This window comes from Paraliomyxa miuraensis (genome assembly GCF_026337845.1).
Taxonomy (GTDB): domain Bacteria; phylum Myxococcota_A; class Polyangia; order Nannocystales; family Nannocystaceae; genus Paraliomyxa; species Paraliomyxa miuraensis.
The window spans coordinates 57,672-115,342 of sequence record NZ_JAOVZF010000134.1 but is presented as its reverse complement, the minus strand read 5'-3'; the positions used below and the strand labels follow the sequence as shown (position 1 = coordinate 115,342).

Below are 57,671 nucleotides of genomic sequence, written 5' to 3'. Positions count from 1 at the left end.
CTCGAGATAGGCCGGGCTCGAGTAGAGGTGCAGCTCGATCTGGCCGATTCTGCGGGCGACGAGCGAGGGGTCCTCGGGGCGAACCAACCGTACCGCGAGGTCGGCTTCGCGCCCATCGAGGTCGATCTGACGGTTGCCCGCGAGCACCTCGAACACGAGCCCCGGGTGCTCGCGCTGCAGCTTCGCGAGCCGGGGGACCACGTTGGTGCGGGCGAAGGCCTCGGTGGTGGTGATGCGCACCAGGCCCTCGAGTGCCTGGTCTCGGCCGCGAGCGCGTCGCTCGAGGTCACCCGCCGTGCGCTCCATGGTGTGGGCGAGCGCGAGGATCTGGTGACCCACCGGGCTCAGGTTCAGCCCACCCTTGGTGCGATCGAACAGCCGTGAGCCCAGCGCCTCCTCGAGCACCTCGAGGCGACGACCCACGGTGGTCTGCGCCACGCCAAGCTCCCTCGCGGCGGCCGACAGCGTGCCGGCTCGGGCCACGGCGAGGAAGTACCGCAGGTCGTTCCACTCGAACACGGCAAGGCGTCGCTCGGCGCCAGCGTAGCGCGGCCGAGCGACACCAGGGAAGGCCAGACGGCCAGAGGAGCCCAGGGGAACTCAGCGGGCGATGGTCGTCTCGGCGACCGCCTCCACGTCCTGCCCCGACAGCGCAGCTGCCTGCTCGATGAGGCCGAGCAGCTCGGCGCGTCGACCATGCGAGTCGATCCCAAGGGCGCTGCCGGCCAGTGCGTACGCCTGGGCCCAGCTCGCGTTCCCGCGCCACTTGGAGTGCCGCAGCAGCAGCCCGAACTCGGCCACCGCGGCCGCGAAGCGGAAGCTCTCGGAGCTGTCGGCGACGACGCCGTCGCGATCCATGACCGGCACGCTCGAGAGCTTGCTCGTGTGCCCCGTGGGCTGCTTGTAGCGCAGCTTGACCGTCATCAGCTCGCCGCTGCTCGCCGCGGGGCGGAGCGCCGTGCCCGGGTCCTGATACTTGAGCGGATCCACCTCGGGTGCGGTCCCCTGGCCCACCGGGACCACCTCGTAGAGCGCGGTGACCGTGTGCCCGGCCCCGATCTCGCCCGCGTCCTTGGTGTCGTCGTTGAAGTCGCGGTGCGCGAGCTTGCGGTTCTCGTAGCCCACCAGGCGGTAGGCGGCGACCTCGGCCGGGTTGAACTCCACCTGGATCTTCACGTCCTTGGCGATGGTCATGAGCGTGGCGCCGGCCTGCTCCACGAGCACCTTGTGGGCCTCGGCGCCGCTGTCGATGTAGGCATAGTTGCCGTTGCCCTTGTCGGCCAGCTGCTCCATCGTCGAGTCGTTGAGGTTGCCGCGGCCAAAGCCCAGCACCGACAAGAACACCCCCGACTCGCGCTTGTGCTCGATGAGCCGGACCAGATCGCCTTCACTGGTCACGCCCACGTTGAAGTCGCCGTCGGTGGCCAGGATCACGCGGTTGATCCCGCCCTTGACGAAGCTTTGGGCCGCGAGCTGGTAGGCCAGCTCGATGCCGGCCCCGCCGTTGGTCGAGCCGCCGGCCTCGAGCCGCGACAGCGCCTGCTTGATCGCGTCGCGATCGGCGGTGGGCTCGAGCACCACCCCCGAGGCCCCGGCGTAGACCACGATCGACACGCGGTCCTGGGGGCGGAGCTGGTCGGCGAGCATCTTCATGCCGTGCTTGAGCAGCGGGAGCTTGTCGCTGTCGCTCATCGAGCCCGAGACATCGAGCAGGAACACGAGGTTGCGGGGAGGAACCTCCTTGGCGGCCACGTCCTTGCCCTGCAGGCCCACGTGGACCAGGCGGTGGTCGGTGTTCCAGGGGCACGGAGCGACCTCGGTGGTGACGGAGAAGGGATCTTCGCCGCGAGGCTGCGGGTAGGCGTAGTCGAAGTAGTTGACCAGCTCCTCGATGCGCACCGCGTCGGCGGGCGGCAAGCGACCCTCTCGCAGGAAGCGGCGCATGTTGCTGTAGGACGCGGTATCCACGTCGATCGAGAACGTCGAGCGGGGATCGTCGGCCACCGCGATGAACTCGTTCTCCTGGATGTGGCCGTAGGCCTCGGTGTCGTGGATCGGCGCGGGCAACGGGGTGACGGCGACCTTGGGCGGCGGGGTCGCAGCGGTGGCCTTCTGCGTGGGGGCCGTGGCAACACCCGGGCTGGGCGCGGTGGCCAGGGCCTTGCCGCGATCTCGCCGGTTGCTGCGACGCTCCTGACGAAGCGCTCGGCCTCGATCGCGCGAGTGCTTCGCCGTCATCGCTTCCTCGGCCTCGTAGCTCACTTCGGCGGGCTCGGCCTCGGGCGCGGAGCGAGAGGCGGAGGTCATCTCCGGGGCGTCGTCCTGCATGTCGTAGGGGATCGACTCGGGGGCCGAGTCGCTGCCGGCCAGGGCTCCGTCCGCGTACTCTTCGTACTCGTCGTACGGGGCTGCATGGCCGTCGTCGTACTCGTAGGCCGCGCCCGCGGCGTCGCCGTAGTCATCCGGTGCATGGCTGCGTGGGGCCTTCTTGGCGCACCCAAAGCAGAGGGCGGCGAGCAGGGGAGCGGCAAGGACGACGATCGTTCGCGGGTGGTGTCGCATGGGCCTCCGTCGCGGGGTCTTCCCGTCGAGTCGGCCCCGGAACGCCAGCGGCTCGGACCGACTTACGGCGGCTGCGGAAGAAAATGCGAAGTGGCGGAGGATCGCGCGCTACTGGTCGAACGGAGGCCGATGGAGGCCGCTATGGGACCCTCGACCGCGAGGGAGCGTGGACGAGCGTGGCCGGCTCAGGGCTCCGGATCCTCGAAGGGCGCGGCCTTCGAGCGCGGGCTCGTCGGGGGCAAGGGCTTGCTGGGCTCGTCGACGATGATCGCCGCGTTGCCGTGACCGGTCTTGGCCGCCGCGATGCCGCCGGTCAGGGCACGACCCTTGAGCAGCAGCTCGTCGAGCTCGGTCCGGGGATCCGAGAGCGCGACGATCGCCCCGCCGACTCCGATCGAGGTCTCCTGCGGGGTCACGACCGCGGTTCGGATGGTCATGGCGAGCTCCGCGGCTCCGTCGGCCGACAGGTAGCCCAGGCAGCCCGAGTAGATCCCGCGCGGTCGGGGCTCGAGCGCATCGAGGATCTCCATCGTGCGCACCTTGGGGGCGCCGGTCATCGAGCCCCCGGGGAACGCGGCCCGCAGGCAGTCGACGACCGTGCGCCCGGGTCCGAGCTGCCCGCATACGGTGCTCACGAGCTGGTGTACCGTCGCGAACGACTCCACGGCCATCAGCGTGGGGACCTCCACCGAGCCCACCTCGCACACGCGGCCGAGATCGTTGCGCAGCAGATCGACGATCATCAGGTTCTCGGCGCGATCCTTGACGCTGCCCGCGAGCCGTCGCCGCAGCCGGTCGTCCTCGGTCGGGGTGGCGCCGCGCGGCGCGGTGCCCTTGATCGGCTTGGTGAGCACGCGGCCTGTGGGGTCGACCCGCAAGAACAGCTCGGGCGAGCACGAGAGCACCGCGAGCTCGCCGAGGCGCAGATAGGCGCCGAAGGGGGCGGGGTTGAGGGCACGGAGGATCCGGTAGGCGTCGAGCGGCCGCGCGACGGACGGACCCAGAAGCTGCGTCGTCAGGCAGATCTCGTAGCTCTCGCCGCGGCGGATCTCGGCCAGGCAGGTCTCGATGTCCCGCAGGTACTGGTCGCGGCCGCGCGCGAGCCGAAAGGGGATCGGGCCGAGCTTGCCCTCGCTGCGCACGGGCGGGGCGGGGGGCAGCCCCTCGAGCCGCTCCGCGAGCGCGTCGGCCAGGTGCCGGGCCTGGGCGTGATCGTCGGCCTCGGCCACGGCGTAGACGACCTGCTCGTGGTGGTCGAACGCGAGGTAGCTCTGGCACTGCAGCAGCATCGCGTCGGGAAGCGTGGTCGGTGACGATGCACGAGCGCCCGGCTGGCCGTGCAGGCCGTATCCGAAGTAGCCCACCAGGCCGCCACGCAGCGGGAATGGTGGCGGGGCGCCGGTCGACGCTCGAGGCTCGAGCGTTCGTTCGATCCACGTGAGCAGGTCTTGCTCGTGGGACTCGGCTCGGCCGTTGCGCTCGACCACCAGCTCGCGGCGCGTCGCGAACCATCGCACCACCCGATCCCCGGGCCGGGTCGGAGCCCCCATGTAGCCGTAGCGGGATGGCGCATCCATGGGACCGTCGCCGTCGAGCCAGAACGCGAGCGGCTGGTCGCCATGGAGGTGCACGAACGCGTCCTCGGGGCTCACCCAGCGGGAGAGCGGTCGATGGTGGAGGGCGGTGGCACGGGCCCGCCGCGGTCGAGCCCGCGCCCGGGGTCGGGACGGGGGAGCGGGGAGCGGATCGACCACGAGGGCGCGCGCCTTTTCGGGACGAGCGACGGCCCGGGCCAGCCCGAGGAAATTGGCGAGGAGACGATCGCCATGCGCGGTGCCGATCGACTCCGGGTGGAACTGCACCCCCCAGTGTGGTCGCTCGCGGTGCCGCAGGCCCATCACGAGGCCGTCGTCGGTGAACGCGATCGCCTCGAGGCATGCGGGCAGCGGCGGCCGGACGACGAGCGAGTGGTAGCGGACGGCCTCGAAGCCCTGGGGGATGCCCTCGAACAGCCCGGTGCCGCAGTGGCGGATCGGGCTGCATCGGCCGTGGAACGGATCGGCGGCCGGCTCGACCGCTCCTCCGTGCGCGACCGCGAGGCCCTGGTGGCCGAGGCACACGCCCAGCACCGGGATCGGTTGGTGCAGTGCGAACGAGCACACGCCGAAGTCGCGAGCCCGGCCCGGGTGGCCGGGGCCGGGCGAGATCACGATCGCGTCGGGCTCGATCGCGATCAGCTGCTCCGGGGTGAGCTCGTCATTGCGCACCACCCATGGCTCGCGACCGGCGATGCGGGCCAGCTGCTGGAAGAGGTTGTAGGTGTAGGAGTCGTAGTTGTCGAGCAGCAGGATCCGCGGCGCATGGTCGTGCCCTCGCTCGTACGAGGTGGGAGCCGGAGCGGGCGCAGGCGACAGCGGCATGCGCCGGGACTCTAGCACCGCGTGATTCGAGCGAGAGCAGGGGCCTCGGTACGGCTCAGGAGCCGATCTCGCAGTGCCCTTCGCCGTCGATGTGCCCGAGCGTGGCGGTCTGCGCCTCGATGAAGCCCCACAGCTCGGTGATGTCGCGGCTGCCCACCTGGTAGCGGGTCTGCGAGGTGATGTCGAGCGCCCGCAGCTCCTCGGCCGTGATCTCGTCGTCACCATCGGCGTCGGCCGAGGCCACCAGATCGAACGCGACGTTGGGCTCCTCGGAGTCGAGGTCGTCGTAGAACAGGTGGTCGGCGTGGATGGTGAGCTGGCTCGTCGCGTCGCCCTCCTCGAGCGCCGCGGCTCCATGACACTCCACGTAGTGCGTGTCGGTGGCGAACGACCAGGCGAAGCGGAGGGTCTGGCCGTCCTTGGTGGCCTGACCCTCGACCCGGATCGAGGCGCCTGCGTCGACGAGCGTCGCCACGTCGTCGTCGGTGGCCGAGACCGGAGTGGCCGCGTCGACGGGCGCCACGCGATAGCCGAGGTGCGGATGATCCACGGCGGGGAGCGTGAGCACCCCTAGCTCGTGGCCCTCGCCGCCCGAGCCCTGGGCCAGGTCGACGACGAAGGCGCCCGGCAGGAGCTCTCCGTTGGCCTCCACGTCGCGCAGCGCGACGAGGAAGCGGCTGAAGTCGACCTCCCAGCCGTCCACGAGCTCCTCGGCCGGGATCCGGTCCTCGATGTACTCCTCGCCATAGGCGGTGATCCGCAGCGCTGCGTCGTCCGAGTCGCTCGTGCAGGCGCCGCCGAGCGCGGCGAGCAAGAGCAGCGGTGCCGAGGGGAGCCGGCGCATGATGATGGTCGTGATGTGCGTGTTCATGTCGAGGTCTCCTCGTGTCCTAGTGGATGGTGACCCCGTAGAAGTCATGGGTCTGGGTGCTGCGGCGCAGCAGGTTGTAGGCGTCGGTGTCGGGCTCGAGCACGACCACGTGGTCGCCGTCGTCGTCGAGGACTGCGAAGTCGATCCCGTCCAGCAGGGTGTCGTCCTCGAATGGATCGTGCGCGAGCAGCTGAAGGCCGAGCTCGAGGTCCTCGTTGGCGCCGTCGCTGAGATCCAGATCGACGGGCAGGCCCACGACGCGGCGTCCTTCGTCCTGGTCGAGCAGGATCGAGAACTCGTAGCGCTCGTCGTCGAGGGTGGCGATGCCCGCGATCTCGAAGGTGTGGCCGAGGATCGGATCGTCCGCTGCGATGCCGTCCTCGACCCGCGCACGCGTGAAGCTGAAGTTGGCGCCGTCGTAGCGCGCGGCGAGCAGGATGGCCTCGCCGAGCAGCTCGCCGTCGTCGCGCCAGTCGAACAGGTGACGACCCTCGAGCTCGCCCACCACCTCTCCGCCGGCGTCGTGGCCGGGATGGGCGAAGGCGGTGGGCACCAGCAGGTCCCACGGGGACCGCAGCCAGGTCGCGTGCATCTCTCCGTTGGTGGTGAATTCGAGCGTGTCGACGGCCACGCGGCAGCGGGTGAGCTCCACGCGGTAGCCGAGGTCGGTCTCGATCGGAGCCACGCCGCTGCTGTCGACGACGATGCGAGCCGAGACTCGCTCGGCGACCTCGCTGTCGAAGGAACAGCCGGCGAGCCAGCATAGGGGCCACAACAGGGACCAGACCCCCCGTATCGGGCGAGGGGTCGAGCATGGGATCTTCATTTGGAGTGTCCAGATGGGTGGAAGTACGAGCAGAGCGATCGAGGGCGGGCCCCGACGGATCGATGCCATCGCACGGGGCCACACCGATGCACCGACCTTCGTCGTGCCCGTCTGGGTGGGCATGGCGAGGTCGCGCAACGCCGCGACGAGCCGCTCACGCGCGTGAGAACGGCTCGGCCTGGACGGTGCCGGCGGGTGGTCCTCGGGCGCGGAGCGTGATCGGAGTGCGGTCGCAGGGAACGACGCGCAGGGCGATGATCGCCTGGTAGGGCCGCCACGGCGCCGAGAGGATCGGCGGCAGCGCGACGGGAGGCGTGAGCAGTGCGAGATCACGATGCGCCAGGCTGCCGCGACCGTGCGCGCTCGGATCGGATGTCGAGGCCGTGGTCGAGCTGGATCGAGCCTCGTGTTCGTGCTCGCCCGGGACATCCAGGATGGTGGCGGCGTGCTCGTGGCCAGCGGGTCGGCCGTGGTATTCGTGGTGCCTGGCCGCGTGGAGGTCGTCGTGCGCAGCGGCAGCACGATGACCGGCGTGCTCGTGATGACCGGCGTGCTCGTGATGACCGGCGTGCTCGTGATGACCGGCGTGCTCGTGATGACCGGCGTGCTCGTGACGACCGGCGTGCTCGTGACGACCGGCGTGCTCGTGATGAGAGCACGCGAGCATCTCGGTCGTTCCGTGGTGGTGATGCCCCAGCTGCCCGTGCAATGCGATGTGCAGCCCTGGCCCGAGCTCGACCCCCAGCATCCATACGAGGGCCGCGAGCAGCACGAGCGCAGGTCGTCGCCGCCATGCCGCACGTCCACGACGAGCGCCTCCGCGGCGGGAGGGCTCCGGGATCGATCGCCGAGGTCGGCGACGTGGGTCGAGCGGTCCGTGCATCGGCGCTACGCCAGCGACGAGAATAGGAGCAGGAACGCGGTCCGACAATCGTGTACGCACGGGGGCGCGACTTCCCGCCGCGGGCGGCTCGGCGCCCGTCGAGCGTGGCGCGAGTCCGCGCCGGACCATGGAGGGCGATGGTCGTGGCTGGGCGCGATGACGCTCGTGGCCCTCCTTCCCGCGCGGGTCATGGCCGACCCCGGTCATGCACCCGAGGCCCTGACCCCGCCCGAGGACGAGCCTGCGAGCGCCGGCGCTTCGTCGCCCACGACCGATGAGCCGAGCGAGGCCGAGGCCGATCCCGCCGCCGACCCCGAGGGCGACGCGGACACGCGAGTGGTGACGGTCCCATCCTCCACGGGCGATGGGCTGACCGCGACCTCGTATCGGATCGATGCCACCACCATTCGCACCACCCCCAAGCGCACCGCCGAGGATCTCATGCGCCTGGTGCCGGGGTTGCTCGTGGTGCAGCACGGCAACCAGGGCAAGGGCTACCAGTACTACATTCGAGGCTTCGATGCGGTCCACGGAGCGGACGTCGAGGTGTTGGTCGACGACGTGCCGATCAACGAGCGGTCCAACGTACACGCCAACGGCTACCTCGATCTCGGCTTCGTGATCCCCGAGGTGGTGCAGGCCCTCGAGGTGAAGAAGGGCTCGGTGCGCCTCGAGCAAGGGGCCTTTGCCACCGCGGGCTCGGTGGAGTATCGCCTGGGCGTCCCCCGGGCCCTTCGGGGTACGCAGGTCGGCTATGAATTCGGCTCGACCGGCCGCCATCGGGCGGTGATGGTCCATGCGCCGCGGCGGCGAGGGCCGGAGACGTTCGTGGCCGCCACCGCCTTCACCGATCAGGGCTACGGGGAGAACCGCGAGGCACGGGGAGCCGCCGCCCTGGGCAAGGGACGGCTGTGGCACGGCCGTGGCGTCTTCGTGGACGTGCTGGGTGGCGTGCATGCGGCTGGCTTCGGACTGCCGGGCACGCTGCGCCTGTCCGACGTCAACACCGGGCGCGTGGGGTTCTACGACGCGTATCTGCAGGACACGGGCGGGGAGTCCTCGCGGGCGCTGGCCGCCCTGATCACGAGGGTCGAGCGGGAGCGCGGCTCGTTGCAGCTCACCGCCCACGGCCAGGGGCGACGCCTGTCGCTCGACGAGAACTTCACCGGCTGGCTCGGCACGATCCGGGAGTTTCGTGGGGACCCTCGGGCCGAGCTCGGCGATCGCCACCTGCAGCGTCAAGACGAGGTGCGCGGCGGGCTGCGCCTGCATGGGCACTGGCACGTGACCTCGCGGATCACCCTGCGCATCGAGGGGCACTGGGACGGCAGCACGATCGAGCAGCAGGTCGACGAGCTGACGCCGCAGCGGGCGATCTGGCGGGTCGAGCGTGACCTCCACATCGACCAGCACGAGCTGGGCCTGGGTCCCGGCATTCGCTGGCGGCCGCTGTCATGGCTGCGCCTCGAGGCGGGCGTGCGCGCCGAGGCCTACACGGCGCGGGTCGTCGATCATCGGACCGACGATGCGCGCTCGAGGGGCGCGCGGGTCACCGCGGTGCCTCGCGTGGCCGCACAGGCGCTGCTGGGTCGGCACTGGCAGCTCTTTGGCGCCTACGGCCGCGGATTCCGGCCACCCGAGGCCCGCGCCTTCACCTTGCCCACGACGCCGCCTCCCGACGAGGATCTCGACCGATACCGCGGCGGGCAGCCACGCATGACGGTGGCCGACAACGCGGAGGTTGGCGCGCGCTGGCAGCCCGCGGGCTTGCTGGACGTGGGGGCCGCGGTCTTCGGCACCTTCATCGGGCGCGAGAGCGTGTTCGATCACGTCTCGGGGTTCAACGTGGAGCTGTCGGCGACGCGGCGGCTGGGGATCGAGGCCGACGTGCAGCTGCGCCCGACGCCATGGCTGGGCCTGGGAATCTCCGCGGTCGGCAACCATGCGCGCTTCGTGGGCACGGGAGCCCCCGTGCCCGGGGCGCCGCCGTTCCTCGCCCAGCTCCAGGGCACGCTGATGCACCCGCGAGGGTGGCGGGCCGGCGTGCGCTGGTTCGCCATGGGGCGACGTCCGCTGTCGTACGGTGCCACCGCGGGCGCGCTGACCGTGCTCGACGCTTCGGCGGGCTACCAGTGGCGCAGCCTCGGGATCGATCTCGCCGTGGACAACGTGCTGGGCACCCGCTGGCGTGACGGCGAGTATCACTTTGCATCGTACTGGGATCGGAGTGCGCCCGCGAGCAGCCTGCCCGCGATCCACTTCGTCGCAGGCCCTCCCCGCATGCTTCGGCTCTCGGTCTCGGCCCGGTTCTGAGCTCGACTCCCGTTTCGTGGTATGGCCGGCAGCCATGGGACGCATGGGACGGCTGCAATCCAAGATCGCGCTGGTGACCGGAGGCGCCTCGGGCATCGGGGCCGCGTGTGCTCGGGCGTTCGTTCGAGAGGGGGCCGAGGTGCTCGTCACCGACGTGCAGGACGAGGCCGGAGCGGCGCTCTTGGCCGAGCTCGGGGAGGCGGCGAGCTATCGGCATCTCGACGTCACGCGGCGCGAGGACTGGGACGCGGCCGTCGCCATGGTCCGGGAGCGTCACGGTCGGCTGCACGTGCTCGTGCACAACGCGGGCGGCGGCGCGGCGGTCGACATCGAGCGCGTGACCCTCGAGCAGTGGCGCGGGGTCCAGGCGCTCAACGTGGAGAGCGTGCTGCTGGGCACCCAGGCTGCGCTCCCGCTGATGCGCGCGTGCGGCGAGCCCGGATCGATCGTGGTGATGTCGAGCGTGGCCGGGCTCATCGGCGAGCCCGGTCTGGTGGCCTATGGCGCGGCCAAGGCCGCGGTACGGATGATGGCCAAGAGCATCGCGCTCCACTGCGCACGCAAGGGCGATCGCATTCGCTGCAATTCGATCCACCCGTCGTTCACCGACACGCCGCTGGTGCGCAGCCTGGCGGGGCAATCGAAGGACCCGGACAAGGCGCTGCAGCGGCTGGCCCAGGCCGCTCCCGTGGGGCGCCTCGCGGAGCCCGAGGAGGTCGCTGCGCTGGTGCTCTATCTGGCCAGCGACGAGTCCGCGTTCGTGACCGGGACCGAGCTGGTGATCGACGGTGGCCTGACGGCGACCTGAGCCAGGGGCTCCGCCGCTCGCCGCCGGAGCTCAGCGCCCGCGGAACCGGGGCGGTCGGCCCTCGATGCGGGCCTGCCGGGCCTCGCGGTGATCCTCGCTGGCATAGGCGGCATGGCGCCGCGCCTCGTGGTCCTCGAGCTGCTCGGTGGATGGCGCTCCTCGCTCGAGCGCCCGCAGCAGCTCGCGATTGCCCTGGATCGACAGCGGTGCTCCTCGTCGCAGGCGATCGAGGACGTCGGACAGCGCGGCCTCGAAGTCGTCGGGGTCGCACAGCCGGATCAAGGCGCCGAGCGACCACGCCTCCTCGGCGTCGAGACGGTCCCCGAGCAGCAGCAGCCGCCGTACGCCCGCGGGTCCGAGCGCGGCGGCGATGCTCTGCAGTCCGGCCGCGTGATAGACCACGCCGAGCTCCGCGGCGGGCACGGCGAGGAACACCCCGCGCCGGGCCAGGCGCAGGTCGCATGCACAGGCCAGCTCGACGCCGGCTCCGATCGCGTAGCCATCGAGCGCGGCGACGAAGGTGGCGTTGGCCCGCCGCATCGCCGAGGTGGCGGCGATGAGCGCTTCGTCGGGCAGCAACGACGGACCACCGGGCTGGCGCGGGGCCGTGGCCTCGGCCAGTGCGGTCAGATCGAACCCTGCGCAGAAGGCCCGTCCACCCACCCCACGCAGGACCACGATCTCGCCCGCGAGCGTGGGGCCCGTGGCGGCGATCCAGCGCAGGGCCCCCGGTGAGATCGCGTTGCGACGGGCCTCGTTGCACAGCCACCAGGTGTGCACCCCGTCGTCGCCGATCGCGGTGCGCAGGCCAGGGGCGACCTCGTCACCGAGCCCATCGCGCTCACTGGCCGCCTCGCTCATGATCAGGGTTGGCCCGGGGTCTGTGTGGAGGGCGTCGGGGTCGGCTGGGTCTGCCCGGGCTTGGTGCCATCGGAGGGTCTCCACCCGGCCGGAGGCCGGCCCCCGGCGGGCTTGGCTCCGTTGGCGTGGAACCAGGTCCCCTTGCCGCCGTTGGCGTCGATCTCACCGGCCTGATGCGCCTCGACCAGGTCGTTCAGGGCTCGCGCCGCGGGCGAGTCCGGGTCTTGCATGATCTGCTTGCGCCGCGCGTAGGCTCGCTTGCGCCGCATCTCGGGGGTGAGGTCCTTGGGATCGGTCGCGATGAGGGCGAGCTCCTCCTCGGTGAGTGGCGGTGCGGCCTTGGTCTCGGCCTCGGCCTCGGCCTCGATGGCCGGCTCGACGGCAGGAGCCGGATCGACCTTCTGAGGCGTGGGCGCCTCGACGCTGCACGCCCCGATCACGAAGAGCCCACCGGCGGCGGTCGCGAGGGCGAGGGCGGACGGCAGCGGGCGCGGGGTTCGTGCCATTGGCGGGAGCGTAGCAGATCCTACCCGGCTGGCTCTCGCGCGCGGCTGGCCCTCGCGCCTGGCTAGCCCTCGCGCGCGTGGAGATCGAGCGCCGGACGATCCGCGGGCGTGAGGCCGCGGATCAGCGAGATCGGGATCCACACGAACATGCCCACGTGGACGAGGCCGAGCAGCGGATGCGCCGCGCCAAGGGGGAACAGGCTCTCGCCGCTGGGGCGATCGAGGCACCAGATCACGCCGCAGACGTACTCGATGGCGACGAAGCCCAGGCAGACCATCAGCCACACCTTGGTGGGGATGGACGTGGGCAGCCCCGCGCCTCGCAGGGTGATCATGGCCAGCATCACCACCGCCCAACCCCAGTGAACGAGCCCGACGATCGCCTCGGGATGGAACTGCTGGGGCAGGCCCGCGGCGAGCAGCGCGATCACCAGCACGCCTCCGAGCCAGGCGGCCTGCTCTCGCAGCAGCGGGACCACGGGGATCCGGCGAAGCGCGGGCGGTACGTCGCCGCCGGGGATCCGCGCCACGAGCAGCAGCTGCATCGGAATCAGCGCGAGCGCGGCTCCGGCGAGGAAGGCAGGACCAAAGCGCGCCGACGAGGGCAGGGCGGCCACCGCCAGCACGCCGAGCACGAGCGCCACCACCATGGCTTCTCCACGGTGCAGCGCGCCTTCGCGGTGGGTGCCTCCCACGTGTCGCTCGATCGCCCGCAAGGACGCGGCGGCGAGCACGAGTGCGCCCACCATGGCCAGTCCCAGTCGGAGGTCGAGCGCGAGCGCGTCGACACCCGATAGATGCGCCCGCGGGGCGAATGCCTCGGCGAGCAGGTGACAGGGCCCGGCGCCGGGTAGCAGGGTGACCATGCCCAGCGTGTCGGCGTGGACGTGCAGCCCGATCGCGACGCCGGTCAGGGCGCTCACCCCCAGCAGGGCCGAGAGCCCGATGCCCACGAGGCCCGGCGACCGCTGCTTGCCCACGGCGAGCGCGGCGAGCATGCACAGGCCGATCGACAAAAGGCCCATGGCCAGGCCCAGCGAGACCGCACCCAGGGCGGGGACCGTGCGGCCGGACCCCAGCGCGGCCACGAGCACCAGCAGCAGCTGCGGCGCGGCCACGATCGCCACCGGGGCGAGCGAGCCCGCGGCAAACCCCAACACGAGCTGCCGAGCCGTGAGCGCGGTGCCGGTCAGCGGCTGCAGGGTGTTCTCGTGCAGCTCTTGAGCCAGCTGCACCCCGACCCACAGCGGCGCGAGCACCAGCCACAGCAACAGCAGTACGCCGCCGGCCGTCAAGCCAATCAGCCGGATCGTGTCGGCCACACCGAGCGGTGACTCGTAGACGACCACCTGGGGCTGCAGCTCCGCGTCGAGCACCGCCTGCAGGCGCTGGCGATCGCGGGGACGGTTCCAGTCGAAGTGCTGGTAGCGACGGCGCTCGGTGAGGTCGGGCGGGGCCAGATCCATGCGAGCGTTGCGGAGCGCCCGCGCGCGTCGCTGGAGCTCCTGGTAGGGGCGCGGAGGGATCACGTGCGGGCCCGCCACCGTGTCGAGCAACATCCAGCCCTCGGTGGCTCGATGGTGGATGGTGTTCCAGTCGTGCTCCTCGCGGAGCAGCTCGCGGCGCTCTTGCTCGTCCTGGACGAAGATCGTGAACTCGAGCTCTTCGCGCTCCCAGCGGCCCTGCTCGAGTCCCAGCGACTGGCGCATGTCGTGCGCGGCGTAGCTGGGGGAACGACCGATGAAGCCGCCCATGAGCACGACCAGCAGCATGAGCAGGCCCGAGCCGAGCAGCGCGCGGCGGCGGTTGGGTCCCCGCAGGGCGCGGGTCACGAAGGGCAGGCAGGCGGCTTTGAGCGGTTGGAGGCGCTGGCGCATGACGAGAGCTCGCTGGCGGGTGGTGAGGCTAGTTGACGCGATCCTCGGACAGTCGATCGTAGACGTCCTCGAGGCGGCTGCGAAGGCGGCTGACGGTGACGACCTTGACGCCGGCGGCGACGAGGTCGGACAAGACCTCGGCCATCATGGCCTCGCCGCCCTGGACCTGGATGGACAGGCACGGCAGGCCGTCGGCCACGCTCTCGCGCTCGATGAGCACGCGATGCCGCGAGAGCACCTCCTGGGCCGCCGCGAGGCCGCTTCCGTCGAGCAGGCGCAGCTCGTAGACGAAGCGCCCGACCTCGTAGCGATCGATGATGTCACCGACCTGGCCGCCGACCACCAGCCGCCCACGCTGCATGATCGCGACCTGATCGCACAGATCGTCGAGCTCGCGAAGGATGTGCGAGGAGATGATGACGGTGACGCCCTGGTCTCGCACGCGGCCCAGGATGCGCCGCAGGTCGCTGCGGCCCCGGGGATCGAGGCCATCGGCGGGCTCGTCGAGGATCAGCAACGAGGGCTCGTGCAGCAGGCAGCGGGCGATCAGCAGGCGCTGGCGCATGCCCTTGGACAGCGCGCCCGCCTGGGCATCGGCCTTGCCCGTCAGATCGAAGGTGACCAGGACCTGCTCGATGGCGGCCTCGAGCTTGGCGGGTGGTAGCTCGAAGCACTGCCCGAAGAAGCGCAGGTACTCGGCCGGGGTCATGTGCTTGTAGAGGGGATTGCCGTCGCCGAGGAACCCGATCCTGCGGCGGAGCTCGGTGGTGCGCAGGGCCTGGCCCTCGCCCGCGCTGTGACCGTCGTAGGCGATGCGGCCGGTGCTCGGGTCCATCACCGTGGCCACCATGCGGAGCGCGGTGGACTTGCCCGCGCCGTTGGGGCCGATCAGCCCGAAGATGGAACCGCTGGGGATCTCCAGGCTGAGGTCGTGGACCGCCCAATCGTGGCCGTCGTAGGTCTTGCCCAGATGCTCGATCTCGATCTGCATGGGAGCGTGGCGGCCTCTTCCACGCACCAGCGTGACCTTGGATTCGCCCCGAGGAAAATTGCGGTGTCAGCGCGGGGGCGTTGGGTCCTCGGGTGCGGACCAGGATCTTCGCATGGAGCCCCGTCCTGGGGGTGGGAAGCATGGCCTGGCGGCCGATGCGAACCTAAGGTTCGGGGACGTGTTCTTGGATCGACCCGGGAAGAAACGGATCGCCCCAGCCCTCGCGGGACTTGCGCTGGCCTTGGGGGCCGTCGGGGGATGCGGCCATCGAGCCGTCGAGCTCGGGGGTGTCCATCTACGCGAGGGCGCGCGGCATCGCGCAGGGCGCGCGGAGTCTGCAATCCAGCGGGGGACGGAGGCGGTGGCGATCATCGAGACCGACGTGGCGCGCGGGATGGGCTTCGTGGTCGATCCGGCCGGGTACGTGGTGACCAACCGGCACGTGATCGAGGACGCCGATCACATCGAGAGCGTGGTGTTTCCAGCGCGCGATCCATGGCGGCGGTACGGCAGCGTGCGCGTGGTCTACATGGATCCAGACGATGATCTGGCGCTGCTGTACGTGCACTCGCCCACTCCCCTCGTGGCCTTGCCGTTGGCGACCGACGAGCTCGAGTCGGTCTCGGGCTACCTGGCGCTCGAGGATCCCGTGGTGGTGCTGCAGCGCGAGGAGACCGACCAGGGTCCCGCGCTCACCATGCGGCACGGTCGGGTGGCGCAGCTGCACGTGAGCAACCCGGCGGCGGGGTCGGGGCGGTTCGTCGGCATGACCCTCGACGTTCACCGAGGCCAGAGCGGGGGACCGGTGCTCGATCGCCACGGCCGGGCGGTGGGGGTGGTCACCTGGGCATGGCGTGAGCGCGGAGGAGGCTTTGCGATCCCCATCGTGGATGCGATGCGCATGATGGAGGAACGCCCGCACCTCGAGGCGGACGCGGAGCTCGAGGCGAGAGCGCGGCTGCGGGCGACCCGGTTCCTCGAGGCCCTCGCGGCGGGCGACGGGGAGACGGCTCGCCGGCTGACCTCGCCGAGCCAGGCCCGCAAGCATCGCGAGGACACCGTCGATCGGGTGATGGCCGACACGCAGGAAGGCGACGGTCTGGAGTTGATGGGGGGGTTCGTGCAGGGCCTCGAGGACGTGGTGGACCAGGCCGAGCAGGCCGAGGATCCCCTGCGCGCCCAGCAGGCGCTGGGCCCACTGGTGATGGGCGTCGTGCAGCTCGTCCCCCAGACGGAGGTCGGACGGCAGCTCGAGGCATCGCAGGTGGTCTCGTTCTTCCACGTGCTGGGCGAGGGGTACCTGCTGGCACGCCTGTTCGGCGGCCAGACCAGCGAGGAAGCGCTCGGGAGCGCGATGCTGCGGCTGCGGACGATCGGCGCGGCGCAGGCGTTCGGCTTGGCGGCGCTGGTGGGCGAGCTCGAAGGCGAGGACGCCCGGCCGCGCGCGGTCGAGCTGCTGCCGGGAGCCTATGCGCCCACGGCCCGGGTCGAGCTCGGCGCGCCCGGGGGTCGGTCGGTCGAGGGGCTGGCCCTGATCCTGCGGCTCGAGTGGGGGGACTGGTACGTGGCCTCGGTCGAGCATGCGGCGCTCGACTGAGCGTGGCCCGGAAGAGGACGCACGCATCCGCGGGCAGGGGCAGGAAACCCGAGGATCCCTGGTGTGGATTGTCGCCTCTCGAGCGGGTTGATACGGTGACGGAGCGGACTGGTGGCGCACGCGCAGCACTCATCGCTCGAGGCGAGCGGTTCCGAACAGAGGGCGGCCCGAGCGCGTGATGCTCACGCCTGGGCCCGTCGGGTCACCTATGGCTTGCTGGCGCTCGCGGCCCTCCTCCTCGCGCCGTGGCCATTCCTCGGCGGCGACGTGGCGACGGGCTTGCTCGCGGTGGCGACGGTCGTGCTGCTCGTGGCCGTGTGGCGCGTGCCCGATGCGGAGCGTCGCAACGAGATTGCGCTGGCGGTGCTGCTCTACCTCGATGCCGTCGTGGTCTTCGTCAGCGCTCGCTTCCACGCACCGCTGGGCGTTCAGCACCTGGTGCTGCTGTGCATGGCGTTCGTGCTCATCGAGCGCGAGCGATCGATCCTGCGGTGGGCGGCCGGGCTCGTGGCGATCGTGCTGCTGATCGTCGAGCCGATCGTGTGGGCATCGGAGCCCCGGCTGTCGTGGGGAGTGCTCGGCGGGGCGGTGGCCTCCGGCGCGGGCGGGCTCGGCACGCTGGTGATGTTGACGTGGCTGTCCGGACCGTCGAGCGCACGGCTCGAGGGGCTGCGCATGAGCACGCCGCCCGAGCGCCACTCGGGGGCGCAGCACGAGCTGCTCCGATCGGGCGACCGGCTCGAGGTGAGCGGCACCTCGCCGCTGCCCGAGGTCGAGGCGCCGGCGAGCAAGGGGCGGGCCCTGGTGGTCGACGACAACCCGATCAACCTCAAGGTGGCGCTGCGCAACCTGGCCAAGCTCGGGTGCGAGGTCCTGACGGCCACCGACGGGCGGGAGGCGGTGGCGCTGGTGCAGGAGCACGAGGTCGACCTGGTCTTCATGGACATCCAGATGCCGGTGATGGATGGATTCGAGGCCACGCGGACGATCCGGGCGCAGGAGAAGGGCAGCGGCAAGCGGCTGCCGATCGTGGCGATGACCGCCCACTCGATGGCGGGCTACAAGGAGCTGTGCCTGCGTGCGGGCATGGATGGCTACATCACCAAGCCCCTGCGCATGACGGACATGGTGCGCACGCTCAGTCGCTGGATCGAAGGCTCCTGGGGCGATGAGGACGAGGACGAGGCCCCGGGAACCTCGTCGTCGGGCGGCGCACGGGATGCGTCGGTGTCGGTACCGACCCAGGGGGGCTCGCAGACCGGATCGGCGGGCGTGCTGGGCGAGCTCGATGCGCCGCTGCTCGACCGTGGTCAGCTCGACGAGGCCACCGACGGCGATGCGGCGCTGGCCAGCGAGCTGCTGTCCATGCTGTTCGAGACGAGCGACAAGAGCCTCGAGCAGGCCTCGAGGGCGCTGGTGCGCGGAGATCAGGACGAGGCGCGACGGGCGATCCACTCGGTCAAGGGCGCGGCCGCGACCCTGGGGGCGGCCCGCCTGGCGCAGGCATGCAAGCGGGTGGAGGGGTTGCGACCGGAGCAGCTCGCCCGCGGGGTGGAGGAAGCCCGCGCGGAATTCTCGGCGCTGCGGGACGCACACGGCTAGGCGCGGCCGGTCCCGTCACGGCACTGCCGGGATGGTGGGGAGCCGGCGGAAGCGGCCCCTTCCTTGATAGCGTGGTGGTCGTGAAGCCCTACCGCACCTCGGCCGGACGGCATCATCCCCTCGGCGCCACGGTGAGCGACGAGGGCGTGAACTTCTCGCTGTTCTCGCGCAGCGCCACCGCGGTCGAGCTACTGCTGTTCGATCGCTTCGATCGACCCGCACCCCAGCAGGTGATTCGACTCGACTCGCGACACCATCGCACCTACGGGTACTGGCACGTATTCGTGCACGGGGCCGCCGAGGGGCTCATCTACGGCTATCGCGTACACGGGCCGTGGGCACCGGAGCAGGGGCATCGCTTCAATCCGGCCAAGCTGCTGCTCGATCCCTACGCCCGTGGCATCGTCCGCCACGATGGTCGGGCCCACCGCGATGCGATGGGCGCCCAGGACAACGTGGCGACCGCCATGAAGAGCCTGGTGGTCGACCTGCGCCGCTTCGACTGGCAAGGGGTGGAGCGGCCGCGGATCGACCCCTCGACGCGTGTGATCTACGAGATGCACGTGCGGGGGTTCACGCGTCATCCGTCGTCGGGCGTGGCCCACCCGGGCACCTTCGACGGGCTCGTCGAGCGGATCCCCTACCTCGTCGAGCTCGGCATCACCACGGTCGAGCTGCTGCCGGTGTTCCAGTTCGACGAGCACGACATCGACTTCGTCGACCCGACCACCGGCAAGGCCCTGCGCAACTTCTGGGGGTACGATCCCATCGGGTTCTTCTCGCCCCATCGCGGCTACTACATCGAGAATTGGGAGCACATGCGCTACCTGACGGGGTTTCGCGACCTGGTCCGCGAGCTCCATCGCGCGGGCCTCGAGGTGGTGCTCGACGTGGTGTTCAACCACACGGCCGAGGGTGGTGAGGACGGCCCCACGCTCTCGTTTCGGGGCATCGAGAACGCGGTCTACTACCTCGGCGAGCCGGGGCGCCCGCAGACCTACGCCAACTACTCCGGCGTGGGCAACACGCTGAACTGCAATCACCCCATCGTGCGCCGCATGATCCTCGATTGCCTGCGCTACTGGGCCGTCGACATGCGGGTGGACGGGTTTCGCTTCGATCTGGCCTCGATCCTCTCTCGCGACGAGTCCGGGCAGCCCATGCACAATCCGCCGCTGCCGTGGGAGATCGAGGCCGACCCCGCGCTGCAGGAGACGCTGCTGGTGGCCGAGGCCTGGGATGCGGGGGGGCTCTACCAGGTGGGGGGTTTTCCCGGCGAGCGCTGGTCGGAGTGGAACGGCAAGTTTCGTGACGACGTGCGCCGCTTCTTGCGGGGAGACGAGGACATGGCGGGGGCGGTGGCCGCCCGCATGCTCGGGAGCCCCGACCTCTACGAGCGCCACGGGCGGGTTCCGCAGCAGTGCATCAACTTCGTCACGTGCCACGACGGCTTCACGCTCGGCGATCTGGTGAGCTACGAGCGCAAGCACAACGAAGCCAATGGCGAGGATGGGCGCGACGGGAGCGACCACGAGCACAGCGCCAACTACGGGGTGGAGGGGCCCACCGACGATCCTGCGATCGAGGCGCTTCGCAACCGACAGGTCAAGAACTTCCTGGCCCTGCTGCTGCTGGCTCAGGGCACGCCGATGGTGCTGGCGGGCGACGAGCTGCGACGGACCCAGCGGGGCAACAACAACGCGTACTGTCAGGACAACGAGGTCAGCTGGATCGACTGGGGGCTACGCGAGCGCCACGCGGACATCCAGCGCTTCACCCGGCTGATGATCGCGTTTCGTCGCGCGCACCCGGGGCTTCGGCGCACCAAGTACCTGCTGGGATACGAGGCTCCAGCGTCGGCCGATCCGCCCGGCTATACGCGCGTGCGCTGGCACGGGACGGCGCTCGATCGCCCGGACTGGAGCCGCGAGAGCCACACGCTGGCCTATACGCTGACCCGCTCGCAGGACGACCAGGCGCTGCACGTCATCGTCAACGCGTGGGAGCGGGCGCTGCGCTTCGACGTCCCTCGACCCGAAGCGGGGCTCGAGTGGCATCGAGCCATCGACACGAGCCGGGCGTCGCCGGACGACATCGGCGAGCCGGATGCCGAGGGCCGGGTCGAGACCCGAGTCGAGGGGCACGAGGTGGTCGCGCAGGGTCGATCGGTGGTGGTGCTGGTGCAGCGCTGAGCGGCCTCATGCACCGGGCAGGGGGCCGCGGCGGTCGGGGGGAGGGCGGGTGCCCTTGCGGATCCGCAGCGTGGTCCCGGGCTCCCGGGCGTGCTCGTTGATCATCAGCCATCCGGGCTTGGCGGCGGGCCAGGTGCGCTCGTAGACCCAGCGCGCGTCGTGGGCCGAGAGGTTGATGCAGCCGTGGCTGGTGCGGCGGCCGAAGCGGTTGTGCCAGAACGTCCCGTGGAGCGCGTAGCGGCCGCGGAAGTACTGGACCCACGGGACGCCCTCGACGAAGTAGGTGTCCTCGTCGCCCGCGCGCGAGCGCATGTCGGCGAACGCCCACTTGCTCTCCAGGCGAAACAGACCCACCGGCGTGGGGTGCTCGCCGTTGCCCGACGAGATCAGCGTGAGGAATTCGACCGCCGGGCCGCGGCGCAGCGCGAGCATCTGCTGGGCGAGGTCGATGTCGATCCAAAGCTCGTCCGCCGTGATGCCGTCGGGGGGCGGCATGGGGATCCAGTGGCGCACCTGCTCGGCCAGGACCCAGCCGCTGGTCGAGCCGGCCTCTGGTCGCGCCACCGGGATCCACGCGTCGTGCTCGCCCCGCTCGTCGGGCGGTCGATCGTGGGCCAGCGCCTCGGCGTGGAGCGGAAGTCGGTCGAGCTCGGGGGACTCCTCGCTCGGCTCGGCGTGGACGATCGCGTAGGGCCACTCGATGCTCCACATCATCACGGTACCGGCGGGGATCGGATGCGCCGCGATGTCTCGGCCACGAAACTCGCTGGGTTTCATGCGCTTGACGTCGCGCTCGCGGACGGTGCGATGGGTCTCGGTGGTCAGCACGGTCTGGCGATGGAACCGGCGGCGCTCCACGAAGGCGTAGTCGTGCTCGGGCTCGAGGTAGTCCTCGGGCGGGGCCTGCACCGCCATGGCGCGGCGAGAGCGATAGCGTGGGGCGGGAGGCTGCTGACCGCTGCCGTCCTTGGGACGCAGGCGGGCGTAGAAGAACGGCGCGAGTCCATCGACCAGGGTCGCGGGCAGCATGGAGGGCTCGTCCTCCACGGGCTCGGTGTGCTGCAGACACACGTACGCGGCGTCGCCGATCCTGCCCCAGCCCTCGCCGCCGCAGTCGTCGCCGGTGACGTGCGCCTGGAGTTCGAAGATCTGGTTGCGTGGGATCTTGCCGCGGAAGGCGGTGCCGAGGCGCGGCTCCACGTAGACCATCTGCGCCCTTCGTGCGCGCCGGCGGCCGATCGAGCGCGGGTGGTCGTCGACGGGTGGAGCGTCGCTCGAGGCGACGGCGGCCACGGTCGCCTCGGGGGTGGCGGCGGGCCCGGAGGGGGCGCTGGGCTCGGTGATCGGCGCTGGAGGCCGTGAAGGCACCGTGGGCGCGGGCTCGGGACGAGCGTCCATTGCGCTGGATGCGCCGGCGCCATCGCAGGCCAGGAGCAGCAGCGCCGTCGCGATCGCCTCCGCCCTGGGGAGCCCGGCCATGGTCGATGGGTATGCCATACTCCCGCCGCGCATGGATACGCCGTTCCGTGGAACCGCCAAGTACATCGTGTCCGAGGAGCTGGGGCGCGCCGTCGACGTGGCGGTGCATCTACAGCGACCGCTGCTGCTCAAGGGCGAGCCCGGGACGGGAAAGACGCTGCTGGCCATCAACCTGGCGGCGGCACGCGGGCTGCCGCTCGAGCGCTGGCAGGTCAAGTCGACCACGAAGGCGGTGGAGGGGCTCTACGAGTACGACACCGTGCGTCGCTTGCACGACAGCCGCTTTGGCGAGGGAGACGTTCGCGACATCGCGCAGTACATCTCGCTCGGGCCGCTGGGTCGGGCGTTCGAGCGGGACGAGCGGTCGGTGGTGCTCATCGACGAGATCGACAAGGCGGACCTCGAGTTCCCCAACGATCTGCTGCACGAGCTCGACACGATGAGCTTCACGATCTCCGAGACGGGCCGCACGGTGACCGCCGGTCGGCGGCCGATCGTGATCATCACCAGCAACAACGAGAAGGAGCTCCCCGATGCGTTCCTTCGTCGCTGCGTGTTCCACTGGATCGAGTTCCCCGATCGCGAGCTGATGGCTCGCATCGTACGCGTGCACCATCCGGACCTCGAGGACGAGCTGCTCGGCGCCGCGCTCGGGGCGTTCTATCGGCTGCGGCAGGTCGACGGCCTGCGCAAGCCGCCGAGCACCAGCGAGCTCATCGACTGGATCTCGGCCCTGCGGCACTCGGGCATGGATGCCGCCAAGCTGCTCGGCGCCGGGCTGCCGTTCCTGGGCACGCTGCTCAAGAAGGAGCAGGACGTCGAGACGCTCCAGCGCGTGGTTCGGCGCGGGCGGGGGTAGGCGGCTCTGCGCGGGTCACTGCGCTCGCCTGGGACCGAGCAGCACATCCCACTCGAGCCGCACGGGGGCCGGGCGAGCGCTGCGAGCCTGGCCCGGCGCGCGCAGCCACACGCCCAGCGCTCGGGCCTCGGGCTCGATCAGCAGCGTGTGGACGACCTCGTCGAGGCGTAGCCGGGCCCCGAGCTGCCACAGGGAGTCGTGGTCGAGGCGATGGGCGCGGGATTCCACCGTGGCCTCGATCGTCGCGTAGCGCGAGCAGGCGCTCGGCGCGGTCTTGTCGCGCAGGTGGTTGGTGGCAGCGAGGATCCGTCCGCCGAGCTCGTCGTCCTCGGGGTGACGCACGGCCATCCCGTCGGCCTCCACCTCCAGCACTCGCGCGGGCGCATGATCGGATCCGCGGCGCGGCTCGAGCAGGTGCAGGATGTAGCTGCCTGCGTGGGTCTCGTGCTTCCAGATCGCCTCCACGTCGTCCGCAGTGCTCGTGCCGTCGCCGTCCACGTCGCGTTGCTCGAGCGCGTCGCGGAGCAGGAGGTTGGCGGGCGAGAACCCCCGCAGCGCCTCGCTCGCGCTCGCGGCCCCGTCGCCGTAGCCCATGTTGAACAGCGCCGATACGCCGGCCTCGTTCATGCACGACAGGCACCCCAGGTAGCCCGCGAACGCCACCGAGATCACCGGCTGCCGCTGCGGATCGTCGGGCTCGAACGCGAACACGATCTGGTTGCGCAAGAGCTCCGGATCGTCGCTCCAGTCGAGGTTGCGGACCATCACCGGGGCGCCGAGCAGGCCCGGTGCGCCCTCGGTGCTGGTGCCCCAGGCCGAGACCGACGAGCAGCCGATCGCCAGCAGGTCGGTCATGGCGTTCAGCACCAGCAGATCGGCGACCCGCAGCTCGCGACCCAGGGCCGGGATCTCGGCTCCGCCCGCGGCCTTCATGCCGGCGATCACCCCCTCGGCTTCCTCGCGCAGGCGCGGCGGGATCTGGGCCACGGTGGTGTACAGCACGCCCGCCGCGTCGAGGGTGGCGGGCGGGATCACGTCGAGCGCGTAGCCGTCGACGATCTCGATGATCTCGTCGCGCAAGAGCATCCCATGCGCATGGCCCATCTGCGTGGGCGTGCCCCACACCCGCAGGACTCGTAGGCCCTCGAGCGTGCGCAGCTCGCCATGGAGCTTCGTCGACTCCGATGCGTCGACCTCCGGGTTGGAGTCGCCGTCGACTCCGGCCTCGGCCGATGGCGCGATCGTGGCCGGAGGAGCGGCGGTGGGAGGAACGTCGGGACCCTCGGAGCGCGTGCCTCCACAGCTCGGCACCAGCAACAGCAGCAGCATCATCATCGAGGCGAGGGAGCGACGGCGCACGAGAGCACGGGGATGGGCCACGGCAGCACTCTAACGCGCCGCGGGCCCACCGGGGTCCTCGGGGATCCGGCGGGGGAGCCGCCCCCGGCCACGCTCGTGCGCGCCCGCCCGCAGGCTCGGGCAGTGTCGTAGACTCCCCCGCGAGGTGCTGTTCCTCGACTTCTTCTACAACCTCCGGACCCACCGGGTCCCGGTGAGCACGCACAACTGGCTGGCGCTCATGCAGGCCATCGGCGCGGACCTGCACGGCAGCAGCCTCGATGGCTTCTACCAGGTGGCGCGGTGCTTGCTGGTCTCCACCGAGACCCACTACGACGGCTTCGATCAGGCGTTCGCCGAGACGTTCCGCGGCGTGGAGCGGGACCTCAGCCATCTCGCCGACGAGCTGCGGCAGTGGCTCGACGATCCCAAGCAGCTGTTGCACCTCGATCCCGCGCTCCGTGCCGCGATCGAGGCCATGGGCATCGAGGAGCTGCGTCGCCAGCTGCTCGAGCGCCTCGAGCAGCAAAAGAAGCGCCACGAGGGCGGCAATCGCTGGATCGGTACCGGCGGCACCTCGCCGTTCGGGCAGGGCGGCATGCATCCCTCGGGCATTCGCATGGGAGGGCAGGGGGGAGGTCGCAGCGCGCTGGCGGTGGCGGACGCCCGCCGGTTTGCCGCGTATCGGCGCGACCTCGTGCTCGACACCCGCCAGATCGCGTCGGCGCTGCGGCGGCTGCGGACGATGGCGCGCAAGGGTCTTTGCGACGAAGAACTCGATCTCGATCGCACGGTGGACGAGACCGCGCGCAATTGCGGCGACCTCGAGATCGTGACCCGACCGCCTCGCAAGAACGACGTGCGGGTGCTGCTGCTCATGGACGTGGGCGGCAGCATGGACCCCTTTGCCCGCCTGGTGAGCCGCCTGTTCTCGGCGGCCAGCGGCGGCGGGGGCTTTCGCGAGTTGCGCTCGCTCTACTTCCACAACTGCGTCTATCGGCGGGTCTACGAGGACGCGGCGTTCACCAAGCCGGTGGGGGTGGACGAGCTGCTGCGCCAGTGCGATCCGCAGTGGCGGCTCATCGTGGTGGGCGACGCGTACATGCACCCGGGCGAGCTGCTGATGTCGAGCGGCAACTGGTGGGACGGCACGCGTGGTCCAACCGGCTTGACGTGGTTGGCACGCCTGGCCGATCGCCTTCCTCGCTCGGCCTGGCTCAATCCCGAGCCGCCGCGGGTCTGGGATGCACCCACCATTGCGGCCATCCGCGAGGTGTTCCCCATGTTCCCGCTGACGCTCGAGGGCCTCGATGACATGGTGGGCCAGCTCCAGCGCCCGCCGAGCGCGGTTCGGCGCAGTCGCGTCCACGAACTGGCGCGTGGCGCCGACCTCGACGACGTGCGGTCCTAGGTCGAGGCGGGCTGGGCCAGGGCCGGAGCCAGCCCCAGGCCCATGCCCACCCAGGCCAGATCCGTGGCTAGATCCGTGGCTGCGGCTGTGCTACCCAGCGTTCCATGATCGCACGTGTGACACTGCTCGGTCCGCTCGCAGCCATGTCCCTGCTCGGGGCCCTGTTCGTGGGCGCTTGCGACAAGGGAGACGACGGGGCCAAGGACACCAAGGAAGCCAAGGGCGACGCCAAGGCCAAGGGCGACGACAAGGCCGCCGGGGACGAAGGTGAGCCCACGCTGAAGGTGGCCGATGGTGACCAGGGCGTCGAGGGTCCCGTGCCGCCCGACACCAGCATGGTGTTCTTCCAGGTCGAGGGCGCGTTGCTTCCGCTGGCCTGCTTCGACAAGGACAAGGGCACGCTGGCGGCGGGGACGGGGTGTCTCGATCTCGTGCCCGCGGGAGCCGAAGTGCGCGTCAGCGGAGGGGACCAGGCGTTCAACAAGAAGGTGGCCGATCGCATCGAGCCCCGCTGCCTGGCCGGCTCCGGCAAGAAGATCGCGCTGGACGCCGAGGGCCTGACCGGCGGGGCGGAGTTCACGTTCGGCGCGTGGCCGCCCTCGGCCCTCAAGATCGTCGAGCTCGTGCCCGAGGACAGCACCTCGCCGGCCGCCACCGGGCTCGACGACGAGACCAAGGCCAAGATCGCCAAGCTCGTGCCCTCCAAGGGGGAGCTCACGGCGCATCAGGTGGCCGAGATCGACGTCGACGGCAACGACGAGAAGGATGGGATCTACTCCGTGTTCATCCCGCACCCGTCGATGCCCGAGCAGTACACGTGGAGCGGGGTGTTCCTGGCTCCCGACGGCAACCTCGATGCGATGGTGCTGCTGGCCAAGTCGCAGTCGCGCAAGGACGTGTTCGAGGTGCTCGGCGCGCTCGACGTGGATGGCAAGGATGCGCGCGAGCTGTGGGTGCGGATGATCTACGAAGAGGGAGCGGGCGACGCCGTCGTCCAGATCTCGGGCACCGAAGCCAAGCCGCTGGGCGCCTGGTCCTGCGGCGCGTAGCCACCGCGGTCTCGAGCCGGGGCCCGCTACATGCGGGCCTTGGGCACCAGGGCCAGGCGCTGGGCGTGGTCGGGTGCGGGCTTGGCCGCGATGACCTGGGCCATCACCGTGGTGATGCCCTCGTCGGAGCACGATGCGTCCTCCCAGGAGAGCTGGCGGACGTTGTCCCAGCCGGGCAGGAACGCCCAGCGATAGTTCTCGTGCCGGCTCCACCACGCCCCCTCGACGCCGGGGACGGGCGTGGATGGCTGGTAGCGCTCACCCAGGCTCTCGGCCATCTTGCGATCGTGGTGATCGGCGGCCTGCTTGGCCGAGGTCTCCGGCAGCTTGGACAGCCGAAACCACCGGGGGCCCTCGTCGTGGTGGAAGTAGTAGCCGCACGAGTTCCGGAACGACTCGCCGAGATAGGTCGGCAGGCCGCAGGCCTCGGAGACGGTGGCCACGTCGAAGCCGAACTCTCCCTTGCAGCACTGCGGGTGCGGCAGCTTGGGCGCGAAGAGGCGACACTCGCCGTTGGTCTCGTCGGGACGCCCCGAGCCCAGACCGATGCCGTCGTCGCGCATCCTCTCCTCGGCGCGCTCGATGGTCTTTTGGGTGTAGAGCTCGCCGTCCTTGACCACGACGCGAGGATCGTCGGCGCCCACCTCGGGCGCAGGGGGTGCCTTCTTGTCGCCGTAGGGATTGCTCGTGGACGAGGGGCAGCCGGGCAGCAGCACCGGCAGGAGCAGGAGCCACGAAGGAAACCGAAGTGGGGCTCGCATGGGGTCGAGGTCTTACCGCGGACCACGGCGACGCGCCAAGGTCGGCAGTAGCAACACAACGAGCAGCCAGGGACCGCTTACACCTCCGCCCGCCCCCGCCGGCCCGGCCTGGGCGCGGGCGACGGCGCATCCCCGGTCGTCTTGCGTGGGCTCGGGGGGTGGGTCCTCGCCCACCTCGATCTCGAAGTCGAGCCGCGAGGTGTTGCCGGCCTCGTCGGTCAGCTCCACGTGGAAGGCCCAGGTCCCGACGGGCAGCCCGGCGACCGCGAAGTGGTCCTCGATGAAGGGGCGCGGCTCGGGCTTGGGCTCGTCGCCCAGCCACAGCGAGGCATCGTAGACCTGCGGGTGCAGGTCGTCGCGGATCTCGAGCCGCACGTCGAAGTCGGCGGGGGCCTGGAAGTACTGGCCATCGGCGGGCTCGAGCAGCTCGATGGTGGGCGCCCGAACGTCGACGTAGGGCCCGCCGAACAGCCGCTCGAGCACCAGCGGCGCGTTCTGGGCGTGGTCGTCGGCGCACAGCTCCTGGTTCAGCTCGGGGCACGAGGCCATGCCGGGGTTCAGGTGGATGTCGGCCACCACCCCGTAGCACTCACGCCCGAACGCGGTGGGCTGATCGTCACCGGTCGGGAACATGACCGTGTGGTCACCGTCGACGTGATCGAGCCCCCAGCTGTGGGCGGCCTCGTGCAGGGCGGTGGTCGCTCCCCCGTTGATCCAGTCGGCCAGGTCGCCGTCGACGTGGGCGAAGGCGATCTCGTTGGGGCGCTGATCGAGGCAGTCCCCGGAGGGCGCGCTGCCCAGCGCGCCGTACTCCGCCTCGGTCCCGCCGTAGACCACCATGGTGTAGTCCTCGGACTCGGGAGGGCGCAGGGCGGTGATGCGGATGCCGAAGTCCGCGGTGTCGCGGCGCATGGCCTGCAGCACCGAGACCTTGGTCTGCACCGAGCCCGTAAACGGCGGGATCGGTTCCTCGTTGTTGTACCAGTGGCAGTTGGCCTTGCTGTTGCTCGGGTTGCAGTCCGACAGCTTCACCCCGTCGAAGTTGACGAACAGGGTGGTGGGCTTGCCGAGCGTGCGACCCCTGGGCGTCGACGAGGCGGTGAGCGCGGCGGGAGGCGGCGGCAGCGGAGCGTCCATCACGTGGCGGCCCTCGGCGAGCGCCGGGGGGGCCATCGCGAGCAGCCACAGGGTCGGGATCACGCCCGCCTCGCACGGACGAGCACGAGCAGCGCGAGCATGGCCCATGCCGGGGCCGGCTCGGGCTCGCCGCCGATGCGGCAGCCGGACTCCGTCGGATCCCCGGGATCCTCCTCCTCGGGCTCCGGCGGCAGCTCGCTGCCCTCGGGGAGGATGGTGAACCGCACGCGGTCCTCGCCGGTATTGCCGGCCTCGTCGGCGATCACCACGCGCAGGTCGTAGTCGCCCTCGGGGGGGTTGATGAGCAGCAGATCGAGGCCGATGCGGTCCTCGGTGTAGATGAGCTGGTCGTGATCGTAGACCTCCACGCGATAGAACTGCGGGTGCAGGTCGTCCTGCACCTCACCGAGCAGGGCGATGGTGGTCGGCAGCACGAACGTGCTCTCGTCCTCGGGACTGGTGATCTCGAGCGTGGGCGCGGTGGTGTCGGGGATCGCGGGGCCGAACAGGAGGTTCATCTCCTGCCAGCTGTTTTGGTGTCCGGTCTCGCAGAACTGGGTGTGGACCTGGTTGCAGGACCCCGGGGTGGGGGTCAGGTCGGTGTCGGAGACGATCCGGAAGCACTCGTCGCGAAACGACTGGTTCAGGCCCGCGGACTTGAACGGGTTCAAGATGTCGAGCTCGGCGTCGACGTGCTCGAGGCCCCAGGTGTGGGCGGCCTCTTGCAGGATCACGGTCGAGCCCGTGTTGGAGGAGCCAAAGCCCTGCGTGAAGCTGGTGTCGCTGCCGCGGCGATCCTCGCAGTCGATGTAGGGCGCGACGCCGGCGAAGCTCTGGGGCCCCAGGTCGCCGTACATCACCATGGTGTAGGGGACGTCTTCGGGGGGCCGATCGACGACCACGCGGACCCCGAAGTCCTTGAGGTCCTTGCGGGTGGCCTGCAGGATCGAGATCCGCTGGGTCTCGTTGCCGTCGTAGGGGCCGACGTAGCCGTTGAAGAGGTTGGCGAGCGTGCTGCAGTCGTAGCGGGGGTCGTTGCCGCAGCCGGTCTGCAGCACGCCGCCGTCGAAGTTGATGAAGAGCGTCTCGGGCGTGCCCGCGGCGCGCGGCGGCAGGTCGGCGCGAAGCTCCGCCGTGGGGATGGCCGGCGTCTCCAGCGGCAGCGCGAGATCGGAGGGTGCTCCCGCGGCGGGAGCCCACGCAATGAACAAGGCGAACGAGCCGAGCATCGGCCCGACAACGCTACCAGGACCGAGGCCGGCCCACCAAGGGTGGCGTGGCCTCCGTGTCATGGGCGGCGGCGTCGTCGCACCAGCAGCAAACCGAGCAGCAACGCGGCGGGCGCAGAGGGGGGGCGATCGGTTCGGCAATCACATCCGCCGTTCTCGAGCGGCTGCTGGGGGTCGACGAGCCCGGCGTCGTCCGAGCCCGTGGCGTCTGCGCTCCCCGAGCCGTCGGCGCCGTCACCCGTGCCGCCCTCGGAGCCCGAGCCCTCGGAGCCCGAGCCATCGGCGCCGTCGTCTCCCGCCGCGGGGGGATTGCCGACGACGGTGAACGTGATCTCGTCCTGGGCCGGGTTGTCCGACTCGTCCTCCGCATCGACGCGCACCGAGTAGGTGCCGTCGGGAAGATCCTGGATGGGGAACGCCAGCTCGCCAGGGGCCGCGTAGGCCCCTCCGACCTCCACCGGCTCGGACAGCGGGCCGCCCTCGAGCCGAATGTTGGTGGTGATCACGGCGGGGCTCTGGTCGTCTTCGAACGCGAGCACGAGATCGAACGTCCCGCCCTCGAGGGTGGCCCCATCGGCCGGGGACACGATGGTCACCAGCGGGGCAATGGTGTCCGGGACCGACTCGCCGAACAGATACAGCAGCTCGCGGTAGCTATTTTGCCAGCCGAAGCTGCAGAACTGAGTGTGGACTTGGTTGCACCACCCGTTGGTGGGGTTCAGCGCGGTGTCCTCGACGATCTTGTAGCACTCGTCGTGAAAGGTCTTGTTGGAGCCCGCGGTGGTGGGAAACAGCAGATCCTGCTGCTCGTCGACGTGCTCGAGGCCCCAGGTATGGGCGAGCTCCTGCAGCACGATCTCGGCGATGCCGTCGGCCGAGCTGCTGGCCTCGAGGGTGAAGGAGGTCTCGCCTCCGGTCGCGTCGTTGCAGTCGATGTTGGGGGCGACGCCCGCGAACCCGGGGTTGGCACCCTGCCAGTTGCCCACCATCTCCATGTCGTAGTCGCCGCTCGCCGGGCGCTGGTCGGTGACGGTGATGCCGAAGTCGGCCACGCGCTTGCGGATCACCTGGATGATCGACGCGCGCTTGACCGCGTCGCCCGTGTACGGCAGCACCACGCCGTTGAAGATGGTCGAGCAGTTGTTGACGGGGTTGTTGTTGTTGCACCCGTTCATGTCCTGCCCGTCGAAGTTGACGAAGAGGATCTTCGCGCCGAGCCGTTGGGGGCGCTCGGTGGAGACCAGGCCGGCGGGCGATGGAGGCAGCGAGGGGCCGATGGGGATCGCACCCGCTTCGTCGTCGAGTGGATCGAGTGGCTCGCCGGCAGGTGCCTCGGCCGGCGTGAGAGCCAGGGCGAGGACGGGGACGAGGAGAGCGAACGACCGCGACCGCTTCATGCCGTCCCACCATACCCATGACATTGTCATGCGGAAAGTTGGAATTGGGGCTTGGGGTCGTCTTTGGAGGAATCCGGGGCGCGTCTTCTCACGGACGCATGGCCTGCGGCGGACGAGGCGCGTCGACGCAAGGGCGGAGGCGGGAGCATTTGCGCTTGGCTGGAGATCTTCCCAACGAGCAACGCCGCCGAGCGTGGAGCTGCGGCGGCGTTGGGCGGGTCACCCGGTGACCCGTGCGGTGCCTTCTTCAGGGGCGGTGGCTCAGTGCAGCCAGCGTCCGCCCTTCTCATCGCGACCGGACTCGTGGTCGGCATGCGGGGTGGTCGTCTTGTCGCCGCGGTCGCGCTCGCGAAGGAGCGCAGCCAGGACCATGCCCAGACCCGCGGCCCACAGCACCACGAGGAAGGCCACCCAGTAGGGCGAGGATTCCATTCCCATCATGAAGGGCATGCCGGCCTTCTGGGTGAAGGCGACGTGCTCGACCTCGAGGTTGTACACCGCGACCGCAAACACCATCTGCAGCAGGGCGATGGCGGTGCCGAGGATGTACACGCGATGCTTGCCCTCGCGACGACGCGAGGCGAGCAGCAGGGTGGCCACGGCGGTCTCGGCGACCAACAGGGCCTGGGTGAGCGTGGACCACATGACCTCGGACTTCTCGGCCCGCAGGTGCGTGTTGTCGAGCACCATCAGGTAGGCGCCAGCCAGCGCGGCCGCGGTGAGCACCACGAACAGCTGGAAGCGGCCGAACGCGCGACGAACCTCGCTGCAGCTGGCGACGGCCGAGGCACGAGCGGGACGCACCAGGCTGGACACGAGCAGCCATCCGAGCACCGGCATGAGGAACGCGGTGGACACGAAGGTGATGAGGTTGACCGTGTCGTAGGTCTGGACGTGGATCCGCTGCGAGAGGTCGACCACGGCCAGGGCGCTGCAGCCCACGCTGAGCAGGGCCAGCGCCGCGCCCTCGAGGGGGCGGAACAGCGGCGACCAGGCTTGCTCGACCCGACGGCGCCAGCTGAGCAGGCACAGGCCTCCGAGCATCGTCTGCACCAGCACGGCATAGCCGAGCATGGTGCAGCCCATGTCGCTGGCGCTGCTCGGGCCGAGCAGGCTGGCGAAGGGCAGGCCGCTCATTCGCACGGACTCGCCCACCATGGCGGGCAGGGGCCCGAGCAGGAGGCCGGTCGCGGCCATGTCGCCCACGACCATCACGCTGCCGACCAGACCGGGGCCGAGGATGGCCAGGCCGAGCAAGCCGCCCACGACCATGGCGTTGACCCGCTGGCCGAGGGCATCACCCAGGCCGATGGCGGTGAGGTGGGTGGCGGCCGCGAGGGCGAGCAGCACGCCCAGGGGCAGCAGGACGGCCGAGGGACCGGCGGTGAGCGCCAGCACCGGGAGGGCCAGGAGCAAGAGACCAGAGCCGGCCACGAGGGCGAACACGTTGGGGCCGATCGCCATGGCGAGGGCGAGATCACCGGCCGAGAGGCCCGTCATGCGCAGCACGGGCAGGGTGCCGGCCTCGCGCTCGCGGGCGGTGGAGGTGGCCGTGACCACGGGGCCGACGACGGTCAGCATGATGCCCGCGAGCACGAAGGTGATCATGCCGAACAGGCGCCACTTCTGGGCGGGGGTGACCGGCGATCGGTAGCGCACCATGGGCTTGAGCACCGCGGTGCGAGCGGCACGGTCGTCGTACCAGCCGTCTTCCCAGATCTCGGCGCCGGCGTCGGTGAGGGCCTCGTGCAGATCCTCGAGGTCGTAGCGGGCGATGCGGCCGAGGTCGGCATCGACCTCGGGCAGACCGTCGGACACGAGCACGGAGGCGGGGTTGTTGAGCATGGCCGCGTTGCGATCGAACGCGGCATCGTCGTCGAGCCACTCGACGTGGGCCCGAGCGGCCATCCAGCCTGCGACCTCGAGCCGGCGCATGAAGTCGTCGTAGGACTCGTCGCCGCGCGGAGTCAGGTCGGCCACGACCTCGATGCGGCTCTGCTGGGCGCCCGGCTCGCGGTCGAGGGTGGCGCCGTCGCGACGAAGCAGCCGTCGTACCCGGCCCTGGATGCCCTGCAGGGAGTCGCGCTCGGAGGCGACCGCGGCCAGCAGCTCGGTGCGGACGTCGGGACGCTGAATGCGAAAGCGATGCTGGTTGCCGAGATCGTCGACCCAGGTCGGCTGGTCACTCGTCGGATCCATGTGGACCTCGACATCGCGGCCGTTGACGAGGGCGGTCATGCCACGTGCGCGCTTGGGGGCCTGCAGCTGCGTGGGCTCGAGGCGCTCGAAGGTGCCGAGCAGCCGGGCGCGCCGGACCTGGACCGAGTCGATTGCCGCCGGGGACACGTCGATGATGGCCTCGGAGAGCGCATCGCGGAGCGCCACGGTATCGCCCTGCAGCGAGCCGTCCTCGGCGAGGACCATCTCGTCGAGATGTCGCTTGGCGTCGTCGAGCTGACCCAGCGCCATGTCGAGGCGGCGGTCGAGATCGGTGAGCACGGACACCCGTAGGCCCTGCCGCCGGTGGAACTCGCGATCGACCTTCTCCTGCACCCGGTCGTCGTAGTTGCACTCCGAGAGGTAGGGCCCGCTGCCGCAGACCTGGGTGGGGGACTCCAGGCCGAGCTGGATTCGCAGGTCGTGGGCCTCGCGGCTGTCGATTCCGGCGAGCGCCGATACGCCCAGCCAGGTCAGGCCGGTCAAGACCACGACGGAGAGCAGGGCGGACACCAGGCGCGCCCGGAGATCGCGGCGCAGGAACGGCCGTAGCCGGGTGTATAGAGGTTGGCGCATCACGGACTCCTTCGACGACGAAGAGCGAGGGGAGAAGAGGGCCGGGGTCGGTCCACGGGCCGCGGGCACACGACACCGAGCCTCTCGTAGTGTTCCATAAATCGGCGAGCTTGGCTCGGGGCAAAGGCGGCGTGAGCCGCGTGGGAAACTGCTGGCCATGGCCCGAGGGCCGTGGCCGGGCTGCCAACGCACCAGTGGCGCCGGCGATTTCACGCCAGGTCGATTGGTTCGAGCCCGTCGACGGGGCGAGATCCATCCATGGGCTTTCCAACGACGTGATGGCATGGACCATATCGAGCGCCCCTCGATGGCAAGGCAGAGGCGGCGTAAGATCCGCGCCGTGTCCGAGCCCGACTCGTCCATTCCGTCGCCCGCCGCGCTGGGGGTGTCCGTGCAGGCCCATGCAGAGATCGTCCGCTGGCTGACCGAGGCCACGTATGCCGAGCTTGGCCCGGGCCTGCGGGCCCTGGTAGGTCGGGCGGTGGAGGGAGATGCGGAGGCTCGGGCGGAGCTGGCCGACGCGTTCGTGGGGCCGCTTCCCATCGGCACGGGTGGGCGCCGCGGGGCCGTGGGCCCGGGTCCCAACCGGGTCAACGCGGTGGTGATGCGGGAGACGGCGCAGGGACTCGTTGCGGCCATGCGCGCCGAAGGCGTTCCCATGCGCGTTGCGATCGCGTTCGACACCCGCCGCGACAGCCAGGAATTCGGCCACGTGGTGGCCCGGCAGCTGGCCACCAACGATGTGGAGGTGCTGCTCATCGACGCGGCCCGGCCCACGCCTCAGCTCTCGTTCACGGTTCGGGCCCGGGCGTGCGGAGCGGGCATCGTGATCTCGGCCAGCCACAACCCACCGGGGGACAATGGGATCAAGATCTACGGGCCGGACGGTGCGCAGGTGCTGGGCGCTCGCGATCGCGCCCTGATGGACGCCATCGGTCGAGCCATGGCCGCGCCCCTGCCCGCGATCGACGAGTCCAAGGCGGATCGCATCACGCGGCTTCCGCTGCCGGAGGTGGACGAGGCGTACCACGCGTTCGTGCGGGCCCAGGGGGTCGCGCCCCTCGATCGGCTGCGCCGAAGCGGATTCTCGGTGGTGTTCACGCCGCTGCATGGCGTGGGGCACACCGCGGTGGTCCCGGCCCTCGCGGACACCGGCGTCACCGTGCACCTGGTGGACCGGCAGTGCGACCCCGACGGCGGCAACTTCTCCACGGTCGAGAGCGCCAATCCCGAGGCACCGGCGTCGATGGACTTGGGGCGAGTTCTGGCCGACGAGCGTGGCGTGCCGCTGGTGATCGCCACCGATCCCGATGCGGATCGCCTGGGTGCGCTGGCCCGCAATCGCGACGGCCAGCTCGAGTTCGTCGACGGCAATCGGATGGCGGTGATCATGCTCGACCACGTGCTGCGGCACGCGCCGCGACCGAGCAACGGCTTCATCCTGACGACGATCGTGACCACGCGGCTGGTCTCGACGATGGCGAGGGCGGCGGGGATCGAGGTGATCGACGATCTGCTGGTGGGCTTCAAGCACCACGCGGGGATGATGGCCGAGCGACCCCAAGACACCGTGATCTTCGGCTGCGAGGAGAGCCATGGCTTCATGCGGGGGGACCACGTGCACGACAAGGACGGCGCGGTGGCGGCCCGCCTGCTGGTCGAGGCGGCCGCGATGGCGCATGCCGACGGCCAGACGGTGTTCGACGTGCTGGAGCGGGTGTGGCGAGAGCACGGCTATCACCGCGAGCGCACCGAGAACCTCTACGCCTACGGGGCGGCCGGGCGCGAGGCGATCGCGGGGCTGATGGCGGAGCTGCGGCAGCGGCCGCCGTCGAGCCTGGGGGGGCTGTCGGTGGTGGGGGTGGAGGATCGGCTGGTCCCGCGGCACACGGGCAGCCCGACCCGTGATCTCCCGGGCAACGTGCTGATGTACGAGCTCGAAGGGGAGCTCGATGGTCGACGCGCGCGCTGCCGCCTGACGGTGCGGCCCAGCGGGACCGAGCCCAAGGCCAAGGTCTATGCGCTCGCGGGGAGCGACGGCGAGCCGTCCGCGGATGCGCTCGCCGCGGCCTCCGAGCGCATCGATCGGATCGTCGACACGGTGCTCGCCGACGCCAGGGCGCGGGCCGAGGCGATCATGGCGCCGATGCTCGGGACGTGAGCGCGGTGGAGGATCGAGGACGCAGCGGCGAGGCCGAACGCGATCCACGTGTGCGAGGGGGTCTGCGCGGAATCTCGGTGGTGCTCGTCGGGCTCGTGCTGGGGGCTGCGTTCTGGGTCGTGGGATCTCGCAGGAACACGCGCGAGCGGGGGGGCGAGCGCGTTCGAGTCGAGGCGGGTCATCGCGAGCGTGCGGTCTCGTCGTCGACGGCTCGTGGTGGGCGAGGAGTGGCGCCTCGGGAGACGACGGTCGCGGGTGAGGGGCGGGTGCGGGGCCGTGTGGTCGACGAGGACGGAGCTCCGGTGGGAGAGGGACAGCTGGTGCTGTGGTGCGCCACGGCGGGCGGCGAGGTGGCGAGGATCGAGGGGGGCGTGCTGACGCTCGACGAGGAGGGGCGCTTCGAGGGGCCGGCCTGCAGCGGCGAGGTCTGCCCCGAGCTGCGCCATCCCTCGCGGGTGCCGGCCGAGCCGTGGATCGTGGTGTCGGGAACCGAGGCGGTGCTCGAGGCGCGCGCGTTGCCCCGGCTATGGGGACGCGTGGTCGATCCCGACGGCAACCCGGTGGGGGGAGCGGTGGTGGTGGTGACCCTGCCGCCGGACGAGGACGATCCCTCGGCGGTGCTGCCGGTGGTCTCGTCGCGGACGTCCAGCGACGACGACGGCGAGTTCTCGCTGGCTCGCATCGAGCGGCCGCCGTGTGATCCGTGTCGGCAGGCCCGCGATGCCTGTCCCGATCCGCTGGTGCCCGCGGGAGATCGCGTGCTGGTGACCGCACGAGCGCCGGGGTGGGGCCCGGGGGCGCGGGAGGTGTGGCTCGACGAGGCCGACGAGGCCGACGCGCTGGTGGAGGTGACGCTGCGCCCGGCCGCCGCCATGATCCACGGACGATTGCTGGACGCGGGGGGCCGGCCGCTGCCACGCGCGCTGGTGCTGGCGCGCTCGGAGGCGAGGACCCACGAGCAGCACCGGGCCGATGCCGGTGACGGGACGTTCGCATTCGAGGCGCTGGCCGAGGGCTCCTATACCCTGCGCGCGATCCAGGACGGGGTGGAGGTCGCGCGGCGGGAGGGGGTGGAGCCGGGGCAGGAGGTGGACCTCGTGCTCGAGGCGGCGCTTCGCGACGTGGAGCTGAGGCTCGGGGATGCCCGGGGGCGGCCGTGGCCCGAGGTGAGCGTGGAGGGTGGCCCGTTCGGACGCCAGCGCAGCGACGGGGACGGGCGTGTGCGCGCCGAGCGGGTTGCCCCGGGCACCTACATCCTGCGCATTCGTCCGGGTGGGAGAGCGGCACGCGCATACGATCTGGAGGTTCCAGCCTCGGGTGCGACCGAGGAGGGGTCGCTGCCATGGGTGGAGGAGATCGAGCTGGGAGGGGAGGAGTAGGCAGGGGCGGCGATTTTCCTCGCTCGGCCCCTGCGAATCCGACCGCGGAGCGCGAATCCCGAGTGTGGGCGGCGCCACCGGGTTATCATGCGCGAGGCGTGACGCGTACTCAGGGGGAGGCTCGGGACAGTACCGCCGGCACCGAGGCGGAGGGGTTTCCCAAGGTGTTCGGCAAGTACGTGCTCGTGCGCCCGATGGCGCGTGGTGGCATGGGAGAGCTGTTCCTCGCGGCGGCCGGCGAGACCGGTGGCTTCGAGAAGATGTGCGTGGTCAAGAAGGTCCTGCACAGCGTCGAGGATCCGGGGGTTCATCGTCGGTTCCTCGACGAGGCCAAGGTGGTGGTGCGGCTCAACCACACCAACCTCGTGCAGGTGTTCGATGCGGGGCGGGTGGACGACGAGCACTACCTGGCGATGGAGCTGGTGGAGGGCAAGGATCTGCGCGCGGTGTGGAATCGCTGCGCGCAGCTGCACCGTCGGATCCCGGTCGAGGTGGCGATCTTCGTCATTCGCGAGATCCTGCGTGGCCTCGAGTACGCCCACGACGCGCTGTCCCTCGACCTGGTGCATCGCGACATCTCGCCGCCCAACCTCTTGGTCGGCTACCGCGGCGAGGTCAAGCTCACCGACTTCGGTCTGGCCAAGAGCGCGATCAAGCGCGAGATGACCAGCCCGGGGGTCGTGTTCGGACGCTACAGCTACCTCGCGCCCGAGCAGGCCAAGGGGCTGCCCGCCGATCGGCGCACCGACCTCTATGCGTGTGGGATCGTGCTGTGGGAGCTGCTGACGGGGCGGCAGCTGTTCCCGTCGTCGGGGCGCAGCCATCAGCAGGCGCTGGCGGCGGTGCGCAATCCCAAGGTCCGCCCGCCGTCGTCGCTGGTGCCCGGGATCCCCGAGGGGCTCGACACGGTGGTGCTGCGCTCGCTGGCCAAGGATCCCAAGGATCGCTACCCGAAGGCCGGCGAGATGCGCGAGGCGCTCTCGAAGGTGCTCAGCCGCTACTTCCCCGGCTGCGATGCGGACCGCACGGGCGAGTTCATGCGCGACATCTTCGCGCGCGAGCACAAGCTCGAGGCACGCGACATCGTCGAGCTGAGCCAGCGCGACTTCTCCGGGCTGCGGGCCGATGCGCAGCACACCAGCAGCATCAGCATCGGCGATACGGGCCTTGCCCACGGGGTGGCCGGTGGAGGTTCATCGTCGCTGCAGCTGCGTGACTCGGACATCATCGAGCTCGAGAAGGCGCGGCGAGGGGGCGGCACCAGCAGCCAGAACCTGCGCGACGACGCCAAGGCCTGGGTCGGCAAGATCGTGGCCCAGCGCTACCGGGTCGAGGGGATCATCGGCATCGGCGGGATGGGAGCGGTGTTCCGGGCGCGGCACCTGGCGCTGGGCAAGACCTTCGCCCTCAAGATCCTGCATCGGATCTACACGCGCGACGCGGACATCGTGGCGCGCTTCATGCGAGAGGCGCGGGCCGCCACCCAGACCGGACATCCCAACATCATCGACATCGTCGACATCGGGACCACGGATCGCGAGGACGTGTACTTCGTGATGGAGCTGCTCGAGGGGCGCACCCTCGGCGAGGTGGTGGCGACCGAGGGGCCGCTGGCGGTGCGGCGGGCGGTGAACATCGCCCGCCAGATCTGCCGCGCGGTGGCGGCCGCGCACGAGGTCGGGATCATCCACCGCGATCTCAAGTCGGACAACGTGATCCTGACCAGCCGCGGCAAGGATCCCGACTTCGTCAAGGTGCTCGACTTCGGGATCTGCAAGACCTCGAGCAACGACTCGGGTGGGGGCACGACGTCACCGGGCGTGGTGATGGGCTCGCCCGACTACATGGCGCCCGAGCAGGGAGCCGGGCTCGAGGCGAGCGTGGCCTCCGACGTGTATGCGGTGGGCTGCATCGTCTACGAGATGCTCGCGGGGCGCCTGCCGTTCAAGGGGCGCAACGCGATCGACGTGCTGATGCAGAAGGGAGCGCGCGAGGCCACCCGCGTGACGGAGCATCGACCGGAGGTGCCGCCCGAGCTGGCCGAGGTGCTCGCGCGCTGCTTGATGCGCTCACCGCAGGATCGGCCCCCGTCGATGCGGGCCCTGGAGTACGAGCTGACGCGAGCGGTCGATGGCCGGGCGACCGCGGTGGCGGCGGTGCTCGGGATCAACCGCGACGGCGAGAGCGGGCCCCAGCTCCAGGCCGAGGATCCCTCGCCGGCGGCCTCGGCGAGCTTCCATCGGGCCGCGATTGCGGCGCTCGATGGGCGCCCCGACGGCTACGAGCCGCCCGAGCGCACGGTGGTGGCGTCGCTTCCGCGACAGGAGCACACGCAGATCGCTCCGGCGCCGGTTGCCCCCTATGGGCATGCCTCGCGGGGCATCGTTACCACCGCGCAGGTCCAGGCCAGCTCGTTCGTGCCGCATCGCGTCGCGCCGCCCGAGACCAAGGGTGGCAAGGACGGGGTGGCCGGCGGTCTCAAGGCGCTCGCATTCGTCGCGCTCGGGGGGGTGCTCGCGAGCGCGGTGCTCTTGGCGGTGAGCCCGGATTCGTTGCAGCTGGGCGCGGAGCAGGGGGATGGTCGCGCGGCCGAGCCGCAGACCAAGGACGTGGGCGAGAGCGCCAAGGCGAGCGCCGAAGGCAATCCGGCCGAGGCCGACGCGGGGCCGGCTGCGGCGGACGCCGGGGTGGAGGGCGGCGCCCAGGCTGGGGCCGAGGCCGGTGCCGAAGGCGGAGGCAGCAGCTCGGGAGGCGAGCCCGAGCTGCGGATCGAAGACGAGCCCGAGCTGCAGATCGATGACTCGCCGCCCGAGGGAGCGCCGACGGTGGAGGAGCTGGTGGCGCAGGCCGAGCAGGCGCTGGCCGCCAAGCACTGGCGCGAGCCCACCGAGCAGAGCTTGACGATGGCGCTGACCAAGCTGGCGCTGATGGATCCCGGCCACGAGGCGCTGGCCCGGCTGCGGCGATCCGCGGCCGACGAGCTGCTGCCGCTGGGCGAGAAGGCCATGAGCCGCAAGGCGTGGAGCGAGGCGAGCGGGGCCTTCCGCGAGCTGCTCGGGGTGTGGCCCGACAACGAGGACGCGCGCGCGCAGCTGCTCGAGGCGCTGCACAACGAGGGGCGCGTGCTGGCCAAGGGCGACGATGCCACGGCCACGCTGGCGGTGGCCGACGAGATCCTCACGATGGAGTCGAGCGATTTTCGGGCGATGATGCTGCGGGCCGAGGCGCTCTATGATCTGGGGCGCTACGCGGAGAGCAAGCAGGCGTACTCGCGGGCCAAGAAGGAGAACCCGCGCAGCAAGGCGGCCAAGAAGGGCTGGTGGAAGGCCCACGGGAAGCTGAAGTAGTCGCCCTCCGCGAAGCCGAGCGCGCGCATGAGCGGGCGTTCACCCGATCGAGTGGCTCAGTAGCGCGGCAGCGCGGGATCCACCTCGGTCGCCCACCGGATGATCCCCCCGGCCAGCTCGTGGACCTGCGAGAAGCCGTGCTCGACCAGCAAGCGGCAGGCCGTGGTGGATCGCCCTCCTGCCTTGCAGTAGACCAGCAGCTCGCGATCGCGGGGCAGCTCGTGGAGGATCGCCTCGAGCTCGGCGTGGGGGTGGAGGCGATCGGTGAACGCGAGCTGGGCGATCGCGGCCTCGCCGGGCCGCCGCACGTCGAGCACGTAGGGGCGCCACCCCTGCTCTCGTCGCTGCACCACCTGTCGGGGCTCGAGCCGAGACCACGGGGGCGGATCTTCCGGATCGTGGACCCGGCCGGGTGCGCAGAATTGCTGGTAGTCGATGAGCTCGGTGATCTCCCCCACGGCGGGGTTGCGACGGTAGCGGAGCTCCCGGAACGACATGCCAAGCGCGTCGTAGAGCAGCAGGCGCCCGCTGAGGCTCGTGCCCGCGCCCAGCAGGATCTTGATCGCCTCGGTCGCCTGGATCGAGCCGATGACCGCCGGGAGCACCCCGAGCACCCCGCCCTCGGCGCAGCTCGGTACCAGGCCCGGCGGCGGTGGAGTGGGGAACAGATCGCGGTAGTGCGGGCCCCCTTGGTAGTTGAAGACCGTGGCCTGGCCCTCGAAGCGCAGGATCGAGCCGTAGACCAGGGGCTTGCCGAGCATCACGCAGGCATCGTTGGTCAGGTAACGGGTGGGGAAGTTGTCGGTGCCGTCCACCACCACGTCGTAGGGCTCGAGCCGCTCCAGCGCGTTGTCGCGGCCCAGCATCTCGTCGTAGAGATCGACCCGCAGGTGCGGGTTGATGTCGAGGATCCGGTCTCGGGCCGACTCGACCTTCTTGCGTCCCAGCGTGCCCGTGCCGTGGATGACCTGGCGCTGGAGGTTGGAGGCGTCGACCACGTCGAAGTCGACGATGCCGATCCGGCCGACGCCCGCGGCGGCGAGGTACATCAGCACGGGCGCGCCCAGGCCCCCCGTGCCCACGCAGAGCACCGAGCCGGCCTTGAGGCGCTGCTGGCCTGCAAGGCCGACCTCGTCGAGCAGCAGGTGCCGCGAGTAGCGGGCGATCTCCTGGTGATCGAGCGGGGGGAGTTCGTGGTCGGGCATGCTCACGGTGGGCTCCTCCTGGCGGCACCTAGGGGCGCCCGAAGAACAGGCGGTTGTAGCGGGTCTGGCCCACGCGCTCGAGCGAGCGAAAGCCGGCGTCGAGCAGGATCTGGCGCAGCCGGGCGTCGGTGACCACGGTGCCCAGGCCGTCGCCGCCCGAGGCCACCCCGTGGGGGGTGCAGCACAGCACCGAAGAGCCCGACATCAGGCGGCCGACCGGGTTGAAGTTGTCGGGGACGCGGTCGCCGCCCATCGGCTCCATCATGAACAGCATGCCGTCGTCTCGAAGCACCGAGTGGATGTGACGCGCGGTCTCGTCGTACCGCCCCACGTCGTGCAAGCAGTTGAAGATGGTGACCACGTCGTACTGCCGGTCGGGGAAGTCGTGGGCTTGGCAGGCTTCGAAGCGGACCCGGTCGGCCAGGCCGCGCTCGAGCGCGAGCGCATTGCCCCGCTCCACCGAGGGCGCGTGGTAGTCGAAGCCCCAGAACCGACTGTTGGGGAAGCGAGCGGCCATCACCACCGTGGAGTAGCCGTAGCCGCAGCCCACGTCGGCCACCGACGCCCCGCGCTCGAGGCGCTCGGCGAGGCCCTCCACCCGCTGCATCCAGCCGTCCACGAGCTGATGGGCGTACACGGGGTCGAAGAAGCGCGCCACGCCGGCGTGCAGATCGGGGTGGTGATCGCCCCACAAGAACCCCTTGCCGTCGCGGAACGCCCGCTCGATGTGCTCCTCGGCCTTGACCATGGCAGTGGCGAACTGAAAGCCCCCCTGCAGGAAGCGATCGCTGTCGGGGTCGGCGAGCAGGTGGGCTTGCTCGGGAGAGAGGTAGTAGCGATCGTCCTCGGCTTGGTGGTCGTACTCGACGTAGCCACCCGCGGCCTGGTTGATGAGCCACTCCCGGACCATGCGCTCGGATAGCCCCGTGCGCTCGGCGAGCTGCGCAGGGGTGAGACTGCCGGCCGCCCGCAGGGCGCGATAGAGGCCGAGCTTGTCGCCGAGCAGCGCGATGGCGGCGGACATGGCTCCGGCCATGTCCTCGATGAAGCGCTCGGCGAGCGCGTCGAGCCGCTGTTGGTCGATCGGAGCGGAGGGATGGGAGGACGGGGTCGTGGACATGCGAAGGCCTCTAGGCTCGGAGTTGCTCGATGACGGTGGCACACAGGGGGCGCTCGGCGTCGGGGCCGGGACCCAGCGGGGCGCCGTGGATGTGGTGCACGTAGGCGAGGCTGCCCTCGTGCTCGTACACCCGGGTGCGGACCTGGCCCGCCTCCCGCAGGTACATCGGCCGACGCAGCTCGGCCGTGGTGCTGGCCAGCGCCCGCGACAACCCATGGCGCACGCGCGGGTCGCCCCCCTCCATGGCCAGGGCCTCGCGAGCGCGGCCCGCCAGCGCCGGTAGCACGGAGAAGCGCCACTGGTCGGCCACCTCGCACTCGTCTCGGCTGATCTCGAAGTCGGTGATGCGCTCGGCCACCAGCGAGCCGGACGACACGAGCGCCTCTCGCTGCGGTACCACGCGGCCGGGGGCGCTCGGCTCGCGCTCGTCGTCTCGTAGCATCGCGAGGGGGGCTCCTCGCATTGGTGCCGGGCGGGCGTCGAGGGCAGCACCTCCGGTGACCTCGACCGGGCGGCACAGCAGCGACGCGCTGACCACTCGCTCGTCCTCGGACTCGGGGCGCAGCTCGAGCTGCACCTCGAGCAGTTGGTCGTCCTTGCGGGTCCGCATCCCGCAGTCGAGCTCGAGCCGGGACGCGTCGAAGAAGGTGAACGGCCGCAGCCACCGAACGTCGAAGCCGACGATCACCGTCGACCACCGGTGCTGCTCGACCAGCACCCGCCAGTCGCATAGTTGCCCCCGGATGCAGGTCGCGAGCGCCTCGATGGTCAGGCTCAGCACCATCGTGGGGTGGAGCTGGAGCGGCGAGAAGTCCAGCGTGTGCAGGGGGCGGACCCAGTGGAAGCGGCGGGGCACCGGCTCAGCCTCCCGTGATCGCCGTGAGGATGTAGACGGTATCGTCGGGCCCTACCATCAGTGACAGGCGAGGGTCATTGCCGTCGCGCGGGGCCGGGTCGAGTTGCTCGCCGTTGAGGAAGAGCTGGTGCGTGTCGCTGACGCGACCGTTCTGATCGAGCAGGGCCGCCCCCAGGCGTGGGTGTTCGGCCACGAGCTGCTCCACACACGCCCCGAGGGTGGGACCGCCCACGTCGATCTGCTTGGCAAAGTCCACGAATCGCAGCAAGGCGCCAGAGAATTGGAATCTCATCGCTAGTCTCCGCTCGAGGGGGAGGAAAATCGCGATCGTCAGCGCTCGTCCCCCCTCGAGCGCCGGATCTCCAGCTCGGCAATCGCGGCCTGCCCCAGCAGCACCAGCAGGACCTCCTGCGTCGTTTGCCCGGCAATACCGCCCATGAAGCCCCGCAGCGTGCGTTCGAACGGGAGCTGATCGGTGTAGCCCGACCAGCCCGTCAGGTGCAGGGCGTCGTTGGCGAACGCGAGCGCATGGTCGACCACGGTGTACTTGGCGGCTGAGAGCACCGGATCGAACGCCAGCCGGTGCTCGCCGCTGGCCATGCGCTCGAGGGCATCGTGCAGCACCGCGCGAGCGGCCCGAGTGCGGGCGTACATGCGCCCCAGCGTGCTTTGCACCGTCTGCATCTGCGTCAGCGGGACGCCTTGCCGGATGCGCCCCTGCAGGAACTCGATCAGTGTGTCGAGCAGGGCCTGCATCCTCCCGGGCCAGGCGGCGCAGATGAAGATCCGGCGGGCGTTGAGGAAGGCCTGCACCTGCCCCAGGCCATCGGCCGGGATCACGCGGTGGGACGCCGGTACCACCACGTCCTCGAGGGTCATCGCGGTCATTCCCCCCGCGCGAAAACCCATCGACCAGACCGGCTCCACGTGCAAACCCGGGGCGTCACGGTCGACCAAGAACGCCTGCAGACGGTCGGTGTCATCCCGGGCATAGACCACGAAGGCATCGGCCAGAGCGCCGCCCGTCTGCGCCACCTTGTGCCCCTCGAGCACCCAGTCATCGCCTCGGGGCCGGGCCCGTGTCTCGAACTCGTAGGTCTCGCAGCGCTCGGTGTAGGCAAAGGCCAGCAGCACCTCTCCTCGCGCGGCTCCGCCCACGTAGCGCTCCACGATCTCGGGCGTGGCGCTCGACAGCGCCCCTGGGAGATCGGCGAACAGCGACAGCAGGGAGGGCAGCTCCAGCTCCTCGCACACCCGGCCGATCTGCTCGAGCAGCAGCCCGAAGGTGCGGCGGCTGCCCCCCAGCCCCAGCGGCGGCGGCAGCAAGTACGCCAAGAGCCCCAGCTCCGCGCAGCGCGAGAATACCTCGCGAGGCAGCGCGCGAGCGTGGCGGTCGCGGTCCACGGCCCCCGGGTCGAGCTCACGCCCGAGGTAGTCGGCCAGGTGCCTGGTCACCCAGCGCTCGATCGCGACCGGTGTGGAATCAGGGCCGAGCTCGGCTGCGGCGAGAGCCGATGAGCCTGGGTGTCCCGACATGAGCTGCCAGCGGTAGCACGCGTCTGCGAGGAGAGCCACGGTCGCAAGTGACCTTCGAGCGACACGAGATCACCGAGATCACCCGAGGGCATGTCACAACATCGTCCTACTCGAAGTGGAGGGAGAGGTGGAATGCGATCGATTGGCCCGATCGGATCGGATCGCGGAGCGAACCCGAACTCTCCCCCAACGGCTGCGCAAAGCCCATCCTGGGTCGAGCGCGCGGGCGAGCGCGTGAGCGTGGATGATGCCGAGCAGCTCGGGTCCGCCATTGCGGAGATTCGCGTTGCATGCCAGCGTCGCAGGAGACGGCTACTATCGAGCCTCCCTCGTGCGGATGATGATACCTGGTCCGCCGCGACCAGTGAGTACGGGCAGGGCAGGGCGCTGCGGCCGGCGCGATCCGAATTGATCGAAATCGACGACTCCATCTTGCGCGGGTTCGTCGGGGTGTCAGCTCGGGAATGTGGGTGATGCTCGATCTGCAATGATGATCGTGTGGATGCTCGGACTCGGCGGATGTGTGGCCGAGGAGCGGGAGCGCAGTGAAGAGCCGACGAATGCAGCGGCCGAGCGGCTTGGCTTCGTGGTCGATGGGCTCGAGCGGGCGAGCCAGGGCTGCGATGGAACACCGCTGCCCGCCTGCGATGGGCCGTTCACCGGAGCGGCGTGCGATCTACCGTGTTCGTTTGCACCACCAGGTCTGCCGCCGCTCGAGTGTGGGATCGATCGTACCTGCCACTCCGACGACAGCACGTACGGCCTCGCCGCTCGCAACGCCGTCTTGTATCCCGCGTCGGCCGATGATCCCGACGAGGCGATCCAGGCGGATTTGATGCCCGAGTACGCGGGCGGAACACTGAGCTGTGATCAGGACGCCTGCCTCCTCGACGTCTCGGAGTGCACGATGCCCGCCCTCGATACCACCGCGGGGACCTTCGAGCCACAGGAGTCCTCATCGTCGACGAGCCCGGCCGAGACCGAAACAGCTGGCGTGCATGTCGATCCCGACGGCTGCGACTGCAGAGCCGCGGCCTCTCGCGGCGGCTGGCTCACCCTCTTGTTGCTGCTCGGCGCGAGGCGCCGCAGGAGAGCTGCATGACCCCTCGTTCACTCACCCCACTCCTCCTGGCGCTCGTCTCACCCGTCGGTTGCCAGTGCGCCGACAGGGACCTCGTCGAGCTGAGCTCCGACGCCTCTTCGGGTTCGCCTGACAAGTCGTCCTCCGACTCGCGGGGGACGAGCGACGACAGTAGCGGCGACCCCTTTGACGTTTCGCGCTGGATCGGCCGCTATCATTACGAGACCGTGTTCTTGCCCTTTGGCGAACGCGGAGACCCACATGGATCCTATTCGCTCGCCAATTTCGAGATCCTGCCCAACTCACGAGCGACACTCTTCTACCAGGAGTGTTGGTACGACGAGCCGATCGTCATCACATACACGTGGACCCCTGTCACCGAGGAGTGGATCGAGCTACACCCCGGACCCGGCGAGGAATCGCTGCGATACATGGGGGCCGAGGACCTCGAGACCCTCCGCGTCCGTCTCATCGAGCCTTGTCGAGAGCTGAGGTTCGAGGTCGACGGACGCGAGGACGGATGGTCGCCGTTCCATCCCGGCGCGTCGTGCTGGGTCGACAAGTGCACGACGCCCGGGATCATTCAGGTCGACTACTGCGAGGGCGAAGAGCCGGAGGATCCATGCCCATGAGATCCCCGAGGACACGACCGCTCCGTCCTCGCACGCGGCCGTTCGAGCTCCTCCCTACCTCGCACGGTAGAGCACGTCCGTGCGCAGCACGTACTTGGTGCCGTGCTCGACGGCGCAGGCTTCGTGGAGCAGGCGGTGCTGGAACAACAGCGCGCGGCCCGGCTTGGCGCTCACCGTCGCATCGAGCTCGGGAAAGCGGGTCTGGCCTCCGGAGAAGCCGTCGTTGAGATAGACGACCAGGGTCATGCGGCTGAGGATGGCGCCGCCGTCGAGCTCGACCTCGGTGTCCCAGTGAGCGCCGTGCCGTTGCCCGGGCCGGTAGCGATAGATGCGCAGGCGGGGGTTGGCGCCCACGAGCGCGCCGCCACGAAACGTGGGCGGGAGGGCCTGGCCGGTGGCCTCCAGCCGAGCGCGGAGCGCCTCGAGGATGGCCCGCGCCTCGGCCTCGTCGTCCCACATGATCCGCTCGTTGTTGCGTACGTCCTCGTCGATCCCGACGCCATCCCTGCGAATGACGGGCGCCACGTGGGGCTCACCGGCCTCGAAGCGATCGATGTAGCGCTGGCAGGCCTCCGCGGACAGGACGTCGTCCACGGTGCTCCACATGGGAATGCCGAGGTCGAGGTGGCCCGCGAACATCGCCGCGAGTCTCTCAGTGCCCCAGGAAGAACAGCACCGTCACCAGCCCGAAGCAGGGGATGAGCAGCAGGATCGACCACTTCATGTAGCCGAAGAAGCCGGGCATCTCCACGCGCTGCTCCTCGGCGATGGCCTTGACCATGAAGTTGGGGCCGTTGCCGATGTAGGTGTTGGCGCCCATGAACACGGCACCCACCGAGATCGCCTGCAGGATGATGTGGGGCACCTCGGTGGCGCCTTGCACGGTCATGTGCACCATCTGATCGGCGGGGTAGGCCAGAGCGCCGCTCTCCACCATGCCCTGCGCAGTGCTGAAGAACACGAGGTAGGTGGGCGCGTTGTCCAGGAAGCTCGAGAGCACGCCGGTGAACCAGAAGAACTTGGCCGGGCTGTCGACGCCGAGCGAGCCGCCCTGCGCCTTGAGGATCATCAGCGCGGGGATCATGGTCAGGAAGATCCCGATGAACAGCGCGGCGACCTCGAGGATGGGGAACCAGGTGAACGCGTTCTTCTCGCGCACGTCCTTGGCCGAGGTCAGCTGCGAGCCCACCGCGCAGCCGACCATCATGGCCTCGCGCAAGAGGCCCCACTCCTGCGGGGTGAGGGCCACGCAGACCACGATGCCGGCGAGCCACAGCACGTTGATCTTGCCCTCGACGCGCAAGGGCTCGACGGTGGCCGCGTCCTCCTGGCGATCCTTGAGCGACTCCTTGTTGTAGAAGTGCCGGTCGAGGAAGAAGAAGACCACCAAGAGCAGGCCCGCGACGGTGGCCATCTCCTTCCACAGACCGAGGGTCCAGGTGAAGGGCACGCCGCGCAGGTAGCCGAGGAACAGCGGCGGATCGCCGATCGGCAGCAGCGAGCCGCCGATGTTGGACACCAGGAAGATGAAGAAGATGACGACGTGGACCTTGTACTTGCGCTCGTGGTTGGTGCGCAGCACCGGCCGGATGAGCAGCATGGAGGCGCCCGTGGTCCCCACGATCGAGGCGATGAGGGTGCCGAACACGAGGAACTTGAGGTTGGTGCCCGGGGTGGCCTTGAGGTCACCGGTGAGGTAGATGCCGCCGCTGACGAAGAACAGCGTCCCCAGCAGGATGATGAACTGCGCGTACTCGACCACGGTGTGCTCGAGCTGCACGAGATCGGGCTCGATGACCGTGATGTGGAGGACCGGGTAGATCGCCAGCGCCAGGCCCAGCAGCAGCTTGTTGCGGTTCTTGTGCCACCAGTGCTCGAGCGGGGTGAGCGGCAGGATCGCGATCGACAGCAGCATCACCACGAAGAACACCGTGGTCCACACGGGCGGCGGAGCGTGGTGAGCACCGTGGGCATCGCCGGAGGCGAGGGCGAGGCCGGGGGCCAGGAGGACTCCGAGCGCCGCCATCGAGGGCAGCCACCAACGGCCGCGGCGATGGCCGTCGCGGTGGCTGGCGAGAGGGGAGCGCGGGGGGCTGGAGGAGCAGGGAGAGCGGAGAGGAAGAGCGGACACCGGAGCCTCCACGGCGCGGTCCTGGGTGGGAGGGACCGCGTTCGCCGGCCGGATGGGGCCAGGCTGCCGCATCTTACGTCGGGGTCCGCGCCGCTTGCCAGCCCAGTCCGCCGAATCTGGGCCAGACGAGGCGCCCGGCCGGCTCGGGGTGCCCTCGATGCCACGCCTGCGGTACACACCACCCGCCGTCGTCATGAGCGCGTGCCTTCAGCATCTGGAGTGGGAGCGCCTGTGCGAGCACCTCGACGCGCTCCTGGCCAGCCCGTTGGCGCAGTGGGGGGAGCCCGCGTGGGCGCGCAGCACCGAGCGGGCAGAGGTGGAGCGCTGGCTGACCGAGCAGGACGGGCTGGAGGCCGCGCTGCGCTGGCGCCCCGAGATCAACGCGGGTGCCCAGCTGCAGCGGGTGCAGGCGCTGTCGGAGGAGCTCTCTCGCGCGGCCCGGGGGATCAGCCTCGAGCCGGCCGAGCTGATGGCGGTGGGAGAGCTGTGCGATGCGCTCGGTCGCCTCGCCCCGCTGTGCGAGCGGCCCGACGACGCGGTGCTGGCGGTGGAGGATGGCGTGACGCGAGCCGGGCACTCGGCGCTGGTGGCCGCGCTGCCGGGGCTGCGGCCGCATGCGGACCTCGCCGCGACGCTCCTGCGATCGATCGCGCTGGATGGCCCACAAGGAGAGCCGGTGGTGGCGGACGGGGCCAGCCCGGCGCTGGCGCGGGCGCGGGCCCAGGTGCGCTCGGCACGGCAGACGCTGGCGCGGGAGGCCGACCGGCTCGTTCGTAGCTCGACGCTCGCCGATGCCCTGGCAGATCGCTTCTACACCGAGCGCGAGGGGCGGGTGGTGCTGCCCGTGCGCAGCGGCAGCTTCTCACGGGCCGGGGGTCGGGGCACGGTCGGCGGCATCATCCATGGCGCCAGCACCACCGGGCACACGCTCTACGTGGAGCCGCCCGAGCTGATGGACGACAACAACCGCCTGCGCGAGGCCCAGATGGCGGCGCGGGCCGAGGAGCGACGGGTGCTCGCCGAGCTCAGCGCGCGGGTGGGGGCGGTCGCACCCGCGCTGCACGAGGGGCTCGTGGCGCTCGAGCGGCTCGATCGGATCCGGGCTCGGCTCCGGCTGGGCCAGGCGCTGCACGGGCACCGCCCGCAGGTGATCGAGCCGGTCGTCGACGCGGAGCGCGAGGACTTCGGCGTGGAGCTGTCGGCCGCGCGGCATCCCTTGATGGTGCTGGCCGGGACGGTGGTCGTGCCCAACGACATCCGCGTGCGCACCGGGGGCGCGCTCATCATCAGCGGCCCCAATGCGGGCGGCAAGACGGTGGCGCTCAAGACCCTGGGCATGTGCGTGCTGATGGCCCAGGCGGGGCTGCGGCTGCCCACGGACGGCCCGGCTCGGGTTCCGCTCTATCGCTCGGTCATCACCGACGTGGGCGACGATCAGTCGATCTCCGCCAACCTCAGCACGTTCAGCGCCCACATCGGGCACGTGATCGAGGCGCTCGATCGGGCGCGAGAGGACCCGGCCGGGACCCTGGTGCTGCTCGACGAGGTGGCGGTGGGGACCGACCCCGAGCAGGGGGCGGCGCTGGCCGAGGCGATCCTGCGGCGGCTGACCGCGCGCGGGGCCACGGTGGTGGCCACGACCCACTACGAGCGTCTCAAGCTCCTGGCCCACGACTTCCACGCGCAGTCCAGCTCGGAACCGGGCTCGGAACTGGGCTCGGAGCCGGGCTCGGAACTGGGCTCGGAGCCGGGCCCAACGCCCGGGATGTTCGCCAACGCGGCGGTGGGCTTCGATCTGGCGCGGCTGCGGCCGACGTTCGAGCTGCGGCTCGGGGTGCCGGGCAGCTCGTCGGCCATCGCGGTGGCGCGACGACTGGGGGTGGAGGAAGAGGTGCTCGGGCAGGCCGAGGCCATGCTCAGCGACGAGCGCCTGCGGGTGGACGTGCTGCTGCAGGCGCTCGAGGCCGAGCGGGTGGCGCTGCACGAGCAGCAGCAGGCGCTGCAGACCGAGCGCACCGCCCTGCACGCCCGGGAAGCCCGACTGCAGGCGCGCGAGCGCAAGGAGCTGCAGGAGGCCGAGGCTCTGCGCACGCGGGCCCACGATGCGGCGGCCCGGGAGCTGCGGCAGCTCGAGGACGAGCTCCGCCGGCGTCGCAAGCAGCTGCGCAAGGCTCCGCTGACGCCCGCTCCCGAGGGGCAGGTGGCGCCGACCGACGCCGAGGCCCGTGACTTCGCTCGTCAGGCCCGCGAGGCGGTGCAGCGGGGCCGGCTGCCCGCGCCTCCGCCCGAGGGCAACGTGCCGGCGCTCCCCCAGGTGGGCGACCGCGTGTTCGTGGAGGGCCTCGATGCCGAGGGCGAGGTGGTGGCGGTCAAGGGTGACAAGGTCACCGTGCAGCTGCCGCTGGCCAAGACCACCGTCGACCGCTCGGCCCTGCGAGCCCGTCGCGGCGCCCCCAAGGCGTCCCCGTCGGCCTCCGCGCCGACCATGCCCTCCGATGCGGCGCGGCACTTCGGCGCGGACGCGCGACCGGTGCAGGCGCGCTTCGACAACGTGATCGATCTGCGGGGCGAGCGGGCCGAGGACGCACAGGACCTGCTCGAGGTGTCCCTCGATCGGGCGATCGGCGAGGACGTGGAGGTCGTGCTCGTGCGCCATGGCCACGGCTCGGGCGCGCTGCGCCGGGCCATCCGCGAGCGCCTCGACCAGCTCCGCCACGTGCGGGTGCATCGTCCGGGATTGCCTCCCGAGGGCGGCGACGCGGTCACCGTGGTATGGGTGACGGTGTGATCCCTTCGCTGCGCGTCCGTCGGAGCTCGCGTCGAGCCGCGCATCGATTGGCCGAGTCGGGGTCGACCGAGCCCTCGGGGTCGACCGAGTTCTCGAGGCGGCGGCTGGGCCCGGGCATGGGTCTGCTGCTCTCGCTCGCGGCCTCGCCCGCCACGGCGCGAGCCAACCCCAACGAAGGCGAGGCGCGCTCGATCGTTCGCGATGCCGATCGCCCGTACACGGTGGTGGCGGGTGAGGGCGATGGGGCGTCCACGGTCACCAACCCGGCCAACCTGGGGTTCCTGCGCGGGGCCAGTGGCATCGTGGACTTCTCGCTCATGACGCCCGAGCGCCGGCGCCGGGGCAGCGGGGCGGGGGGGTTCGTGGGGCTGCCGCTGCCGCTGCGCCTGGCCTCGGTGGGGCTCGGCTACCAGCTGCTGCTGCCGTGGCAGCCCCAGAGCGCGACCTCCGACAACTCGCCGCTCGACGGCGGCACGGATCCCGCGGCCGCCGACGATCGCTTCCACAAGGTCACGGTGGCGCTGGCCGTGCCGCTGGGCGCGTGGGTACGGCTGGTGCGGCCAGCGGCCAAGGCCACCGCCGAGGCGCTCGATCGGCTGAGCATCGGCATCGGCTACTCGCGGCTGGTGTCGGCGTCCAATTACCATGCGTTCGGGATCCAGCAGATCGACGTGGCGCTGTCGTACTGGCCCAGCCGCTACCTGGCGCTCGGTCTGGTGGGACGTGCGGTCAACCTGCCGCGGACGGGGCGCAGCGATTCCACCGATCCCATGGAAGCGCAGGGGGTGCTGCAGCCGGCCGTGGTCGATCCCGAGCTGGCAATCCGCCCGCTGGGCACCCCCGTGCTCGACGTGGCCGTGGGGGCGAGGATCTCTCCGGTGGTGACCAGCGAGGGGCATCGCTTTCGCACCAACCGCTTCGATCCACGGGCGCGGATCACCGCCTCGGTGGGCGGCGTGCGGGTGTTCACCGAGGCCGAGACCCTGCGCTGGAATCCCGTGGTGGCCGACGAGCCGTTCAGCGATCCCCGCGTGGCGGTGCGGATCAACGCCGGGGTCGAGCTGTCGTTTGGTCGGTTCGGGCTGGCCGTGGCCCCGCTGATGTCGGGAGGGGCGCGGAGCACCTATGGCGTCGACGGGGCTGCGGCGCGGCTGCGGCTGTCGCAGGAGCGCCATCCCACCCTGGCCAGCCCGCGTCGCGTGGTCACCAAGCTGGCGCTGGCGCGCTACTCCGGCGACCGCGGCCTGTGGGCGCTGGTCGAGCAGCTCGACGCGGCGGCCGAGCGCCGCGGCGTGGTGCTGGTGGAGACCCGCGGCATGGGGTTTGGCTACGCCCAGACGGAGGAGCTGCGCGAGGCCATCCTGCGCGTGCGCAACCGCGGCGGCAAGGTCGTGGTGTACATGGACGGCGCGAGCCTGCGCAGCTACTTCCTCGCCAGCGCGGCCGATCGCATCGTGGTGCATCCCACGTCGAGCCTGTGGATGGTGGGGATCTCGGCGCAGACCCTCTACTTCGGCGAGCTGCTCGAGCGGCTGGGGGTGCGGCCCGAGTTCCTGCGGGTGGCCGAGTACAAGGCGTGGCCCGAGAAGCTGCATCGCACGACCGCCTCGGCCCCGGTGGCCGAGCAGCGGGACCTGCTCTACACCGACACGTGGAACCACGTGCTGCGGATGATCGCGCGCGAGCGGGGGCAGGATGCACGCGTGATCCACGGCTGGATCGACGACGCACCCCTGCGCCCGGTCGATGCGCTGCGACGCGGTCTCGTCGACGACACGGCGCATCCCGACGAGCTCGACGCCAAGCTCGAGGAGTGGTTGGGACGGCGGGTTCGCATCGAGGCACCCAGCGAGGCGCGCGAGCACGCGCACGAGTACGGGCGGCCGCCCCGGATCGCGGTGCTCCTCGTCCAGGGCGACCTGGTGCAGGGCGACAGCTTCACCGTGCCGCTCGTGGGCCGCAAGGTGGCGGGGGACCGCACGCTCACCAAGGAGATCGAGCGCCTTCGCAAGGACCCCAGCGTGCGGGCGGTGGTGGTGCGCATCGACAGCCCGGGAGGAGACGTCGGGGCGGCCGAGGCGATCGCGCGCGAGCTCGATCTGGTGCGGCGCGACAAGCCGGTGGTGATCTCGATGGGCAACGTCTGCGCCAGCGGGGGCTACTACATCGCCACCGCGGGGCAGTACGTGTTTGCGGATGCAACCACCTACACCGGGAGCATCGGGATCTTCTATCCCAAGCTGGATCTGTCGGGGGCGCTCGAGCGGCTGGGGGTCTCGGTCGACGAGGTGGAGCTGGGCCGCCGCGCGGGGCTGCGCTCGTGGCTGCGGCCCTACGACGAGGACGAGCGCGCGGCCGTGCAGGCGGAGATCGAGCAGACCTACCTCGAGTTCCTGCAGCGCGTGTCGGCGGCGCGCTCGATGACGATCGAGCAGGCCGATGCGGTGGCCCGCGGTCGGGTGTGGTCGGGCGTGCGGGCGATCGACGAGGGGCTGGTCGACGACTACGGGGGGCTGCGCGAGGCGATCCTGCGGGCGCGGGCGATCGCGGGGTTGCAGTCCGACGAGGGCGAGGTCGAGGTGGTGCCGGGTCCACGCACCCGGCTCGAGGATCTGCGCGCGCTGTTCGGGGTCGACCTGCCCTCTCCGCTGGGCGAGGCCGGAGGCGGGGTGGGGGGGGCCGTTCCGTCGACGGTGGCGCTGCGCTCGGTGCTGCCGGCTTCGATGGTGCTGGCGCTGCGCCAGATCCCCGTGTCGCTGTGGTGGGGCGACGAGCCGCGGCTGCAGGCGCTGGGGGAGGAGATCGTGGTGCTGCGGGACTGAAGTCTCACGCCTGGTCGGGCGTGGCACCCAGCGCGAGCCGGTTGAGGGCGTGCGCGCGCAGCCGCTGGGGGCGGGTGAGGCGGAGCCACGGATGTGCCAGCCGCTGGCGCAGCGGCAGGCGGCGGCGCAGGTCCGCCGGGATGTCGTGGAGCGTCACCGAGTCGAGCAGGCGATGACCGCCCCAGCCCTCGATGACGCGCGGATCGTCGCATCCCCAGACGAACGCGGCGTCGCGCGTTCCCATCATGCGGCGCTCCGCGAACGAGCGGGGGGCCACGGTATCGAACACGATCGGCCACCCCGAGAACCGGCGCCCGAGCAGCTCGAGCCCGCGTCGCACCGTGGTCTCGTCGAGGTACACCAGCACCGCCTCGGCCACGAACAGGATCGGCCCGCTGCTCGGGAGCGCATCGAGCCAGCCCTCGTGGCCGAAGGCGCCCTCGATGAGGGTGCGTCGGGGGCCATCGGTGAAGAACGTGCGGCGCAGCGCGACCGCATCGGGCAGATCCACGTCGAACCAGCGCAGTCGACCGTTGTCCACGCGCTCGAAGCGGGTGTTGAGGCCCGTGCCGATCTCCACCACGGTGCCCTCGGGATGGCGGTCGAGGAATTCGAGGACCCAGCGATCGATCATCACCGTGCGCAGGCACGCGCGGAATGCCAGGCGACGATGAGCGGCGAAGCGGGCCTCGAAGTCGAAGTCGAGGCTCGCCACGATCTCCTGCGCCTTGCGATCCACGAGCAGGCCACCGGGGCGCTCGGTCTCGATCGCGCGGCTCCACAGCGGAATCATCAGGGTCTGGGCGACGTCGCCGAGGGCGACGGGGGTTGGTTCGTGCTTCATGGATCTCCTTGGGATGCGTCGAGGCTGGTACGGGCTCGGGATCGTCGGCTCGACCACGACGCCCCCACGAAGGTCAGGCCCAGGCAGGCCCACAACAGATCGAGGGTCGAGGGGGCGACGACCACGAGGCTCGATGCCGCCGTGGTCAAGAGGCCCAGGCCCACGAGCATGGCGAGCGAGGTGGTGCGTTGCCGGGGATCGGCGGCCCCGCGTGGCCACGAGGACCAAAGCCACGCGCCCGCCCACACCAGCAGGAACGTGCCGTGGCCGACGAGCGGCTCGCGGCTCGCGTGCGGGGCCACTCGAGACAGCAGCAGCAGCGTCACGGTGGCCAGGGGAAGCCCGAGACCCAGGCCCACCAGCGCTCGGCCGCGCCATCCGGCTCCGGAGATTCCCTCGCGCTCGAGACGTCGCACGCGTACGAGCTCGCCCAGGAGCGCCGCGGCAGCGAGGGCGAGCCCCGCGACGATCCACAGCAGCTCCACCCACGGCTGGCCCCGTGGACCGTCCTCGCCGGAGTGGTCCCCGGATTGGCCCCCGGATTGGCCCCCGAATTGGCCATAATGAAGCGCGACGGTGGCATAGAACGACTGCAACGCCGCACTCTGCTGCCGTAGCGCCCGGCACCGCAGGGCTCGACCCGTGGCGTCGTAGACGGCGAGACCCCGGTCGAGCCACGGCCCGGGCCCCTCGTACTCCACCGTGACGCGCGCGCTGGCGTACCCCGGATGCTGCAGCACGATGCGCTCGGCCTGCCACGCGGCGCTCGCGGGCAGCTCCGCGAAGCAGCGCGGCTCGAGCCACGCCGCCGCGGGTGCGCCAGGGGCAGCCGTGTCGTCCAGCGGCACGCGCTCGACCCCCAAGACGTCGCGGAACAACGCGGCCTGGTCGCCACCATAGGCGCTGTGAGTCATCACCGGCACGCTCAGCGGTGTGCCGCCGAGCATGGCTCCGGTCAGCGCTGCGCCCACGCCGAACGCGAGCGTCCAGGCGCCCAGGAGCTTGTGCAGCTCCTGCGGCAGGCGGCGCAGCCGTAGCCGAATCAGCTCGCGGCTCCACCGGCGGCGCGTGGCCAGGCCGCACACCAGCACCACCGCCACGAGCACTCCCAGCGAGGTCACCAGCGTCTGACCGATGGCCGCCGGGACGAGCAGGTTGCGATGCAGCTCCACGATGACCGTGAGCGGCCCCCGCCCCTCGCCGAGAGCCTCGCCGGTGGTGGGATCGAAGTCGACCACCCGTTCGGAGCCATCGGGGCGGCGAAGCTCCACCCGTATCCACGGGCGGGTCGGGGTGGCCGGAGCGAGGCGCACAAGGCCCCTCGCAGCCTCGGGCTCCTGCCGCAGCACGTCCTCGACGATGCGATCGATCGGCTGCAGGGACGCCGCCGGTACGTCGCCCGTGCTCGATGACCGCGGCGCATGCTCCCACGCGGCCAGCGAGCGGGCGGCCACCGCCATGGCGCCCGAGAAGCACAGCACGAACACCAACGGGGCCAGCACCCCACCGAGCTCGAGGTGCAGCCGCATCAGGGTCCGACGCTCGCCCCGCTGCGGCCGATCCCGACGCGCCACGAAGCGGCGGCCGAGCCAGAGCACCGCGAGCGACCACAGGGGCAGGAGCAGGAGGCCGGCCGCCAGGGCTCGATCCACTCGCGCCCACGGAGCCCACGAGCCGATCGCGCTGGCGACGACGAGGGCCGGCACGAGCCCCAGCACCGCCATGCCCACGGTGCGCCCCGTTCCCAGGGGACGACTCGGGCTCCGCTCATGCGTGCGCGTGGTCCCGCGCATGCTGCCCGACGTGCTCACGGTCGCCCTGCTTCTCGCCGCGAGCACGCCGGCGCGCGCGTCGTGGGGCCGTTGGCGGCCACCGGCCAGCGCACCAGGCTCGTCGCCTCGGTATCGAAGTGCGGACGTCCCAGCACCTCGTTGATGATCGTGGCCGAGCGCCATGCCGCGAGGCTGAGCTGCGACTCCGCGATCCCCAGCGAGTGACGCCCCGCGT

General features: G+C 70.8%; 42 protein-coding genes (2 of these 42 cut by a window edge). 15 read left to right on the top strand and 27 right to left on the bottom strand.

The features are described 5' to 3' along the window. The 6 genes from OEB96_RS05245 to OEB96_RS05215 all read right to left on the bottom strand — a co-directional run. On the bottom strand, positions 1-519 hold the 5' portion of the coding sequence (locus OEB96_RS05245) for a LysR family transcriptional regulator (RefSeq protein WP_266214331.1). The gene continues 363 nt to the left of window position 1, outside the view; only the first 519 of its 882 coding nucleotides appear in the window; it begins with the start codon at positions 517-519; its stop codon lies beyond the left edge, outside the window. 81 nt (positions 520-600) lie between these two features. Next, positions 601-2,562 (bottom strand): vWA domain-containing protein, encoded by a 1,962-nt coding sequence (locus tag OEB96_RS05240; protein WP_266214330.1) that lies wholly within the window; start codon positions 2,560-2,562, stop codon positions 601-603. A 185-nt stretch (positions 2,563-2,747) separates the two neighbouring features. Continuing rightward, on the bottom strand, positions 2,748-4,982 hold the full coding sequence (pabB, locus tag OEB96_RS05235; RefSeq protein ID WP_323137338.1) for an aminodeoxychorismate synthase component I: 2,235 nt from the start codon (positions 4,980-4,982) through the stop codon (positions 2,748-2,750). Positions 4,983-5,037: 55 nt separating this feature from the next. Further along, positions 5,038-5,853, bottom strand: a complete 816-nt coding sequence (locus tag OEB96_RS05225; protein ID WP_266214329.1) for a hypothetical protein — start codon at positions 5,851-5,853, stop codon at positions 5,038-5,040. Positions 5,854-5,872: 19 nt separating this feature from the next. Continuing rightward, the gene (locus OEB96_RS05220; RefSeq protein WP_266214328.1) at positions 5,873-6,628 is read right to left on the bottom strand and encodes a hypothetical protein; all 756 of its coding nucleotides are present in this window, start codon (positions 6,626-6,628) and stop codon (positions 5,873-5,875) included. Between the two features lie 205 nt (positions 6,629-6,833). Then, positions 6,834-7,451 (bottom strand): hypothetical protein, encoded by a 618-nt coding sequence (locus OEB96_RS05215; protein WP_266214327.1) that lies wholly within the window; start codon positions 7,449-7,451, stop codon positions 6,834-6,836. Positions 7,452-7,727: 276 nt separating this feature from the next. Here OEB96_RS05215 and OEB96_RS05210 point away from each other — a divergent pair, with 276 nt between their 5' ends. Beyond that, a complete protein-coding gene (locus OEB96_RS05210) occupies positions 7,728-9,875 on the top strand; it encodes a TonB-dependent receptor (protein ID WP_266214326.1) in 2,148 nt (715 codons plus the stop codon). Positions 9,876-9,909: 34 nt separating this feature from the next. After that, complete coding sequence (locus OEB96_RS05205) at positions 9,910-10,683, top strand: glucose 1-dehydrogenase (protein WP_266214325.1); 774 nt, start codon at positions 9,910-9,912, stop codon at positions 10,681-10,683. A 30-nt stretch (positions 10,684-10,713) separates the two neighbouring features. Here the strand turns inward: OEB96_RS05205 and OEB96_RS05200 are convergent, their stop codons facing one another. The 4 genes from OEB96_RS05200 to OEB96_RS05185 form a co-directional block, all read right to left on the bottom strand. Beyond that, on the bottom strand, positions 10,714-11,544 hold the full coding sequence (locus OEB96_RS05200) for an enoyl-CoA hydratase-related protein (RefSeq protein ID WP_266214324.1): 831 nt from the start codon (positions 11,542-11,544) through the stop codon (positions 10,714-10,716). 2 nt (positions 11,545-11,546) lie between these two features. Further along, positions 11,547-12,050: a hypothetical protein gene (locus OEB96_RS05195; protein WP_266214323.1), complete on the bottom strand. Its 504-nt coding sequence runs from the start codon at positions 12,048-12,050 to the stop codon at positions 11,547-11,549. A 62-nt stretch (positions 12,051-12,112) separates the two neighbouring features. Beyond that, positions 12,113-13,927, bottom strand: a complete 1,815-nt coding sequence (locus OEB96_RS05190) for a hypothetical protein (protein WP_266214322.1) — start codon at positions 13,925-13,927, stop codon at positions 12,113-12,115. Positions 13,928-13,955: 28 nt separating this feature from the next. After that, positions 13,956-14,918, bottom strand: a complete 963-nt coding sequence (locus OEB96_RS05185) for an ABC transporter ATP-binding protein (RefSeq protein ID WP_266214321.1) — start codon at positions 14,916-14,918, stop codon at positions 13,956-13,958. A gap of 361 nt (positions 14,919-15,279) precedes the next feature. Here OEB96_RS05185 and OEB96_RS05180 point away from each other — a divergent pair, with 361 nt between their 5' ends. From OEB96_RS05180 to glgX, 3 genes are all read left to right on the top strand, one after another. Then, the gene (locus tag OEB96_RS05180; protein WP_266214320.1) at positions 15,280-16,515 is read left to right on the top strand and encodes a S1 family peptidase; all 1,236 of its coding nucleotides are present in this window, start codon (positions 15,280-15,282) and stop codon (positions 16,513-16,515) included. Between the two features lie 213 nt (positions 16,516-16,728). Then, positions 16,729-18,117, top strand: coding sequence for a response regulator (locus OEB96_RS05175; RefSeq protein WP_266214319.1), 1,389 nt, complete (start codon positions 16,729-16,731; stop codon positions 18,115-18,117). Between the two features lie 80 nt (positions 18,118-18,197). After that, positions 18,198-20,309 carry a glycogen debranching protein GlgX gene (gene glgX / locus OEB96_RS05170; protein WP_266214318.1) on the top strand — a complete coding sequence of 704 codons (2,112 nt, stop codon included), beginning with the start codon at positions 18,198-18,200 and terminating at the stop codon, positions 20,307-20,309. Between the two features lie 6 nt (positions 20,310-20,315). On the opposite strand, the gene OEB96_RS05165 is transcribed toward glgX, so the two are convergent. Next, on the bottom strand, positions 20,316-21,788 hold the full coding sequence (locus OEB96_RS05165; protein WP_266214317.1) for a L,D-transpeptidase: 1,473 nt from the start codon (positions 21,786-21,788) through the stop codon (positions 20,316-20,318). A gap of 31 nt (positions 21,789-21,819) precedes the next feature. Here OEB96_RS05165 and OEB96_RS05160 point away from each other — a divergent pair, with 31 nt between their 5' ends. Next, complete coding sequence (locus OEB96_RS05160) at positions 21,820-22,647, top strand: AAA family ATPase (RefSeq protein ID WP_266214316.1); 828 nt, start codon at positions 21,820-21,822, stop codon at positions 22,645-22,647. A 15-nt stretch (positions 22,648-22,662) separates the two neighbouring features. Here the strand turns inward: OEB96_RS05160 and OEB96_RS05155 are convergent, their stop codons facing one another. Continuing rightward, the gene (locus tag OEB96_RS05155) at positions 22,663-24,006 is read right to left on the bottom strand and encodes a C45 family autoproteolytic acyltransferase/hydolase (RefSeq protein WP_266214315.1); all 1,344 of its coding nucleotides are present in this window, start codon (positions 24,004-24,006) and stop codon (positions 22,663-22,665) included. 145 nt (positions 24,007-24,151) lie between these two features. Here OEB96_RS05155 and OEB96_RS05150 point away from each other — a divergent pair, with 145 nt between their 5' ends. Beyond that, positions 24,152-25,396, top strand: coding sequence for a vWA domain-containing protein (locus tag OEB96_RS05150; RefSeq protein WP_323137337.1), 1,245 nt, complete (start codon positions 24,152-24,154; stop codon positions 25,394-25,396). A gap of 104 nt (positions 25,397-25,500) precedes the next feature. Further along, positions 25,501-26,445, top strand: a complete 945-nt coding sequence (locus tag OEB96_RS05145) for a hypothetical protein (RefSeq protein ID WP_266214314.1) — start codon at positions 25,501-25,503, stop codon at positions 26,443-26,445. 26 nt (positions 26,446-26,471) lie between these two features. On the opposite strand, the gene OEB96_RS05140 is transcribed toward OEB96_RS05145, so the two are convergent. The 5 genes from OEB96_RS05140 to OEB96_RS05120 all read right to left on the bottom strand — a co-directional run bounded on the left by OEB96_RS05140 (position 26,472) and on the right by OEB96_RS05120 (position 33,762). After that, positions 26,472-27,206, bottom strand: a complete 735-nt coding sequence (locus OEB96_RS05140) for a hypothetical protein (protein ID WP_266214313.1) — start codon at positions 27,204-27,206, stop codon at positions 26,472-26,474. A 12-nt stretch (positions 27,207-27,218) separates the two neighbouring features. After that, complete coding sequence (locus OEB96_RS05135) at positions 27,219-28,406, bottom strand: hypothetical protein (RefSeq protein WP_266214312.1); 1,188 nt, start codon at positions 28,404-28,406, stop codon at positions 27,219-27,221. Further along, positions 28,403-29,572 (bottom strand): MYXO-CTERM sorting domain-containing protein, encoded by a 1,170-nt coding sequence (locus OEB96_RS05130; protein WP_266214311.1) that lies wholly within the window; start codon positions 29,570-29,572, stop codon positions 28,403-28,405. Before OEB96_RS05130 ends, OEB96_RS05135 begins: the two co-directional genes overlap by 4 nt. 59 nt (positions 29,573-29,631) lie before the next feature. Further along, positions 29,632-30,969: an MYXO-CTERM sorting domain-containing protein gene (locus tag OEB96_RS05125; RefSeq protein WP_266214310.1), complete on the bottom strand. Its 1,338-nt coding sequence runs from the start codon at positions 30,967-30,969 to the stop codon at positions 29,632-29,634. Positions 30,970-31,230: 261 nt separating this feature from the next. Further along, on the bottom strand, positions 31,231-33,762 hold the full coding sequence (locus OEB96_RS05120) for a DUF2339 domain-containing protein (RefSeq protein ID WP_266214309.1): 2,532 nt from the start codon (positions 33,760-33,762) through the stop codon (positions 31,231-31,233). 340 nt (positions 33,763-34,102) lie between these two features. Here OEB96_RS05120 and OEB96_RS05115 point away from each other — a divergent pair, with 340 nt between their 5' ends. From OEB96_RS05115 to OEB96_RS05105, 3 genes are all read left to right on the top strand, one after another. Next, entirely contained in the window at positions 34,103-35,923 is a 1,821-nt protein-coding gene (locus tag OEB96_RS05115; RefSeq protein ID WP_266214308.1) for a phospho-sugar mutase, read from the top strand. Next, positions 35,920-37,302, top strand: coding sequence for a carboxypeptidase-like regulatory domain-containing protein (locus OEB96_RS05110; protein ID WP_266214307.1), 1,383 nt, complete (start codon positions 35,920-35,922; stop codon positions 37,300-37,302). The genes OEB96_RS05115 and OEB96_RS05110 overlap by 4 nt, the downstream gene beginning before the upstream one ends. 98 nt (positions 37,303-37,400) lie before the next feature. Next, complete coding sequence (locus tag OEB96_RS05105) at positions 37,401-40,649, top strand: serine/threonine-protein kinase (RefSeq protein WP_266214306.1); 3,249 nt, start codon at positions 37,401-37,403, stop codon at positions 40,647-40,649. Positions 40,650-40,705: 56 nt separating this feature from the next. Here OEB96_RS05105 and moeB read toward each other — a convergent pair whose 3' ends face one another. Genes moeB through OEB96_RS05080 form a run of 5 tightly spaced genes read right to left on the bottom strand, consistent with a single transcriptional unit; the run spans position 40,706 to position 45,366 of the window. Further along, positions 40,706-41,854: a molybdopterin-synthase adenylyltransferase MoeB gene (gene moeB, locus OEB96_RS05100; protein ID WP_266214343.1), complete on the bottom strand. Its 1,149-nt coding sequence runs from the start codon at positions 41,852-41,854 to the stop codon at positions 40,706-40,708. 28 nt (positions 41,855-41,882) lie between these two features. Further along, positions 41,883-42,974 carry a methyltransferase domain-containing protein gene (locus OEB96_RS05095; protein WP_266214305.1) on the bottom strand — a complete coding sequence of 364 codons (1,092 nt, stop codon included), beginning with the start codon at positions 42,972-42,974 and terminating at the stop codon, positions 41,883-41,885. A gap of 10 nt (positions 42,975-42,984) precedes the next feature. After that, positions 42,985-43,830: a hypothetical protein gene (locus OEB96_RS05090; protein WP_266214304.1), complete on the bottom strand. Its 846-nt coding sequence runs from the start codon at positions 43,828-43,830 to the stop codon at positions 42,985-42,987. 4 nt (positions 43,831-43,834) lie between these two features. Further along, positions 43,835-44,122: a MoaD/ThiS family protein gene (locus tag OEB96_RS05085; RefSeq protein ID WP_266214303.1), complete on the bottom strand. Its 288-nt coding sequence runs from the start codon at positions 44,120-44,122 to the stop codon at positions 43,835-43,837. A gap of 38 nt (positions 44,123-44,160) precedes the next feature. After that, complete coding sequence (locus OEB96_RS05080) at positions 44,161-45,366, bottom strand: acyl-CoA dehydrogenase family protein (RefSeq protein ID WP_266214302.1); 1,206 nt, start codon at positions 45,364-45,366, stop codon at positions 44,161-44,163. A 502-nt stretch (positions 45,367-45,868) separates the two neighbouring features. Between OEB96_RS05080 and OEB96_RS05075 the strand changes: the two genes are divergently transcribed. Both OEB96_RS05075 and OEB96_RS05070 read left to right on the top strand, forming a co-directional pair. Next, the gene (locus tag OEB96_RS05075) at positions 45,869-46,468 is read left to right on the top strand and encodes a hypothetical protein (RefSeq protein ID WP_266214301.1); all 600 of its coding nucleotides are present in this window, start codon (positions 45,869-45,871) and stop codon (positions 46,466-46,468) included. Continuing rightward, a complete protein-coding gene (locus OEB96_RS05070) occupies positions 46,465-47,079 on the top strand; it encodes a hypothetical protein (RefSeq protein WP_266214300.1) in 615 nt (204 codons plus the stop codon). Before OEB96_RS05075 ends, OEB96_RS05070 begins: the two co-directional genes overlap by 4 nt. Before the next feature lie 54 nt (positions 47,080-47,133). On the opposite strand, the gene OEB96_RS05065 is transcribed toward OEB96_RS05070, so the two are convergent. Beyond that, positions 47,134-47,718: a prolyl hydroxylase family protein gene (locus tag OEB96_RS05065; protein WP_266214299.1), complete on the bottom strand. Its 585-nt coding sequence runs from the start codon at positions 47,716-47,718 to the stop codon at positions 47,134-47,136. A 13-nt stretch (positions 47,719-47,731) separates the two neighbouring features. Then, positions 47,732-49,105: a sodium:proton antiporter gene (locus tag OEB96_RS05060; RefSeq protein WP_266214298.1), complete on the bottom strand. Its 1,374-nt coding sequence runs from the start codon at positions 49,103-49,105 to the stop codon at positions 47,732-47,734. A 298-nt stretch (positions 49,106-49,403) separates the two neighbouring features. Between OEB96_RS05060 and OEB96_RS05055 the strand changes: the two genes are divergently transcribed. Next, entirely contained in the window at positions 49,404-51,998 is a 2,595-nt protein-coding gene (locus OEB96_RS05055) for an endonuclease MutS2 (RefSeq protein ID WP_266214297.1), read from the top strand. Then, positions 51,995-54,820 carry a signal peptide peptidase SppA gene (sppA, locus tag OEB96_RS05050; protein ID WP_266214296.1) on the top strand — a complete coding sequence of 942 codons (2,826 nt, stop codon included), beginning with the start codon at positions 51,995-51,997 and terminating at the stop codon, positions 54,818-54,820. Before OEB96_RS05055 ends, sppA begins: the two co-directional genes overlap by 4 nt. Before the next feature lie 4 nt (positions 54,821-54,824). Here the strand turns inward: sppA and OEB96_RS05045 are convergent, their stop codons facing one another. The 3 genes in view from OEB96_RS05045 to OEB96_RS05035 are tightly spaced (each overlapping or abutting the next) and all read right to left on the bottom strand, a layout consistent with a single transcriptional unit that may run on beyond the window. Then, positions 54,825-55,664: a class I SAM-dependent methyltransferase gene (locus OEB96_RS05045; protein WP_266214295.1), complete on the bottom strand. Its 840-nt coding sequence runs from the start codon at positions 55,662-55,664 to the stop codon at positions 54,825-54,827. Then, on the bottom strand, positions 55,661-57,475 hold the full coding sequence (locus tag OEB96_RS05040; protein ID WP_266214294.1) for a PepSY-associated TM helix domain-containing protein: 1,815 nt from the start codon (positions 57,473-57,475) through the stop codon (positions 55,661-55,663). Before OEB96_RS05040 ends, OEB96_RS05045 begins: the two co-directional genes overlap by 4 nt. Next, a protein-coding gene (locus tag OEB96_RS05035; protein ID WP_266214293.1) for a lysine N(6)-hydroxylase/L-ornithine N(5)-oxygenase family protein crosses the window boundary here: on the bottom strand, positions 57,472-57,671 show its end. Its footprint extends 1,111 nt past the window's final position; the window shows 200 of its 1,311 coding nt (coding positions 1,112-1,311); the start codon falls outside the window, past its right edge — the gene reads right to left on this strand; it ends in the stop codon at positions 57,472-57,474. Before OEB96_RS05035 ends, OEB96_RS05040 begins: the two co-directional genes overlap by 4 nt.

Excerpts from the sequence above, each read along its gene's own strand:
- OEB96_RS05240 (WP_266214330.1), bottom strand. The coding sequence starts at position 2,562 with ATGCGACACCACCCGCGAACGATCGTCGTCCTTGCCGCTCCCCTGCTC.
- pabB (WP_323137338.1), bottom strand. The coding sequence starts at position 4,982 with ATGCCGCTGTCGCCTGCGCCCGCTCCGGCTCCCACCTCGTACGAGCGA.
- OEB96_RS05225 (WP_266214329.1), bottom strand. The coding sequence starts at position 5,853 with ATGAACACGCACATCACGACCATCATCATGCGCCGGCTCCCCTCGGCA.
- OEB96_RS05205 (WP_266214325.1), top strand. The coding sequence starts at position 9,910 with ATGGGACGCATGGGACGGCTGCAATCCAAGATCGCGCTGGTGACCGGA.
- OEB96_RS05200 (WP_266214324.1), bottom strand. The coding sequence starts at position 11,544 with ATGAGCGAGGCGGCCAGTGAGCGCGATGGGCTCGGTGACGAGGTCGCC.
- OEB96_RS05195 (WP_266214323.1), bottom strand. The coding sequence starts at position 12,050 with ATGGCACGAACCCCGCGCCCGCTGCCGTCCGCCCTCGCCCTCGCGACC.
- OEB96_RS05190 (WP_266214322.1), bottom strand. The coding sequence starts at position 13,927 with ATGCGCCAGCGCCTCCAACCGCTCAAAGCCGCCTGCCTGCCCTTCGTG.
- OEB96_RS05185 (WP_266214321.1), bottom strand. The coding sequence starts at position 14,918 with ATGCAGATCGAGATCGAGCATCTGGGCAAGACCTACGACGGCCACGAT.
- OEB96_RS05165 (WP_266214317.1), bottom strand. The coding sequence starts at position 21,788 with ATGGCCGGGCTCCCCAGGGCGGAGGCGATCGCGACGGCGCTGCTGCTC.
- OEB96_RS05160 (WP_266214316.1), top strand. The coding sequence starts at position 21,820 with ATGGATACGCCGTTCCGTGGAACCGCCAAGTACATCGTGTCCGAGGAG.
- OEB96_RS05145 (WP_266214314.1), top strand. The coding sequence starts at position 25,501 with ATGATCGCACGTGTGACACTGCTCGGTCCGCTCGCAGCCATGTCCCTG.
- OEB96_RS05140 (WP_266214313.1), bottom strand. The coding sequence starts at position 27,206 with ATGCGAGCCCCACTTCGGTTTCCTTCGTGGCTCCTGCTCCTGCCGGTG.
- OEB96_RS05130 (WP_266214311.1), bottom strand. The coding sequence starts at position 29,572 with ATGCTCGGCTCGTTCGCCTTGTTCATTGCGTGGGCTCCCGCCGCGGGA.
- OEB96_RS05125 (WP_266214310.1), bottom strand. The coding sequence starts at position 30,969 with ATGAAGCGGTCGCGGTCGTTCGCTCTCCTCGTCCCCGTCCTCGCCCTG.
- OEB96_RS05120 (WP_266214309.1), bottom strand. The coding sequence starts at position 33,762 with ATGCGCCAACCTCTATACACCCGGCTACGGCCGTTCCTGCGCCGCGAT.
- moeB (WP_266214343.1), bottom strand. The coding sequence starts at position 41,854 with ATGCCCGACCACGAACTCCCCCCGCTCGATCACCAGGAGATCGCCCGC.
- OEB96_RS05095 (WP_266214305.1), bottom strand. The coding sequence starts at position 42,974 with ATGTCCACGACCCCGTCCTCCCATCCCTCCGCTCCGATCGACCAACAG.
- OEB96_RS05085 (WP_266214303.1), bottom strand. The coding sequence starts at position 44,122 with ATGAGATTCCAATTCTCTGGCGCCTTGCTGCGATTCGTGGACTTTGCC.
- OEB96_RS05080 (WP_266214302.1), bottom strand. The coding sequence starts at position 45,366 with ATGTCGGGACACCCAGGCTCATCGGCTCTCGCCGCAGCCGAGCTCGGC.
- OEB96_RS05075 (WP_266214301.1), top strand. The coding sequence starts at position 45,869 with ATGCTCGGACTCGGCGGATGTGTGGCCGAGGAGCGGGAGCGCAGTGAA.
- OEB96_RS05070 (WP_266214300.1), top strand. The coding sequence starts at position 46,465 with ATGACCCCTCGTTCACTCACCCCACTCCTCCTGGCGCTCGTCTCACCC.
- OEB96_RS05065 (WP_266214299.1), bottom strand. The coding sequence starts at position 47,718 with ATGTTCGCGGGCCACCTCGACCTCGGCATTCCCATGTGGAGCACCGTG.
- OEB96_RS05060 (WP_266214298.1), bottom strand. The coding sequence starts at position 49,105 with ATGGCGGCGCTCGGAGTCCTCCTGGCCCCCGGCCTCGCCCTCGCCTCC.
- OEB96_RS05055 (WP_266214297.1), top strand. The coding sequence starts at position 49,404 with ATGAGCGCGTGCCTTCAGCATCTGGAGTGGGAGCGCCTGTGCGAGCAC.
- OEB96_RS05045 (WP_266214295.1), bottom strand. The coding sequence starts at position 55,664 with ATGAAGCACGAACCAACCCCCGTCGCCCTCGGCGACGTCGCCCAGACC.